The organism is Aromatoleum tolulyticum, from assembly GCF_900156155.1.
GTDB classification, from domain to species: domain Bacteria; phylum Pseudomonadota; class Gammaproteobacteria; order Burkholderiales; family Rhodocyclaceae; genus Aromatoleum; species Aromatoleum tolulyticum.
This window is the reverse complement of record NZ_FTMD01000014.1, coordinates 55111-112781: the sequence shown is the minus strand read 5'-3', so window position 1 is coordinate 112781 and position 57671 is coordinate 55111. Positions and strand designations below refer to the sequence as shown.

General features: G+C 67.4%; 49 protein-coding genes. 12 read left to right on the top strand and 37 right to left on the bottom strand.

Annotation, left to right across the window (positions count from 1 at the left end):
• Positions 1–192: 192 nt before the first annotated feature.
• Positions 193–1809, top strand: a complete 1617-nt coding sequence (locus tag BW991_RS18905; RefSeq protein ID WP_076603673.1) for a calcium-binding protein — start codon at positions 193–195, stop codon at positions 1807–1809.
• Between the two features lie 88 nt (positions 1810–1897).
• On the opposite strand, the gene BW991_RS18900 is transcribed toward BW991_RS18905, so the two are convergent.
• From BW991_RS18900 to BW991_RS18875, 6 genes are all read right to left on the bottom strand, one after another.
• Positions 1898–2887: a TerC family protein gene (locus tag BW991_RS18900; RefSeq protein WP_076603672.1), complete on the bottom strand. Its 990-nt coding sequence runs from the start codon at positions 2885–2887 to the stop codon at positions 1898–1900.
• Between the two features lie 265 nt (positions 2888–3152).
• Positions 3153–4544, bottom strand: coding sequence for a HAMP domain-containing sensor histidine kinase (locus BW991_RS18895; RefSeq protein WP_076603671.1), 1392 nt, complete (start codon positions 4542–4544; stop codon positions 3153–3155).
• On the bottom strand, positions 4534–5223 hold the full coding sequence (locus BW991_RS18890) for a winged helix-turn-helix domain-containing protein (RefSeq protein ID WP_076603670.1): 690 nt from the start codon (positions 5221–5223) through the stop codon (positions 4534–4536). Before BW991_RS18890 ends, BW991_RS18895 begins: the two co-directional genes overlap by 11 nt.
• Positions 5220–5720: a DUF6491 family protein gene (locus BW991_RS18885; RefSeq protein WP_084205155.1), complete on the bottom strand. Its 501-nt coding sequence runs from the start codon at positions 5718–5720 to the stop codon at positions 5220–5222. Before BW991_RS18885 ends, BW991_RS18890 begins: the two co-directional genes overlap by 4 nt.
• A 66-nt stretch (positions 5721–5786) precedes the next feature.
• Positions 5787–6002 (bottom strand): hypothetical protein, encoded by a 216-nt coding sequence (locus BW991_RS18880; RefSeq protein ID WP_076603669.1) that lies wholly within the window; start codon positions 6000–6002, stop codon positions 5787–5789.
• Between the two features lie 118 nt (positions 6003–6120).
• Positions 6121–6696 carry an SRPBCC family protein gene (locus tag BW991_RS18875; RefSeq protein WP_244551759.1) on the bottom strand — a complete coding sequence of 192 codons (576 nt, stop codon included), beginning with the start codon at positions 6694–6696 and terminating at the stop codon, positions 6121–6123.
• A 140-nt stretch (positions 6697–6836) separates the two neighbouring features.
• Here BW991_RS18875 and BW991_RS18870 point away from each other — a divergent pair, with 140 nt between their 5' ends.
• The 4 genes from BW991_RS18870 to BW991_RS18855 all read left to right on the top strand — a co-directional run bounded on the left by BW991_RS18870 (position 6837) and on the right by BW991_RS18855 (position 11152).
• A complete protein-coding gene (locus BW991_RS18870) occupies positions 6837–7499 on the top strand; it encodes a response regulator (protein ID WP_076603668.1) in 663 nt (220 codons plus the stop codon).
• Positions 7496–8806, top strand: coding sequence for an ATP-binding protein (locus tag BW991_RS18865; protein WP_076603667.1), 1311 nt, complete (start codon positions 7496–7498; stop codon positions 8804–8806). The genes BW991_RS18870 and BW991_RS18865 overlap by 4 nt, the downstream gene beginning before the upstream one ends.
• A gap of 103 nt (positions 8807–8909) precedes the next feature.
• On the top strand, positions 8910–10373 hold the full coding sequence (locus tag BW991_RS18860) for a DegQ family serine endoprotease (protein ID WP_076603666.1): 1464 nt from the start codon (positions 8910–8912) through the stop codon (positions 10371–10373).
• Between the two features lie 209 nt (positions 10374–10582).
• A complete protein-coding gene (locus tag BW991_RS18855) occupies positions 10583–11152 on the top strand; it encodes a VTT domain-containing protein (protein WP_076603665.1) in 570 nt (189 codons plus the stop codon).
• A gap of 6 nt (positions 11153–11158) precedes the next feature.
• On the opposite strand, the gene BW991_RS18850 is transcribed toward BW991_RS18855, so the two are convergent.
• The 4 genes from BW991_RS18850 to BW991_RS18835 form a co-directional block, all read right to left on the bottom strand.
• Positions 11159–11773 carry a cytochrome b/b6 domain-containing protein gene (locus BW991_RS18850; protein ID WP_076603664.1) on the bottom strand — a complete coding sequence of 205 codons (615 nt, stop codon included), beginning with the start codon at positions 11771–11773 and terminating at the stop codon, positions 11159–11161.
• A 22-nt stretch (positions 11774–11795) separates the two neighbouring features.
• Positions 11796–13412, bottom strand: a complete 1617-nt coding sequence (locus BW991_RS18845; protein ID WP_076603663.1) for a tetrathionate reductase family octaheme c-type cytochrome — start codon at positions 13410–13412, stop codon at positions 11796–11798.
• A 16-nt stretch (positions 13413–13428) separates the two neighbouring features.
• Positions 13429–14571: a rhodanese-like domain-containing protein gene (locus tag BW991_RS18840; protein WP_076603662.1), complete on the bottom strand. Its 1143-nt coding sequence runs from the start codon at positions 14569–14571 to the stop codon at positions 13429–13431.
• A 77-nt stretch (positions 14572–14648) separates the two neighbouring features.
• On the bottom strand, positions 14649–15041 hold the full coding sequence (locus BW991_RS18835; RefSeq protein ID WP_076603661.1) for a hypothetical protein: 393 nt from the start codon (positions 15039–15041) through the stop codon (positions 14649–14651).
• A gap of 308 nt (positions 15042–15349) precedes the next feature.
• Here BW991_RS18835 and BW991_RS18830 point away from each other — a divergent pair, with 308 nt between their 5' ends.
• Positions 15350–16408: an RNA methyltransferase gene (locus BW991_RS18830; RefSeq protein WP_076603660.1), complete on the top strand. Its 1059-nt coding sequence runs from the start codon at positions 15350–15352 to the stop codon at positions 16406–16408.
• Positions 16409–16415: 7 nt separating this feature from the next.
• Here BW991_RS18830 and BW991_RS18825 read toward each other — a convergent pair whose 3' ends face one another.
• Entirely contained in the window at positions 16416–17576 is a 1161-nt protein-coding gene (locus BW991_RS18825; protein WP_076603659.1) for an NnrS family protein, read from the bottom strand.
• 166 nt (positions 17577–17742) lie between these two features.
• Between BW991_RS18825 and BW991_RS18820 the strand changes: the two genes are divergently transcribed.
• Together BW991_RS18820 and tal are read left to right on the top strand one after the other, a co-directional pair.
• Entirely contained in the window at positions 17743–18939 is a 1197-nt protein-coding gene (locus BW991_RS18820) for an MFS transporter (protein ID WP_076603658.1), read from the top strand.
• A gap of 130 nt (positions 18940–19069) precedes the next feature.
• On the top strand, positions 19070–20146 hold the full coding sequence (tal, locus tag BW991_RS18815) for a transaldolase (RefSeq protein ID WP_076603657.1): 1077 nt from the start codon (positions 19070–19072) through the stop codon (positions 20144–20146).
• A gap of 95 nt (positions 20147–20241) precedes the next feature.
• On the opposite strand, the gene BW991_RS18810 is transcribed toward tal, so the two are convergent.
• From BW991_RS18810 to BW991_RS18755, 12 genes are all read right to left on the bottom strand, one after another.
• Positions 20242–22146, bottom strand: coding sequence for a chemotaxis protein CheA (locus BW991_RS18810; protein WP_170879135.1), 1905 nt, complete (start codon positions 22144–22146; stop codon positions 20242–20244).
• A gap of 96 nt (positions 22147–22242) precedes the next feature.
• Positions 22243–23124, bottom strand: coding sequence for a protein phosphatase CheZ (gene cheZ, locus BW991_RS18805; protein ID WP_076603656.1), 882 nt, complete (start codon positions 23122–23124; stop codon positions 22243–22245).
• 34 nt (positions 23125–23158) lie between these two features.
• A complete protein-coding gene (cheY, locus tag BW991_RS18800; RefSeq protein WP_018991156.1) occupies positions 23159–23560 on the bottom strand; it encodes a chemotaxis response regulator CheY in 402 nt (133 codons plus the stop codon).
• A gap of 34 nt (positions 23561–23594) precedes the next feature.
• On the bottom strand, positions 23595–24551 hold the full coding sequence (locus tag BW991_RS18795; RefSeq protein WP_076603655.1) for a chemotaxis protein: 957 nt from the start codon (positions 24549–24551) through the stop codon (positions 23595–23597).
• Between the two features lie 12 nt (positions 24552–24563).
• Positions 24564–25532 carry a chemotaxis protein gene (locus tag BW991_RS18790; RefSeq protein ID WP_076603654.1) on the bottom strand — a complete coding sequence of 323 codons (969 nt, stop codon included), beginning with the start codon at positions 25530–25532 and terminating at the stop codon, positions 24564–24566.
• A gap of 186 nt (positions 25533–25718) precedes the next feature.
• On the bottom strand, positions 25719–26351 hold the full coding sequence (locus BW991_RS18785; RefSeq protein WP_212566923.1) for a chemotaxis protein CheB: 633 nt from the start codon (positions 26349–26351) through the stop codon (positions 25719–25721).
• Positions 26335–27198 carry a CheR family methyltransferase gene (locus tag BW991_RS18780; protein ID WP_076603652.1) on the bottom strand — a complete coding sequence of 288 codons (864 nt, stop codon included), beginning with the start codon at positions 27196–27198 and terminating at the stop codon, positions 26335–26337. The genes BW991_RS18785 and BW991_RS18780 overlap by 17 nt, the downstream gene beginning before the upstream one ends.
• Positions 27199–27376: 178 nt before the next feature.
• Positions 27377–28417: a flagellar motor protein MotB gene (motB, locus tag BW991_RS18775; protein ID WP_076603651.1), complete on the bottom strand. Its 1041-nt coding sequence runs from the start codon at positions 28415–28417 to the stop codon at positions 27377–27379.
• Positions 28418–28483: 66 nt separating this feature from the next.
• Positions 28484–29338, bottom strand: coding sequence for a flagellar motor stator protein MotA (gene motA, locus BW991_RS18770; RefSeq protein WP_076603650.1), 855 nt, complete (start codon positions 29336–29338; stop codon positions 28484–28486).
• A 318-nt stretch (positions 29339–29656) separates the two neighbouring features.
• Complete coding sequence (flhC, locus tag BW991_RS18765; protein ID WP_076603649.1) at positions 29657–30259, bottom strand: flagellar transcriptional regulator FlhC; 603 nt, start codon at positions 30257–30259, stop codon at positions 29657–29659.
• A 111-nt stretch (positions 30260–30370) separates the two neighbouring features.
• Positions 30371–30685, bottom strand: a complete 315-nt coding sequence (flhD, locus tag BW991_RS18760; protein WP_076603648.1) for a flagellar transcriptional regulator FlhD — start codon at positions 30683–30685, stop codon at positions 30371–30373.
• Positions 30686–30861: 176 nt separating this feature from the next.
• Positions 30862–32877: a GGDEF domain-containing response regulator gene (locus BW991_RS18755; protein ID WP_342067903.1), complete on the bottom strand. Its 2016-nt coding sequence runs from the start codon at positions 32875–32877 to the stop codon at positions 30862–30864.
• Positions 32878–33069: 192 nt separating this feature from the next.
• On the opposite strand from BW991_RS18755, the gene BW991_RS18750 reads away from it, so the two are divergent.
• A complete protein-coding gene (locus BW991_RS18750; RefSeq protein ID WP_076603647.1) occupies positions 33070–33621 on the top strand; it encodes an NUDIX hydrolase in 552 nt (183 codons plus the stop codon).
• A 9-nt stretch (positions 33622–33630) separates the two neighbouring features.
• A complete protein-coding gene (gene guaD, locus BW991_RS18745) occupies positions 33631–34923 on the top strand; it encodes a guanine deaminase (protein ID WP_076603646.1) in 1293 nt (430 codons plus the stop codon).
• 123 nt (positions 34924–35046) lie between these two features.
• On the opposite strand, the gene BW991_RS18740 is transcribed toward guaD, so the two are convergent.
• The 6 genes from BW991_RS18740 to BW991_RS18715 form a co-directional block, all read right to left on the bottom strand.
• Positions 35047–37035 (bottom strand): acetoacetate--CoA ligase, encoded by a 1989-nt coding sequence (locus tag BW991_RS18740; RefSeq protein ID WP_076603645.1) that lies wholly within the window; start codon positions 37033–37035, stop codon positions 35047–35049.
• Positions 37036–37054: 19 nt separating this feature from the next.
• The gene (locus BW991_RS18735; RefSeq protein WP_076603644.1) at positions 37055–37729 is read right to left on the bottom strand and encodes a glutathione S-transferase family protein; all 675 of its coding nucleotides are present in this window, start codon (positions 37727–37729) and stop codon (positions 37055–37057) included.
• A gap of 16 nt (positions 37730–37745) precedes the next feature.
• On the bottom strand, positions 37746–39434 hold the full coding sequence (locus tag BW991_RS18730; protein ID WP_076603643.1) for an AMP-binding protein: 1689 nt from the start codon (positions 39432–39434) through the stop codon (positions 37746–37748).
• A gap of 136 nt (positions 39435–39570) precedes the next feature.
• The gene (locus BW991_RS18725) at positions 39571–41577 is read right to left on the bottom strand and encodes an acetyl/propionyl/methylcrotonyl-CoA carboxylase subunit alpha (RefSeq protein ID WP_076603642.1); all 2007 of its coding nucleotides are present in this window, start codon (positions 41575–41577) and stop codon (positions 39571–39573) included.
• 17 nt (positions 41578–41594) lie between these two features.
• Positions 41595–43202, bottom strand: coding sequence for a carboxyl transferase domain-containing protein (locus BW991_RS18720; RefSeq protein WP_076603641.1), 1608 nt, complete (start codon positions 43200–43202; stop codon positions 41595–41597).
• Between the two features lie 181 nt (positions 43203–43383).
• Complete coding sequence (locus BW991_RS18715) at positions 43384–44556, bottom strand: isovaleryl-CoA dehydrogenase (protein WP_076603640.1); 1173 nt, start codon at positions 44554–44556, stop codon at positions 43384–43386.
• Between the two features lie 165 nt (positions 44557–44721).
• Between BW991_RS18715 and BW991_RS18710 the strand changes: the two genes are divergently transcribed.
• Positions 44722–45786, top strand: coding sequence for an AraC family transcriptional regulator (locus tag BW991_RS18710; protein WP_076603639.1), 1065 nt, complete (start codon positions 44722–44724; stop codon positions 45784–45786).
• 136 nt (positions 45787–45922) lie between these two features.
• Here the strand turns inward: BW991_RS18710 and BW991_RS18705 are convergent, their stop codons facing one another.
• The 3 genes from BW991_RS18705 to BW991_RS18695 form a co-directional block, all read right to left on the bottom strand.
• Positions 45923–49309 carry an EAL domain-containing protein gene (locus BW991_RS18705; protein ID WP_084205154.1) on the bottom strand — a complete coding sequence of 1129 codons (3387 nt, stop codon included), beginning with the start codon at positions 49307–49309 and terminating at the stop codon, positions 45923–45925.
• Positions 49310–50018: 709 nt separating this feature from the next.
• A complete protein-coding gene (locus BW991_RS18700) occupies positions 50019–51368 on the bottom strand; it encodes a DUF3422 family protein (RefSeq protein WP_076603637.1) in 1350 nt (449 codons plus the stop codon).
• A gap of 61 nt (positions 51369–51429) precedes the next feature.
• Entirely contained in the window at positions 51430–51618 is a 189-nt protein-coding gene (locus tag BW991_RS18695) for a hypothetical protein (RefSeq protein WP_076603636.1), read from the bottom strand.
• Positions 51619–51819: 201 nt separating this feature from the next.
• Here BW991_RS18695 and gcvA point away from each other — a divergent pair, with 201 nt between their 5' ends.
• On the top strand, positions 51820–52770 hold the full coding sequence (gene gcvA, locus BW991_RS18690; protein WP_076603635.1) for a transcriptional regulator GcvA: 951 nt from the start codon (positions 51820–51822) through the stop codon (positions 52768–52770).
• A 107-nt stretch (positions 52771–52877) separates the two neighbouring features.
• On the opposite strand, the gene BW991_RS18685 is transcribed toward gcvA, so the two are convergent.
• From BW991_RS18685 to BW991_RS18665, 5 genes are all read right to left on the bottom strand, one after another.
• The gene (locus tag BW991_RS18685; RefSeq protein ID WP_076603634.1) at positions 52878–53594 is read right to left on the bottom strand and encodes an ABC transporter ATP-binding protein; all 717 of its coding nucleotides are present in this window, start codon (positions 53592–53594) and stop codon (positions 52878–52880) included.
• On the bottom strand, positions 53591–54340 hold the full coding sequence (locus BW991_RS18680) for an ABC transporter ATP-binding protein (protein ID WP_076603633.1): 750 nt from the start codon (positions 54338–54340) through the stop codon (positions 53591–53593). The genes BW991_RS18685 and BW991_RS18680 overlap by 4 nt, the downstream gene beginning before the upstream one ends.
• Entirely contained in the window at positions 54337–55311 is a 975-nt protein-coding gene (locus BW991_RS18675; RefSeq protein ID WP_076603632.1) for a branched-chain amino acid ABC transporter permease, read from the bottom strand. Before BW991_RS18675 ends, BW991_RS18680 begins: the two co-directional genes overlap by 4 nt.
• A gap of 9 nt (positions 55312–55320) precedes the next feature.
• Complete coding sequence (locus tag BW991_RS18670; RefSeq protein WP_076603631.1) at positions 55321–56241, bottom strand: branched-chain amino acid ABC transporter permease; 921 nt, start codon at positions 56239–56241, stop codon at positions 55321–55323.
• A gap of 81 nt (positions 56242–56322) precedes the next feature.
• A complete protein-coding gene (locus tag BW991_RS18665; protein WP_076603630.1) occupies positions 56323–57486 on the bottom strand; it encodes an ABC transporter substrate-binding protein in 1164 nt (387 codons plus the stop codon).
• Positions 57487–57671: the final 185 nt, after the last annotated feature.

The following is a 57671-nucleotide window of genomic DNA, read 5'->3' as shown; positions in this document are numbered from 1 at the left end:
CCCTCCGAATGAGGATTACACTACCACTTGCAATTACGCGGGAATTTTTACCACGTAAGTATGTTCCCAGGACCGGGCCAGACGGATCACCCAGGGCTCGGGGAACGAACAGACGGCACGAACGGTAAGCATTTCCCGCAACGACGGAGCATCGTCCCGAATTTCCCTTAGAAGCCTGTTAGGAGACTGCACATGGCAACGATCACCACCACCCTGACCCATGACCAGGTTGAAGACCTGGTCGGCGACATCAGCTCCACCACCGTCCTGTCGTCCTCGACGACCGCAATCACCCTCGGCCTGACCTATGAGGGCGACGACCTGCCGCATGCCAGCACTCTCGTGATCACCGGCACCTTCCCGACCAGCGATCTCACCAGCGGCACCATCACCAGCCTCGACTTCCGCGATGCGGGCAATGCTTCGCTGCTTCTGGTCGGCGAGCTGGCGATCACGACGACCGATCTGAACGCAATGATTGCCGACACCGAACTCTTCGAGGACTTCGTGGACCACATGGTCCCCGGCCTTGAGTTCGAAGATCACGGCGGCCACAAGGACGATGACACCTTCAACGGCACCGGTGGCGACGACACCATCCACTACGACGATTCGTCGAAGAAGGTGACGGTCAACCTCACGAGCGGCACGTCCCGCGGCCAGGGCAATGACACGCTCGTCAGCATCGAGAACGTCGTCGGCTCACGCGGCAGCGACAATATCACCGGCAGTGACGTCAACAACGAACTCGACGGCAACGACGGCAACGACAAGGTCTTTGGCCTGGCCGGCGACGACGACATCCTCGGTGGCAAGGGCAACGACCAGCTCGACGGCGGTACCGGTGACGACGTCATCGAGGGCGAAGACGGCAACGACAAGCTGTTCGGCCGCGAAGGCTTCGACGACCTGATCGGCGGCAAGGGTAACGACCACCTCGACGGCGGCGCCGATGACGACTTCCTCGACGGCGGCGACGGCAACGACAAGCTCACCGGCGGCGACGGCAACGACGAGATCCTGGGCGGCAACGGCAACGACAACATCATTGCCGGGGCAGGCCTCAACGAAGTCTTTGGCGACGGCGGCAACGACAAGATCACGGCCGGTGACGACGCCGACATCATCGACGGCGGCGCGGGCAACGACACGATCATGTCCGGTGGCGGCGACGACGAAATCCTCGGCGGCTCCGGCAAGGACAACATCAAGGCCGGCGCGGGCAACGATCTGATCGACGGCGGCGCCGATGCCGACAACATGGCTGGCGGCGCGGGTGACGACACCTACGTGGTCGACAATGCCAAGGACAAGATCGTCGAGAAGGCCGGTGAAGGCTCCGACACGGTCGAGTCCTCGTCCGATTTCACCCTCGCCAAGCTGGTCAACGTCGAGAACATCACGCTCACGGGCTCGGCCGACAGCGACGCGACGGGCAACGCCGGCGCCAACGTGCTGAACGGTAACGAGGGCGCCAACGTCCTCACCGGCGGCGCGGGTGCCGACATCTTCGTGTTCGACAATTTCGGCGGTGTGGATACCATCACCGACTTCGTCCACGGCACCGACACCATCGCGTTCGACAACAGCGTGTTCACCGCCCTGACGACCGATGGCGACCTCGCGGCCGGCAACTTCGTCAGCGGAGCCGGTGCCGTTGCCCTCGACGCCGACGACTTCCTCGTCTTCGACAGCACCAGCGGCGCGCTGTACTACGATGCGGACGGCAACGCCGCCGGCGCAGCGGTGCTCATCGCCAACGTCAACGTCGGCTCGGGCCTCGCAAGCGACGACATCACCGTCATCTAACTCGCGACCGGCTCACCCCGGGGCAAGCCCTCCCGCCGCATCCGGCGGGGCGCTTGCCCCGTTTCCGTTCACGCCGGCACCGTCGTCCTCAGGCTCCGCGTCCCTCGGTCGTAGTCTCCGCCGCTGCCGCACCGCGGCGCAGCGACAGCACGATCGCACCGCCGATGATCGCCGCCACGACGGCCAGCGACACCGCTGCCGGAATCTTGATCACGTCGATGAGCAGCATCTTCGTGCCGATGAAAACCAGCACCAACGCCAGACCGTACTTCAGCAGCGAGAAGCGGTCGGCCATGCCCGCCAGCAGGAAGTACATCGCCCGCAGGCCCAGGATCGCGAACACGTTCGACGTCAGCACGATGAAGGGGTCGGTCGTGATCGCGAAGATCGCGGGGATCGAGTCGACCGCGAAGATCACGTCGGAGACCTCCACCAGCAACAGCGCGAGGAACAGCGGCGTCGCGTAGCGCACCAGGCGCCCGCCTTCGTCGCGCATGACGAAGAAGCGCTCGCCCTCGAGATGGTCGGTGATGCGCATGTGCCCGCGCAGCCAGCGGATCAGGGGATTGTTCGCGAGGTCCGGCTGCGCCTCGGCGAACCACCACATCTTCACGCCGGTAACGAGCAGGAAGGCGCCGAACACATACAGGATCCAGTGGAACTGCGCGATCAGCCACACGCCGGCGAAGATCATCACCGTCCGCAGCACGATCGCGCCGATCACGCCGAAGGCCAGCACGCGCTTCTGCAGTTCCAGCGGCACGGCGAAGAAGCCGAACAGCATCAGCCACACGAACACGTTGTCGACGGCGAGCGATTTCTCGATCAGATAGCCGGTCAGGAACTCCAGCGTCTTCTGGTTCGCCACCTCGCGCCCGAGCGAACCGTCGAGATAGCCCCACAGGCCGGCCGCAAACGCGAGTGAAACGGCCACCCAGACTGCCGACCACGTCCCTGCCTCGCGAAAACCCACCCGATGCTGCCGGCCGCCGCCGACGACGAACAGGTCCACCGCGAGCATCGCCAGCACGATGCCGAAGAAGCCCGCCCACATCCACCATGTACCAATCGTTTCCATGAGGTTCCCTCCTAGTCGGATCCACCAGTCCGTCCTGCCGCGCCGCAGGCGCACAAAACAGAACGGCCCTTTGTCCTGCGAGGACGAAGGGCCGTGGATCTGACAAGGGGACCTCCGCCATCGCGGCAAAGGTCTTGCTCGCAGCCGTCAGGAAACGACTGCCCGGGCGCCGGGCAACCCCTGCACGGGGACTGCCGAATTGACGACGCCGCGGCGGAGAGCTACTCCCCCTTGGGACGTAGGAAAAATAGAACGCCCGGCGCCGTCAGTCAAGGGCTACCGGCTTCGCCTCGCCGACGGGCAGCACCAGCTCGACGGCGAGACCCGGACCGGCATTGCGCGCCGACACGTGCCCGCCGTGGGCTTCGACGATGCCCCTGACCAACGCCAGCCCGACGCCGGCCCCGTCGGCCGCGCTGCGACTCTCGTCGAGGCGGAAGAAGCGCTCGAACAGCCGCGGCAGCGCGGCGTCGGGGGCGCCCGCGCCATGGTCGCGCACGCTCAGCACGACACCGCCGTCACCCGCCGCAAGATCCAGCACGATCGTCCCCGCGCCGTGCCCGAGCGCATTCTCGATCAGGTTCTGCAGCACCTGGAACAGCAGGTCGGGGTCGCCGCGCACGGTCGCCGGCGCCAGCGTGCCGACGAGCGCCCTGCCCTCGGCCGCGGCGAGCGGTTCATAGAGCTCGATGGCGTCGGCCGCGAGGGCGGCGAGATCCACCGGCTGCCATTTCGGCCCGAGCGCGCCCGCTTCGATGCGCGCCAGGCTGAGCAGCGCCGCGAAGGTGCGCAGCAATGCGTCCGTCTGCGCCCCCAGGCCCTCGAGCCGTTCGCGCAGGATCCGGTCCGCGGCGGCGGCTTCGCGCGCCTCGTCGATCGCCCGTCGCAATGCGATCAGGGGCCGGCGCATGTCGTGAGCGATGGCGCTGGAGACGTGCCGCGACGCGTCGACGAGCCGCTCGATCTCGTCGAAGGCGCGGTTGAAGCGCCGCGCCAGCGCGTCCAGTTCGTCGTTGCGCGCACTGAGGCTCAGGCGCTGCGCGAGGTGGCCTTCCTGGATGCGGGCCGCCTCGCGCGCCAGCGTCTCAAGCCGGCGGTGCAGATGCTGCATGAAGAACCAGCCGATCGCAGCCGCCACCACGATGATCAGCACCGCGGAACCCCACAGCCGGGTGGTCATGTGCTCCTGGTAGGACTCCAGCGGCGAATGGCGCCCGACCAGCAGGCGGTCGCCGCCGAACAGCACGAACACCTGCCCTTCCAGCGTGCTGCCGTCGGCCGCGCCGACGTGGAACCACGCCTCGTCGGCCACCGGCACGCCGTCGGGCCAGCCGGCCAGGTTGCCGACCACGACCCGCCCGTCGCGGTCGGTCAGCAGATACACGGCGTCGCGGTCCGCCGCGGCATCGACGCGGCGCTGCAGGGCGTCGCGCAGTCCGGCCAGGCCGCGCTCGTGGAAGTGCTCGTCCAGGCCGTTGATCTCGAGCGCGATCGCCGCGCGCACCTCGTTGCGGATATGCCCTTCGGCCTCGCGGAAGAGCGGGTAGAACAGCGCCCCGACGATCAGCGCGATCGCAGTCGGCAGGGCGATGGCGAAGCGGTGAAACGGGCTGCCGAACCAGGCGCGCAGTCCGCCCGGCCGCGCCTCACGCGACATCGGCACTCAGGCGGTAGCCGGCGCCACGCACCGTATGGATCAGGGGCGGCAGCCCCGGCAGGTCGATTTTCGCGCGCAGGTTGGAGATATGCACGTCGATGACGTTGGTCTGGGGGTCGAAATGGTAGTTCCACACCGCTTCGAGCAGCATCGCGCGCGTCACGACCTGCTCCGAGTGGCGCAGCAGGAATTCCAGCAGCTGGAACTCCTTCGGCTTGAGGTCGATCTTCCGTCCGCCGCGTGCGACGCTGCGGCGCAGGAGATCCATCTCCAGGTCGGCGACGGCGAGCCGCGTGTTCGGCGCCCCTTCGCGGGACGCCGCCCCCCTGCGCGCCAGCGCTTCCAGGCGCGCGACGAGCTCGATCAGCGAGAACGGTTTCACGAGGTAGTCGTCGCCGCCCGCGCGCAGGCCGGCGACCCGGTCATCGACTTCGCCCAGCGCGCTGAGGATCACGACCGGCGTCGCGACGTTCGACGCGCGCAGCGTGCGCAGCACCGTGAGGCCGTCCACACGCGGCAGCATGCGGTCGAGCACGAGCACGTCGTAGCTTTCGGTGGTGGCGAGAAACAGCCCGTCGCGCCCGTCGGCAGCGACGTCCACGATGTGCCCCGCTTCCCGCAGCCCCTTGCGGATGTAAGCGGCCTGCTGCGGATCGTCTTCGACCAGGAGTATCTTCATTTGCTTCTGCGCGGTCCGGCGTCATGGATCAGGCGGACGACCACGCCACCGTCCGGGGTGATCGCACTCGCGCGCAGTTTATTCCGGTCGGCGCGCAACAGGCTATCGATCGCGCACTCGCCCGCAGGAAAAACCATCCGGTCGCGACCGGGAACGAGGTGCTTGTCGCGCAGCACGAGCACCGAGGGAACCTCGTCGGAGGCGACGCTGCATTTGCCCGCCAGCCGGATCACATAGGGCTCGTCGACACCCAGCCAGATCACCCCGGCATGGGGCTCGAGCGTGTGCCAGCCATACACGCGAAATACGCGCACCGCCCGCTGCGGGCCGGTGCCGCTTGCCGCGAGCTCGGTCGAACCGGGGGCCGGCTCGCCCGCGGCCGGCTCCCATCCGGCCGCAGGGGCACTCGCCCGGAGCACGAGCGCCGCCAGCAGGGCAAGCTTCGACCGGATGGCCGCAAGGCGCCACGGCCTGGTCGCGAAGCGGGACGGAGCCATGCGCATGCGGCCCGGCGCGACCGGACGGACACCCCCACGGGTCCGCACCGGTCACGCCCGCGACAATCAGTTGGCTGCCGGGGCGGTCGTCTTGGCTGCGGCCTTCTTCGCAGCGGTCTTCTTGTGGGTCGCCTTCTTGTGCTTGACCACCTTCTTCGCCGGAGCGGCGGCCGCGGTCTGGTCGGCGGGGGCGGCAGCGTCGGCGGGAGCGGCAGCGGAAGCGGACAGCGCGAAGGCGGCGGCGCTCGCGGCGATCAGGGTCTTGATGTACTTCGGGTTCATGGTGACTCTCCTGTACGGTTAGTGACGACGGTTGCGTCGTGAGGAGAGTCTGTGCCTGCGAGGATTAAGCGCCATCTCCCGCAGGATTAAGGAAAAATCATGATCCGGACGGCGGCATTCACTGCCGCCGGACCATCTCCCGGATGATCGCCGAAAACTGCTCGGCGGTTTCGTGACGCACGAAGGACGGGCCGAGAAGCGGCGGCAGCCAGAAATCCGGCTGCACTTCGGCGTGATAGCGCAGCAGCGTGCCGCCCGCTTCCGCCTCGAGCCGCATCAGGCTCTCCATGCGTTTCACGTTGCCCCCTACACCCTGCGCGCGGATTTCTTTCGGCGGGGAGAAGCGGATTTCGCGCACCGATTCGAAATTCGTCCAGAACACGCCGTAGCGCGCGGTCCCGGTCTGGTGCACGCGCACGAAGGAATCGCCACGCTCGGTCACCCGGCTCGTCCGCAGGTTCGGCACGAAACTCGCCATGTGATCGAAGTCGGTCAGGACTTCCCACGCCAGCGCCGGGCTGACCGGCGCGTGGGCGAGCATGTCGACGGTGAAGCCGCCCGCGTTGCGCTCGACACGCACGTCCTTGTCCGCGACCGCCGCCGCGTCATCGATCGCCGGCGCACTCGGCACCCAGGACAAGGCCAGCATGAGCATCAGCCAGCGACAGAAGAGTCGGTACATGGAGCGGAACATGGCGGACATCCGGTCGGAAGTTGGGCGGCCCATGACGACTGGCAGGAGGGAACACCGGCAAGCGTAGCGCAGTGCTCCGGTGTATAGCAGTGCGATCGCTTAGAATATCCAAAAAGCGCCCGCCGCCCCCATTCGCGACCATGAGACTGCTGCTGATCGAAGACGACCCGATGATCGGTGCCGGCGTGCAGCAGGCGCTGCGCCAGGACGGCTATGCCGTCGACTGGGTGCGCGACGGCATAGCCGGCGAACTCGCGGCGCGCGACAACCCCTACGATCTGCTGCTGCTCGACATCGGCCTGCCGCGCCGTGACGGCATCGAACTGCTGCAGCGCCTGCGCACGGCCGGCCACGCGATGCCGGTGCTCGTGCTGACGGCCCGCGACGCCGTCGCCGACCGCATCCGCGGGCTGGATGCCGGCGCGGACGACTACCTCGTCAAACCCTTCGACCTCGACGAACTCTCGGCGCGCGTGCGGGCGCTGCTGCGCCGCCAGCGCGGCCAGGCCAGTCCCCTCCTGACGCTGGGCGCGCTGCAGGTCGACCCTGCGAGCCACGCGGTGACGCTCGCGGGCGAGCCGGTGCGGCTCTCGGCGCGCGAATTCGCGCTGCTGTCGGCCCTGCTGGAACACCCCGGCCGACCGCTGTCGCGCAGCCAGATCGAGGAGCGCATCTACGGCTGGGACGAAGAGGTCGATAGCAATGCGGTGGAGGTGCATATCCACTCGCTGCGCCGCAAGCTCGGCGCCGACTGGATCCGCAACTTGCGCGGCGTCGGCTATTACGTGCCGGAACGGCCATGAACTCGCTGCGCCGCACGCTGCTGTTCTCGCTCCTCGGCGCCCTGGTACTGGTGTTCGCGATCGGCGGCATCGCGACCTACCGCATGGCGCACAACGAAATCGACGCGCTGATGGACTACAACCTGCGCCAGTTCGCGCTCTCGCTACGCGACCGGCGCCTGTCGGGTCCGAACGTCGGCCCCCTCGCGCCGCCCGAGGAGTCGCTGGATCTGGTGATCCAGATCTGGGACGACACCGGCGTGCGCCTCTACCTCTCGCACCCGCACACCGCCCTGCCCGCCCGCGCGCAGCTTGGCTACACCACGGTCACGACCTCCGAGGGCGACTGGCGCGTGTATTCCATTCCGCTGCTCGACCACGTGATCCAGATCGCCCAGCCGATGGCCGTGCGCAGCCGCCTCGCCGCCCATGCGGCGCTGCGCACGCTGATCCCGCTGGTGGCGCTGATGCCGCTGCTGGGCGCGCTGATCTGGTATCTGGTCGGCCGCGGCCTGCGCCCGCTGGAACGGCTCGCGCAGGAGGTGGGCACGCGTCGCGCCGATTCGCTCGACGCCCTGCCGCTGAAGGGCATCCCCGACGAGGCGCAGCCGCTGGTGCGGGCCCTGAACGAGCTGCTCGAACAGCTGCGGCAGGCGATCAGCGTGCAGCGCGCCTTCGTCGCCGACGCCGCACACGAGCTGCGCACGCCGCTGGCGGCGCTGCAGATCCAGCTGCAGCTGTGCGAACGGGCCCGCGATGAAACGGCACGCGCCGCGGCGCTCGGGGAGTTGCGCACGGGGCTGGCGCGCGCGGCGCATCTGGTGCAGCAGCTGCTGACGCTGGCCCGCCAGGAGCCCGGCGAGGGCGCGGCAGAGCAGCACGAACGCGTCGTGCTCGCCGACATCGCGCGCAAGTCGCTCGCCGACTACACCGCCCAGGCGCACGAGCGTGGCATCGATCTCGGCGCCGACCTGCTCGACGACGCCCTCGCAACGCGGGGCGATCCCGCTGCGCTGCGTACGCTGGCAGGCAACCTGATCGACAACGCGATCCGTTACACACCCCGCGGCGGCCGTGTGGACGTGTCGGTCGGCAAGGGCGAAGGCCGCTGCTGGCTGCGCGTCGACGACAGCGGACCGGGCATCCCGCCCGAGGAGCGCGACCGCGTGCTGAACCGTTTCTACCGCCCGGCCGGCCAGCAGGAATCGGGCAGCGGCCTCGGGCTGGCGATCGTCGACAGCATCGCCCGACGCCATGACGCACGCATCGTCCTGAACGCCTCTCCGCTTGGCGGCCTGCGCATCGCAGTGGGATTCCCGCCCGCATGATGCGCCGCAATTAGGGCATTTCCTTAAGTTTGACTTAAGTCAAAGGCCTGTAGAGTGCCAACATCGTCCTGCTCCGTGCATGCGGGATGGGAGGAATCGGATAATGACATTTCAGGCGCTCAAATTTCCCGTCATTGCCGCGGCGATCGCCGCGACGCTCTGGGGCGGCTATGACATCGGCCGCTCCGTCGACCAGTCCCCCGCTGCGACCACCCCCACGGTCGTGCGCAAGGCAGGCCAGCCATACGCGGCGGCGTCGCTGCCGGACTTCGGCAGCATCGTCGAATCCTACGGTCCGGCGGTCGTGAACATCAGCGTCGAGGGCACCGTGAAGACCGCCGCGCGCGGGCGCACGCCCCTCGGCCAGCTCGACCCGGACGACCCGTTTTCGGAGTTCTTCCGCCGCTTCGCCCCGCGCGGCCAGGGTAAGCCGGGCGAGCAGATCACGCATGGCCAGGGCTCGGGCTTCATCGTCAGCACGGACGGCATCGTGCTCACCAACGCACACGTCGTCGCCAACGCCGACAATGTCACGGTGAAACTCACCGACAAGCGCGAATTCACCGCCAAGGTCATCGGCATCGACAAGCCGACCGACATCGCGGTGCTGCGCATCGACGCGCAGGACCTGCCGACCGTGCCGCTCGGCGACCCCGGGGACATCCGCGTCGGCGATTGGGTGCTCGCCATCGGCTCGCCCTTCGGCTTCGAGAACAGCGTCACCGCGGGCATCGTCTCGGCGAAGTCGCGTTCGCTGCCCGACGAAGGCTACGTGCCCTTCATCCAGACCGACGTCGCGATCAACCCCGGCAATTCGGGCGGGCCGCTGCTCAACCTGAAGGGGGAGGTCGTCGGCATCAATTCGCAGATCTACAGCCAGTCCGGCGGCTATCAGGGACTGTCCTTCGCGATCCCGATCAGCGTCGCTGCACATGTGAAGGAGCAGCTGCTCGCACAGGGCAAGGTCACGCGCGGGCGCCTCGGCATCGCGATCCAGGATCTGAACCAGGGCCTGGCCGATTCGTTCGGGCTGACCGTCGCGCGCGGTGCGCTGGTGAGCCATGTCGAGCCGGGGAGCCCGGCCGCGACGGCCGGGATCGAGCCGGGTGACGTGGTGCTGAAATTCAACGGCGAGGCGATCGCATCGTCGGCCGAACTGCCGCCGCGCGTCGCCGTCATCCCCCCGGGCAAGCCGGCGAAACTGGAGATCTGGCGCAAGCGCAAGGCGCAGGAGATCACCGTCACCGTCGGCGAACAGCAGCCCGAGAAGGTGGCGGCCGCGGAAACCCCACCCGACGATGGCGGCCGCCTCGGCGTGTCGGTGCGCCCGCTGACGGCGGACGAACAGAAGGAGGCGGAAACGCGGGGCGGACTTCTGGTGCTAGACTCGTATGGTCCGGCGGCCCGTGCCGGCATCGAGGAAGGCGACGTGATCCTCGCGGTGAACGGCAAGCACGTGAATCGCGTGGATGAGCTGCGCAAGCAGCTCACCGACGCCGGCAAGCACGTCGCGCTGCTGATCCAGCGCGGCGACGCGCGCATCTTCGTGCCGATCGAACTGGGCTGAACCGCCACGATTGCCGACTGTCGCCCTGCGTCAGTGCCCCGGGGGACGACAGGTTGTTAGCCTCAGGGGCACCGCATGGACGGCCGGGCAGGCGTCGCCCCCCCTGACACCTGCCCGGCCGAGTCCTGCAGCACTCGAGCGGACGGTGCGGACTGGCGCCGGCACGGCGAACCACCTTGCTCCCCCTACCCTGCTCCCACCGATCTCGCATGTTCCTCGCCCGCATCGAAGCCCTGCTCTACCGCATCCTGCGTTTCGCCGAGGCCGGACATCGCCTGCTGCTCGCCTGCGTCGCGCTTTCCTTACTCGGCACGCTGACGGCAGCCTGGCCGGTGACCGCGGTGGTCGTGCCGGCAACGCTGATGGCTGCGGGGCGCTGGCGCGCGATCACCGGGGTGTCGGCGCTGGGCAGCGCGATCGGCGCGACCGTGCTGATGCTGGTGTTTCACCACCTCGGCTGGACGCAGCTCTACGAACGCTTCCCGGAGCTTGCGACCGATTCGTCCTGGGCGCAGGTCGTCGACTGGGGACAACGCTACGGCACCGCCGCGCTGTTCCTGATCGCCGCATCGCCGCTGCCGCAGACGCCCGCGCTGATGTTCTTCGGCGCGATGCGCCCGGATTACGCCGGCGTATTCGCCGCGATGCTCGCCGGCAAACTGCTGAAGTACGGCGCCTTCGCGTGGGTTTCCAGCCACTTCCCCGAACGCGTCGGCAAGTCGCTCGGCGCCCTGCTGCGGCGCGGCCGCAAACAGGGCACGGACGACGGCGACGTATAGCGCGCCTCAGGGCTTCACGCCCGCCTGCGGATCGTCGATTTCCTCCCAGCCGGTGATCATCGCCTCGAGATGGCTGCTCCAGGTGTGGCCGGTGGTGATCACATACACATGCACGACGAGGAAGGCGAGCATCAGGAAGGCGCCGACCGTGTGCACAAGCGCGACGACACCCAGATCCAGCCCGAAGCCGGCGGCGTTGATCTCGTTGTAATACAGATACGCGAGCCCGCTCAGCCAGATCAGCGGATTGATCAGCAGCTTCACGCCGAGATAGGCGAGACGCTGCAGCGGGTTGTGCTTGCGCAGCTGCGTCTGGCGGAACGGGTGCGGCGCGTGCGTGAAGATGCCGCTCAGGTAGTAGCGCAGCATCGCGACGAGGTTCTCGGTCGTCGGGATGTACTGCCGCCATTCGCCGGTCGTGAAGTGCCAGAAGATCGCGAACACCCATAGCGCGATCAGCGCCCACGCCGCGCTGGTGTGCAGTTCACTGGCGTCGCCGTAGCCCAGCAGCGTGTAGGTGCCGTGGATCTCGAAGCCGGTGACCATCATCAGGATGATCAGCAGCGCCTGCGACCAGTGCCAGAAGCGTTCGAAGCGCTTGAAGATGTAGATGCGTTCCATGGTGATCTCTCCCTGGCTGGGTTCAGCCGTTGCGCCGCACGATGCGCAGCCCGCCATGCACCAGCGCACCCAGCAGCGCGCCGCCTGCCATCAGCCAGCCGAACAGGTCGATGAGGGGGTTGGCGTCACGACCCGGGATGTACACGCCCCCGATCGCCTCGAGGCGCCCGCCCTGCATGTGGCATTCGCCGCAACGCACAGCGTTTTCCTTCGGCGCGACCATGTGCGTGATCGGCCATGACATCTCGGTGCGGACGAAGTCCACCTGGCCCGAGAACGCCGCGCCCGACACCTGCATGCCGGTCTTGATGGCCTTCTCCCAACCGAAGTTCTTCCAGTAGGCGGTGTCGTCGTTGCCCGCGGTGTGCGGCGTCACCAGCGTGCGGTTCACCGGATCGTAGGGCTGCACGCCGACGAACACCTTCATCGGCCAGATCAGGGACTTTCCGTCCGTCGCGCTGCCGCCGAGGCGGTTGATGCGCGTCACGCCCTCGTGGTTGTCGACCGTGTCGCCGAGCAGCGTGTAGCTGACCTCGCCGTTGAACCAGCGGTATTCGGGCACGACGTTCTCGCCGAGCACGAAGTCGCCCTTCTTCGAGTCGTAGATCACCCGCCCCGCCTCGTCCTTCTTCAGCATCGGCTTGCCGTCGGGCCCCATCTGCCCGGCGGTCGACCAGTCCCAGCTCATCTTGGTCGCGACCCCGCCGCGCGCGATCTGCGGGATGTGACAGGTCTGGCACGCGACGACGTCGGTATGGTCGTTGAGCTTCGCCGCATGCCCGCCTCCCTTGTGCGGCGCCTGGCCGTGGCACGCGGGACAGGTCGCCGGCAGCGAATCGTCCTCACGGCCGGGGATGTGCGCACCTTCGGTGTCGCGCGCGACCGGCGTGTAGCGGCTGCCCGGAACCTCGTGGCTGGAGGTGCGGTGGCAGGTGCCGCAGGTGAAGTCGAGGCCGGTGGCGTCCATGTGCACGTCCAGTTCCTTGTCCGGCGCGGCGAGCGACGAATCCATGTCGCCATGCTTGACGCCGTCGCCGCCGCCGCCGAAGAAGTGGCACGCGCCGCAGGTGTCGCGGCTGGTCCGGCCGACCTTTTGCGCCACCTTCGTCAGATCCACCGCCTTCGCGAACTTGCCCGATCCCGGCGGGATCTCGGTGTCCTCGTAGGGCGGATGGCCGGCGAGGCCCGGCAGCTTGCGGTAGCTGCCGGTGGTGTCGTGGCACACCAGGCAGTCGACGTTCTCCTCGGCGGTGAAGTCGAAGTTCGCGTCCTTCCAGCCGTAGCCGACGTGGCAGCTGGTGCAGAACGGGTAGTTCGACGGCACCGAGATGCAGAAGTTGTTGATGACGTTCTTCTTGCCGAGCTTCTGGTCGGTGGCGGGATTGAGGAATTCCCAACTCCAGTGCTTGGTCCGGTGCACCTGCTGCGCGGCTTCGGTGTGGCAGATCAGGCAGGCCTTGGTGACCTCGGGCCCCGAGACGAAGCGCTGCTGCAGCTCCTTGAACTTGCCGTGGTCGGCGGTGCTGGCCTTCGTCGCAGCGAGCGCCGCGCTCCCCGCGAGGGCACCGCCAGCGAGCGCGGCGGCGAGCACCAGGCCCCGCCACGGCGGGACGCGACGGATGGATCGTTTCGTTGTCATGATTGCTCCCCGCGGCTCAGTTCTTCTCGACGATCGTGTAACTGCCGTCGCGCGCCCACTTGATGTCGGCGTTGAGGAAGAAGGTCTTCAGCGCCGGCTTGTACAGCTGCACCATGTCGTGCGCCTCGCCGCTGCGCCCGCCGGCGCCGCAGAAGAACACGATGGGCTTGTCCGCCGGCAGCTCGTCGATGCGCTTCTCGAGCGTATTGACCGGGACGTTGACCGCGCCCTTGAACGTGCCCGCCGCGAACTCGTTCGGTTCGCGCACGTCGATCAGGTGGATCGTGGCGGGCGCGTCCCTGTAGATCTGCTCGAAGGACGCGACGGTGATCGTTCCGCTCTCCTTGCCGGCCTGGATGGCCGGCTTCGCAGCGCCGCCTGCCGCGGTCGGCCCGGCGCCGTACAGGCGCTCCCATTCCGGGTAGCCTTCGGGCACCACCTTCACCTGCGTGTAGCCCAGCTTCACCGCTTTCGCGGCCGAATCCGAACTCAGCTTGCAGCTCAGGCCTTCGCAGTAGAAGTACAGCGGGCTCGCCTTGTCAGCCGGCAGGCGGTCGACGAGCTTGTCGAACTGCGAGTCGGGCAGGCTGATCGCGCCGGGGATGTGGCCCTTGTCGTACTTGCGCTCCTTCGGCCGCGAGTCGACCAGCGTCAGCGGTGCGCCTTCGTCCATCAGCTTCTTCAGCTGGGGCACCGAGATCGCCGCCATGTGGCCGGCCTTGACCCAGTCCGGGAAGCCCGCCGCATACACGCGGATGTTCGTGTAGCCGAGCTTCTCGGCGCGGAAGGCCGAGTTGTGGCTCAGCATGCATTCCAGCCCGTCGCAATATAAGATCAGCAGCGTGGCCTTGTCCTGCGGCAGCTTGTCGACGAGCTTGTCGAACTGGCTGTCGGGGATGCTGAGCGCGGTCGGGATGTGGCCCGGATCATATTTGCGCGCGGTCGGACGCGAGTCGATGATCTGCACGCCTTCCGGCTTGGGCAGCACGGCATGGCGGGCGACGAACTCGGCATCGACGATCCGGCCGTACCAGCCGGCCTTCGCCTCGACGGCGGCCGGCGCATCGGCGGCGATCGCAGCGCCGCTCGGGATCGGGATCGGGGCGGCGCCCAGCGCCGCAAACAGGGCCGCGAGGGCCAAGGTGCGTTGGAGTTTCATGATGGCTCCCTGAACGATGGCGGGCGCCTGCCGCGGCGACCGCGGGCGGGCGTCCGAAGATGCTTCCAAGCGGGTGATCAGCTGCAGCTGGCCGGCGCGTCGCCGTCCTTCGCGCCCTTGATGACGAAGGCCTTGACGTCCTCGAGCAGCTCGGCGTCGGGCACGTCGGCGAACTTCTCGGCCGCCTTGTTCTGCGCGCGGATGCTGGCGCGGTAGTCCTTGCCGACGTACTTCTTCAGCGAGTCCTTGCCGGCGGCGTGCTTGTCGGCCTTGAGGTAGCTCTCCCACTGCGCCATCGTCATCGTGCTGGGGGCGATGGAGCCCCCCGTCTGGGCGGCGTGGCAGGCCGTGCACACGCTGCGGTAGTAGATGCGGCCGCGCTTCCAGTCGGCGTCGTAGGCGGCGGCGCCGAAACTCGCGCCGATGAGGCCTGCCGCGAGGGCCGTGAGCAACAGTTGACGGGTTTTCATGACATGACACTCCGGTTTGCGGAAACTGTCTTCGCCTGCCCGTCGGCCCGCTTCCAGGTCGCAGCCCGGAGAAACCCAAGGGCATACGAAATCTGGAACCATTCTATCAGCATTAAATTCGCATTTACTGATGTTCTTATGTACTTGTGATGCAGGTCACTGCCCCGCGCGTTTTTCCGGCGCGGGCACTGCAAGGGGTGTAAACTTTGGGTTTCGCGTGTGCCGCAACGTGCCTGGCCAAGCCGGCATCCCGGCGCCGCACGGCCCGATTCAACCTCGGCACCGGCCGTTTCCTGCTCTGCCCATCCATGCGTATCGAACAACTCCGCCAGCGACTGCGCGACCTCGGCGCCAAGCCCTGCCACGAACAGGCGATCCTGCGCGCGTGGGCCCAGGCGCGACCGCTCGACAGCGGCCGCAAGCGCGCCGACGGCTTCCTCTCGCCACGCATCCTCGGCGCCCTGCCGACGCTGGGCGACGAGCTGCAGGCGCTGGCGCGGGTGCTCTCGGAGCATCCCGGCGAGGACGGCTCGGCGCGCCTGCTGGTGCAGCTTGCCGACGGCCAGTCGGTCGAAAGCGTCCTGCTGCCGCGCGACGGCGTGTGCGTGTCCTCGCAGGTCGGCTGCGCGGTCGGCTGCACCTTCTGCATGACCGGCCGCGACGGCCTCGTCCGCCAGCTCGGCAGCGCCGAGATCGTCGCCCAGGTGGTGCTCGCGCGCGCGCGCCGCTTCGTCAAGAAGGTCGTATTCATGGGCATGGGCGAGCCGGCGCACAACATCGACAACGTGCTCGAAGCGATCGACTTCCTCGGCACCGAGGGCGGCATCGGGCACAAGAACCTGGTGTTCTCGACGGTGGGGGACCACCGCGTGTTCGAGCGCCTGCCGCAGGGGCGCGTGAAGCCCGCACTCGCGCTGTCGCTGCACACGACGCGCGCGGAGTTGCGCGAACGGCTGCTGCCGCGCGCCCCGTGCATCACCCCCGAGGAACTCGTCGAGCGCGGCGAAGAATACGCCCGCACGACCGGCTATCCGATCCAGTACCAGTGGACGCTGCTCGCCGGCATCAACGACAGCGACGAGGAGATCGACGGCATCGTGCGCCTGCTCGCCGGCAAGTACGCGATCATGAACATGATCCCGTGGAACAGCGTCGAAGGCTTCGGCTTCGCGCGGCCCGAACGCGCGCACGCCGAGGCGATCGCACGCCGGCTGCACGAACGCGGCGTGCTCACCAAGCTGCGGCAATCCGCGGGTCAGGATGTCGACGGCGGCTGCGGCCAGCTGCGCGCGCGCATCGTCGTGCCGCGCACGCCGGCCGTGCTGCGGCGCGTTCCCGCAACCGACGCCGACCTGCGGGCGGACTGATCCGCGCTCAGTGCTCCTTGCCGTCGACGCGCGGCGCGAGCAGGAAGGGGATGTAGCGCCAGCCGAGGATCGCGAAGCACGCTGCCCACGCCAGGGCGGCAAGATGGACCCAGCCCGTGTAGGCCGCTGGCGCGAGTTGCGGCAGCACGACGCGCGCGACGAAAGCGACGATCATGATCCACAGCAGCAGCTTGTCGCCCGCATCGAATACGACCTTGCGCCCGGTATGTCCCTTCGAGATGCGCACCAGCATCGCCGGGATGATCAGCCCCATCACGCCGAACGTGAACACGTGCACCGACACGCTGCCGACCCACGCCGGCGACCAGTGCAGCCGGACGAATTCGAGCAGCAGCTGAACGGCGATCGCCGCATAGCCGAGATACATTACCGCGAGCTCGATCCTGCGCAGCGCGAGATGCGGCTTCCAGAAGACCAGGCGCGCGACGAGCAGGAAGGCGAGCACGACCAGCAGCGCCCCCGACATCGCCTTCGGCATCCACGCCACGAAGACCAGCGACAGCGCGATCAGCTTGATCGGGCCGTCGAGCATCGGGTGGCGCAGGATCTCCGCCTGGAACACGCCCTTCATGAACTGCGTCAGCGTGCGCTCGAGCATCACGAGGAAAGCGACGCGGAAGAGCCCGACCGCCATCGTCACGCCGGACTGGAAACTGTCGCCGCCCAGCATCAACAGCTTCGCGGCGATGAAGAGCGGCAGCGCGACGAGAAAGAAGTAGTTGTCGCGGAAGCTGTCCCGGCTACGGTAGCGGACCAGCGTCCACAGCAGCATCGCGACGATGGTGCCGAGAAAGAGCGTGTTCGAGAGCCAGAACAACGCCGCCGGCCATGCACCGCCCCAGGCCATGCCGATGCGCTCGAACAGCCACGCCGCAGCGAGCCACATCAGCGCCGCCCCGTGATAGCCGCGGATCTGCACCCAGTTCTTCGACGCCGTCAGCAGGAAACCGCCCATCACGGCCCAGCCGAAGCCGAAGAACATCTCGTGCGCGTGCCATTGCACCGGCGTGAACCGCCCCGCAGGGGCAGGCAGGGCGCCGCTGAACATCAGCGCCCACAGCAGCGGCAGGCTCAGCCCCGCGAGGCACGCGAGGCTGAAGAAGGGACGAAAACCGACGAGCCAGAGGGGGTGGGCGATAAACTTCATGTGCAGGGCGAAAGGAGCTGAAAACGGATGACCGGATGAAACCGCGCCCGATTCTGCGCAAGGTCGGCGCGCATCTCCTTGATCTGCGACATTTCGCGCATCTGTCATTTCCCCGACCGGGAGGGCATGACAGAATGCCGGCAACGCTTCGACCCGGTACCGGACCATGCAAGACGCCTCATCCGCGCCATCCCCGGCCGCAGCCCGACCGAAACTGCCGGCCGCAATCTGGATGCTCGGCTTCGTCAGCCTGCTGATGGACGTGTCGTCCGAGCTGATCCACAGCCTGCTGCCGGTCTTCCTCGTCACCTCGCTCGGCGCCGGCGCGCTCGCGGTCGGCCTCATCGAAGGGGCCGCGGAGGCGACGGCGTTGATCGTCAAGGTCTTCTCCGGCGCACTCTCGGACTACTGGGGCAAGCGCAAGCCGCTCGCGGTGCTCGGATACGGGCTCGGCGCGATCTCCAAGCCGCTGTTCGCGCTCGCGACGAGTTCCGGCATGGTGCTGGGGGCGCGCCTGATCGACCGCGTCGGCAAGGGCATCCGCGGGGCGCCGCGCGACGCGCTGGTCGCCGACATCGCCCCGCCGCAGATGCGCGGTGCGGCCTTCGGACTGCGCCAGTCGCTCGACACGGTCGGGGCCTTCCTCGGTCCGCTGCTCGCGATGGGGCTGATGCTGCTGTGGGCGAACGATTTCCGCGCGGTGTTCTGGGTCGCGATCATTCCGGGCTTCCTCTCCGTCGCACTGCTGTTCTTCGGCGTGCGCGAACCCGAGCGCCCGCCCGGCATCCCGGTGCTCAACCCGATCCGGCGCGAGAACCTGCGCCTGCTGCCGCGCGCCTACTGGCGGGTCGTCGGCATCGGCGCGCTGTTCGCGCTGGCGCGCTTCTCGGAAGCCTTCCTGGTCCTGCGCGCGCTCGACGCCGGCTTGCCGGTCGCCTACACGCCGCTGGTGCTGATCGGCATGAACGTCGTCTATTCGCTGACCGCCTATCCCTTCGGGCGCCTTGCCGACGGCATGAGCCACGCGCGCCTGCTCGCGCTGGGCCTCGTCGTGCTGATCGGCGCGGACCTCGCGCTCGCCCGCGGCGCCGACTGGCCCTGGCTCGTCGCCGGCATCGCGCTGTGGGGCCTGCACATGGGCATGAGCCAGGGACTGCTCGCAACGATGATCGCCGACACCGCGCCGGCCGCGCTGCGCGGCACCGCGTACGGCGTCTTCAACCTCGTCAGCGGCATCGGCCTGCTCGCCGCGAGTGCGCTCGCCGGCCTGTTGTGGGAGAGCCTCGGCGCCTCCTGGACCTTCCACGCCGGCGCCGCGCTGGCAGCAACGACGCTCCTCGTCGTGCTGGCCCGACATCGCTGACCGGCCGACGCGCGCCGCCCGCTGCCATCCGCATTCATGCGATGGCCGGCGTGCGCGGAGTCTTCTTGCCGTCACCGATTCGTTGCACAATGGACCTCCACGACTACAAACACGACACCGGTTCCAGCTCATGAATCCCCTGCTCCAGGTCCGCGCCCAGGGTCAGCAAGTCTGGCTCGACAACCTCTCCCGCACCCTGCTCAACGAAGGCCAGCTCGCGAAGATGATCGCCGAGGACGGCGTCGACGGCGTCACGACGAACCCCGCGATCTTCCACAAGGCCATCGCCGGCGGGCGCTATTACGAGGACGACCTCGCGGCCCTGAAGAAGCAGCCCCTCGATGCCGAAGCGCGCTACGAAGGCCTCGTGATCCCCGACGTGCAGCGCGCCTGCGACCTGCTGCGCCCCACGTGGGAGCGCAGCGGCGGCAACGCCGGCTACGTAAGCCTCGAGGTGTCGCCCGCCCTCGCCCACGACGCCGCCGGCACGGTTGCCGCCGGCGTCCGCCTGAAGCAGGCCGTCGCGCGCGACAACGTGCTGATCAAGGTGCCGGCGACCGTGGCCGGGCTGGACGCGATCGAACTGCTGATCGGCCGCGGCGTGAGCGTCAACGTGACGCTGATGTTCTCGCTCGCCCACGTCGATGCCGTCGCCGACGCCTATATCCAGGGCCTGCAGCGGCTGCGCCAGGCCGGCGGGGACGTGCGCAAGGTGATGTCGGTGGCGAGCCTGTTCCTGTCCCGCGTCGATACCCTCATCGACAAACAGCTCGACGAACTCGGCGGCGATGCACTGGCCTTGCGCGGCAAGGCCGCCGTGGCGATGGCGAAGCTTGCCTACCAGCGCTACCGGGAGCGCTTCCACGGTGCGACGTTCGCGGAACTGCGCGGACTGGGCGCGCGCCCGCAATACCTGCTGTGGGCGAGCACCGGCACCAAGAATCCGGCCTACAGCGACCTGCTCTACGTCGAGCCGCTGATCGGCACCGAAACCGTGAATACCATGCCCGACGCCACGCTCTCGGCACTGCGCGACCACGGCAAGGTCGCTGCGACCCTCGCCGACGACGTCGGCGCCGCACGCTCGACCTTCGACGCGCTCGACGACCTGGGCATCGACATGACGGCGGCCGGAGAGCGCCTGCAGCGCGAAGGCCTGGCGCAGTTCGAGGACGCATTCGCGCAGCTCATGCAGCTCACGGCCTGACGCACGCGGACCGGACGCAACAACGGCCCCAATACAAAGCCCGGCGGAGGCCGTTCCTCCCGCCGGGCTTTTCGTTTCGTCGCGCCAGCCGACGCTCAGGCGGTCGCGACCTGCTTGGCCATCATCGTGATGCGACTCAGCCAGCGCTGGTCGCCGGCGCTGCCGAGCAGCTCCTTCATGTCGAGGATCAGCACGATCTGGCCGTTCGACAGGGTCGTCACCCCGGCGACGCCCTTCGGGCGGAAGTCGTCGAGCGACTTGATCACCGCATCCTCCCGGCCCGCGAAGGTGTCGATACCGAGGATGAAGGACATCTCCGCCGTCTGCATCAGCACGCCGTAACTGGGCGCACGCTCCAGCGGCCAACCCAGCAATCCAGCCAGCGGCAGGATCGGCAGGACTTCGCCGCGCACGACCATCGTCGCGCGCCCGCCGACCTCCTGCACCTCCTTCGCCTCGATCGGCAGGATCTCGCGCACCATCGACAGCGGCACCGCGAAGGGCTGGTCGCCCAGGCGCACGAGCAGCACCGGCAGGATGGCCAGCGTCAGCGGCAGGCTGATCACGAAGGTCGTGCCCTTGCCAAGCTGCGACAGGATCTCGATGTTGCCGTTGAGCTTCTGGATGTTGGTGCGCACCACGTCCATGCCGACACCGCGGCCCGACACGTCGGACACCTGCGCCGCCATCGAGAAGCCCGGCAGGAAGACCAGGTTGAAGCTCTGGCGCTCATCCATCGCGTTGGACTCTTCGTCGGTGATGAGCCCCTTTTCGACTGCCTTCGCACGCAGGCGCTCGGCATTCATGCCGCGCCCGTCGTCGGCGACGAGGATCACGATGTGGTCGCCCTCCTGACGCGCCTCGAGGCGGACGATGGACTTCTCCGGCTTCCCGCTCGCGATCCGCTCGGCCGCATCCTCAACGCCGTGGTCGACCGCGTTGCGGATCAGGTGGATGATCGGATCGGCGAGATCCTCGATCATCGTCTTGTCGATCTCGGTCTCCTCGCCCGCCAGCACCAGCTCGACGTCCTTGCCCATGTTGCGGGCGAGATCGCGCGCGATGCGCGGATACTTCTGGAACAGGCGCCCGATCGGCTGCATGCGCGTCTTCATGACGGCGTTCTGCAGATCGGACACGAGGAGGTCGAGCTGGCTGACCGCGAGATCCAGCGAATGCAGCGTCTCGGTGTCGTTGCGGCCGGAAAGGATGTCGCTGCGCAGCGCGTTGAGCCGGTTCTTCGTCAGGCCGATCTCGCCCGACAGGTTGAGCACCTGGTCCAGGCGCGTCGTATCGACGCGGATCGAGTTGTCGCGCTGCTTCTCGCCCTCGCGGCGCCCCGTGCTGACCGGCGAACCGGGCTTGTCGCTCACGCGGCGGCCCACCGCCGCCTTGATGATTTCCTCGGGCGGACGCCTCTCGGCAGCGGGGACGACAGCCGCCATCGGCGCAGCTTCACGCGCCGGCTGCACCACGCGCGCCACACCGGTCACGACGCCGTGCAACAGTTCCCAGTCCGGGGCGCCGCCGCCCGGAACCTGGCTGGCCGCTACGGCCGGCGCCGGCTCCGCAAGGTCGGGGGTCTGGACCGCATCGCCGCCGACCAGTTCCCCCGCGATCGCCTGCCTGAGGCGTGCGATCAGGTCCGGATCGGCCGCAGCCGGCTGCATGCCCTGCTCGAGGCTCGCGAACATCTCGCGCACGGTCGCCGTCGCGGCCAGGATCACGTCCATGATTTCCGGCGTCACGGCGAGTTCGCCATTGCGCAGGTTGTCGAACAGGTTTTCCGTCAGGTGGCACAAGGTGACCAGCTCGGTCGCGCTGAGGAAGCCGGCGCCCCCCTTGATCGTGTGGAACCCGCGAAAGATCTCGTTGAGCAGGCCGCGGTCGTCCGGCGAGCGCTCCAGATCCACGAGCTTGTTGTCGACCCCGGAGAGCAGGTCTCCCGCCTCGATCAGGAAATCCTGAAGAAGGTCTTCCATTCCGGCGAAGTCACTCATCACGTTCTCGCATACTTGTTGCGGGCCGGCGCCCCCTGTTCATTCGCCGGCCCATTCATCCGGGTGCCCGGCCCGGCAGGACCGGGCATCGGCCATTCAGAAGCCCAGGCTGTCCAGCAGGTCGTCGACCTGCTCCTGCGTCGTGACCACGTCGTCGCGGCCCTCGGTGCTGACGACGGGGCCATTCATCAGCCCGCTGTGCTTGTCGCCCCGCTTTTCCGCCGGCGTCACCTCGAGCAGCACCTGCAGCAGTTCCGTTTCCAGCTTCTGCGCAAGGTCGACGACCTTCTTGATCACCTGGCCGGTCAGATCCTGGAAATCCTGCGCCATCATGATTTCCATCAGCTGCGCGTTGGTCGCGCGGCTTCCCTCGACCACTTCGCCGAGGAAGCTGCGCGTTTCCCCGGACAGCGCCTTGAACTCCTGGACCGACAGCTGGTTCGCGAAGAGCTTGTCCCAGCGCGCCTGCAGCTCGGCGGCACCGGACTGGATACGGCCCTGGATCGGCTGGGCGATGTCGGTTGCGTTGAGCACGCGGCTTGCCGCCTGCTCGGTCATCTGCGCGATGTAGGTCAGGCGCTGGCGTGCGTCGGGGATCGCCTGGACGGCGTCCTGCAGGCCATCATCGGTACCCAGCTCGCGCAAGGTGTTGTGCACTTGTCGTGTCATCTGTCCGATTCGCGTGAACACCGCATCGCAGCTGTGCTCGGATTGCGCGGCCGTGGCAGCGGATGCGGCGGGTGCGGCGGGTGCGGCAGTCTTCTCGGCCACGGCGCCGGCATCGAAGTCCGCGGCAACGGAATCGAACAGAGCTTGCAGTTCGGCGTCGTCGCCGCCGGAATCTCCCGCCGGTGCGGGCGCAGCCCGCGCCGCCACCGGAGCCGGCGCCGGCTGCGACTGATTGCTTGCGATGCTGTCGAACAGGGCCTGGAGTTCGTCCGAATCCCCGACCTCGTCCTGTTTCAGCTTCTTCGCCATTATCGGCCTCCCTGGTCGTTTCTTTTCCCGCCTGTCAGGCGGTGGCCTTCTTGCCCATTTTTTCGAAGATCTTTTCCAGCTTTTCGGACATCGTCGCCGCCGTGAAGGGCTTGACGATGTAGCCGCTGGCGCCGGCCTGTGCCGCAGCGATGATGTTTTCCTTCTTCGCCTCGGCGGTCACCATCAGCACTGGCAGGTGGCGCAGATGGGGGGTCTGGCGGATCGTCTGCAGCAGCGTCAGCCCGTCCATGTTGGGCATGTTCCAGTCCGTCACGACAAAGTCGAACGGCGCGCTGTTGAGCTTCTGCAGGGCGACGGCGCCATCCTCGGCCTCGTCGACGTTGGTGAAGCCCAGCTCCTTGAGCAGGTTGCGCACGATGCGGCGCATGGTCGAGAAATCGTCGACGACGAGGAATTTCATCTTGGGGTCGGACATTCTTGTATCTCCGTAATCTTGCGCACGACCCGGGTCAGCCTTGATGACCCCGGGTCAGCAGCGGACGCAGGGTGTCTGCGAGCGCATCGGCGTCGAATTTTGCCACGTAGGCATCCACACCGACCCGCTTTCCCATCGCCCGGTTCGCTTCCGACGACAGCGAGGAATGCATCACGACCGGGATGCCGTCGAAGCGGGTGTCGGCCTTGATGTTGCGCGTCAACACATATCCGTCCATTTCGGGCATTTCGGCATCGACGAGGATCAGGTCGAGCTCGTCGCTCACCCGGTGGCCGATCTGCTGCGCGTGGCTGGCCATGCCCTGCAGGCGCGTCCAGGCCTCCAGACCATTGACCGCGTGCTTGTGCCTGACCCCCAACTTGTCCAGCACTTCCGAGATCTTGCGCCGGGCAACGCCCGAGTCGTCGACGTAGAAGACCTCGTAGTCCTCACCGTCGGGAATCGGCGAGATGTTGCCGACCACCGCATCGCCGAAGGTCGTCGCCAGCACGGTCTCGACATCGACGATGGACACCAGCTTGCCGTCGGGCAGCTCGGTGATCGCGGTGATGTAGTTATTCACGCTGCTCGAAATGTTGTCCGGCGCGCGCACCTTGTCCCAATCGACGCGAATGATGCGATCGACCCCGGACACCAGGAATCCGAGCGTGCGCTTGCTGTATTCGGTGACCATCATCGACGCGCCGAGCGCATCGCCGGGCCGCGCAAGGCCGAGGATCTTCGCCAGCGCCAGCACCGGGATGACGTTGCCGCGCAGCGAGATCAGGCCCTCCACGCCCGCCGGCATGTTGGGCGCACGCGTGATGAAGGGCGCGGCCGACACTTCGCGGACCTTGAACACGTTGATGCCGAAGGTCTCCGTGGTCCCGAGCGAGAACAGCAGGATCTCCATGCGGTTCGAACCGGCGAGGCTGGTACGGCCATCGACGACGTTGAGCAAGCCGTTTTCTTCGGTCTGGTAGCTGGACATGACAGGAATTCCTCAGGACGCGCGGGTTTGCTGCTCATCCCGATTGAGCAGGCGGCGCAGCGTCTCGGCGAGACGCTGAGGTTCGAACTTGGGTACGTATTCATCGACGCCGACCGACTTGCCGAGCTGCTGGTTCGACATGCCGGACAGCGAGGAGTGCATGATCACGGGAATGCCCGCGAAACGCGGATCGGACTTGATCGACTTGGTGAGGATGTAGCCGTCCATCTCCGGCATCTCGACGTCGGTGAGCACCAGGCTCACCACGTCGCTGACCTTGCGCCCGGTGGATTCGGCGAAGCGTGCCACCTTCTGCAGCTCTTCCCACGCCATGCGACCGTTGATCGACCCGACATAGGGCACGCCCAGCACCTCGAGCGTGCGTTCGATCTGGCGGCGCGCGACCGAGGAGTCGTCGGCGAAATACACCATGTGCGCGCTTCCCTCGATCGGCTCGATCCCCTTGAAGAGGTACTGGTCGTCCTGGGTCGTCGTTTCGGCCAGCACCTTCTCGACGTCCAGCATCATGACCAGCTTGTTGTCCTTGAGCTCGGTGACCGCGGTGACCAGCCCCCCCATGTTCGCCGTGAGCATGTCCGGGGGCACGCGCATCTGCGCCCAGTCGAGGCGCAGGATCGTATCGACCGCCTCGACGAGGAAACCCTGCGTGTGGCCGTTGTACTCGGTGACGATCATGATCTCGCGCTTGGCGTCGGCTCCGACACCGACATAACGGCCGAGATCGACCACCGGCACCAGAACGCCGCGCAGGCTGACCATGCCTTCCACCGAGGACGGCATCTCCGGTGCCGCGGTGATGGCCGGGGTGCGCATCACCTCGCGCACCTTGAACACGTTGATGCCGAAGGTTTCACGTCGTCCGGTGCGCTGGTCCACGCCGAGCGTGAACAGCAGTATCTCCAGCTTGTTCGTGCCGGCCAGACGCGTGCGGGCCTCGATATTCTTGAACAGTTCGGACATTTCACTCTCCGCGATACGCGGCAATATGATCGGGGCGGCATCCCTGCGCCGTGATTACAATCAAGATAACGTCAGTGACCTGAAATACTTGAGGCGCCGCATCACGGAATTTGCGCCGGTTTCCCGTTGGCCGGGCATTTTCTCATTACCGCCGCGGTCCGGGTGAACCGCCCTCCCGGTTCCCGGCTACGCATCGCGCGCACCGCCGGGCATCGCCTGGCGCAGCACATGCTGCGCGACGTCGTCGAGCGGGACGATCTCGCACGCCGCGCCGATGATCGCCGCCTCGCGCGGCATGCCATACACGACGCACGAGCCGGCATCCTGGGCAATGGTCCACGCGCCCGCGCGCCGCATCTCGAGCAGGCCCCGTGCGCCGTCCTTGCCCATGCCCGTGAGCAGGACACCCAACGCCGCGGCCCCCGCCACCTCCGCGGCTGCCGAGAACAGCACGTCGACGGAAGGCCGGTGCCGATTGACGGGATCCGCACGCGACAGCTCGCACTGGAGACCGCCCGCCGGCACGCGCCGGATCAGGAGGTGCGAATGCCCCGGCGCGATGTAGGCCGTGCCCGGCACCACCGCCTCGCCGTTCTCGGCCTCCTTCACCCGCAGCGCGCACAGCCCGTCGAGGCGGCGCGCGAACGCGCCGGTGAACATTTCCGGCATGTGCTGCACGATCAGGATCGGCGGCGAATTCTTCGGCATGCCGAGCAGGACGTGCTTGATCGCCTCGGTTCCGCCCGTCGAGGCGCCGATGAAGATGATGCGGCCGCCCGGCACGTGGCCGGAGGACGGAGTTCTAGTTGCCGTCTGCATCGGTGCGCTGATAGACGGTGCGCCCCGTCGAACGGAACAGGTCGCCTGCATGCATGAAACTTTCGGAATGGCCGGCGAACAGCGCGCCGTCCTTGCGCAGCAGGGGCACGAAACGCTTGAGGATGCCGTACTGGGTCGTCTTGTCGAAGTAGATCATGACGTTGCGGCAGAAGATCGCGTCCAGCGGCCCCTGCACCGGCCACACCGGATCGAGCAGGTTGATGCGCCTGAAGCTCAGCAGGCGCTTCAGTTCCGGCCGCACGCGATGCTCCGCGGCGGCCAGCCCGGCCCCCTGCTCGAAATAGCGCCGCAGCATCTCCGGCGACATGCGCGCCACGCGGTCGTCGCGATACACGCCACGCTCGGCATGCGCGAGGACGCTGGTATCGATATCGCTGGCGATGATCTGGACAGGCGGGCTGAGCGTATTGAACGCCTCGCACGCCGTGATCGCGAGCGAGTAAGGCTCCTCGCCGGTGGAGGCCGCATTGCACCAGATGCGTATCGTGCGCCGTTCTGCGACGCGCCGCATGCGCTCGGCCAGGATGTCGAAATGGTGCGCCTCGCGGAAGAACGAGGTGAGATTGGTCGTCAGCGAATTGACGAAGGTCTCCCACTCGCTGCGATCCCGCTCGAGGCGGACGATGTACTGTGCAAAACTGCGGTCCCCGCATGCGCGCAGCCGCCGCGCCAGCCTGCTATAGACCATGTCCTGCTTCGCCTGCGACAGGACGATGCCGGCGTGGTCGTAGATGAGCTTGCGGATGCGCTCGAAATCGGCCTGCGTCAGCTCGAACTCGCGTTCGCCGGACGCCGACAGTGCCGACGCGGCCGCTGCGGCGGCCATCGCGGCCAGACCCGGCGCGGAATTCGCCGCGGCATGGGGGCGTCCGGGAGCGTCCGCCGCCGTTCGCGCAGCAGATCCCGGCATTGCGGGCTTGCGGCCGAAGGGGGAGTCACCAGCGGGCATCTTCAGACCACCTCACAGGCCGTGTCCGGACGGCAGCTCATCACACGGCATCGCATCAGGGCGACTTCACGGGCGGCAGGGGAAGTGGCAAGGGGCTGCGCCCCCGCACCGGCGCTGCGGGCGCCTGGTTCCTGCTCTCGATGTTTTCGCGCAATTCCGTGCCGTCGAGCGGCGCAGCCGAACCGATATCCAGCGCGCCAGCCTGGTTGCGCACGGCCTCCTCGGTCTTCTTGTTCATCACGATGATGCTGATGCGGCGGTTCATCGGATGAAACAGGTCGTCCTTGCGCAGCGGCACCATGTCCGCGAGACCCACGACGCGGATCACCTTGCCGGCCTCCAGACCTCCGGCGACCAGTTCGCGGCGCGAGGCATTGGCGCGGTTGCTCGACAGCTCCCAGTTCGAGAAGCCGCGCTCGCCGCCGGCGTATCGCGCCGCATCGGTGTGCCCCGAGAGGCTCAGCCGGTTGGAAACGTCGTTGAGCGCACGCCCGATCGCCCGCAACAGCTCGCGCGTGTACGGCAGCAGCTCATCGCTCGCGGTGTTGAACATCGGGCGGTTCTGCGCATCGACGATCTGGATGCGCAAGCCTTCCGACGTGATGTCGAGCAGGATCTGGCTACGGAAGGGACGCAGTTTGGGATCAGCCTCGACGAGCGCCTCGATGCGCCCCTTCAGGTCTTCGAGGCGGGCGCGTTCGCGCGTCGCTTCCACGCCTTCGTCGTCGCCTTCGACGCGATACACCTCGCGTCCCTTGGCCGCATCGAGGTTGATCGAACGACGCCCTTCGACTTCGCCGCGCTTGCGCTGACCGAGGGAACGGGTGAGATCCTCGCCGCCGCCCTGGATGACGCTGGAGCTGTCGCCCGCCCCGCTGCCCCCCTGCATCGAGACCTTGAGCGGATTCATGAAGTGGTCGGCGATGCCTTCGAGGTCGCCCTGGGCCGTGGACCCGAGCAGCCACATCAGCAGGAAGAAGGCCATCATCGCCGTGACGAAGTCGGCGTAGGCGATCTTCCACGCGCCGCCGTGTGCCGCGGCGGCGACCTTGTTGATGCGCTTGACGACGATGGGCTGCTGGCTATCGTCGCTCATGAACGCCTCATGCCGCGGCGGCGGTCAGCGTCGAGCATTCGCATGGCGACGGCGGTCATCGCGGCCTCACCCCTTGCGGGCCTTGATGTCCTGCTCGAGCTCGGCGAAGGTCGGACGCTCGCTCGAGTACAGCGCCTTGCGTCCGAACTCCACGGCGACCTGCGGAGCGTAGCCGTTCATGCTGGCAAGCAGCACCAGCTTGATGCATTCGAACATCTTGCCGCCTTCCTCCACCTGCTGCTCGAGCTGGCTCGCGATCGGCTGCACGAAGCCGTACGAGATCAGGATGCCGAGGAAGGTACCGACCAGCGCACCGCCGATCATCTTGCCCAGCACGGCCGGCGGCTGGCCGACCGAGCCCATCACGTTCACCACGCCCATCACCGCGACGACGATACCGAAGGCCGGCAGCGCGTCGCCGAGCTTGGCCATGATATGCGGTGCGATATGGGTTTCCTGGTGGTGTGTCTCGATTTCCTTGTCCATCAGACCTTCGATCTCGAAGGCATTGAGGTTGCCGCCGACCATCATGCGCAGGTAGTCGGTAAGGAACTCGACCGCATGATGGTGCGCCATGATGGTGGGGTACTTGGTGAAGATCGGGCTCGACTCGGGATTGTCGACGTCGTTCTCGATCGACATCAGGCCTTCCTTGCGCACCTTCGCAAGCACCTCGTACAGCAGGCCGAGCAGGTCGAGGTACATGGCCTTGGTGTAGGGCGACCCCTTGAACAGGCCCGGAATGGCCTTCAGCGTCGCCCTGAAGGCCTTGGGGCCGTTGCTGCCGACGAAGCCGCCGATCATCAGGCCGACGATGGCGAGATACTCCATCGGCATCCATAGCGCCATGAGACTGCCATGGACGGAGTATGTGCCGACGGATGCAGCGAGGATGATCAGATAACCAATGATGAGGAACACCGGGAAGCCCCCGTCGATTCGACACGCGCGGCAACGCCACCGCACGCCGGAAGATTTATAGCGATTTTAACGTCACTCGGCGTGCAAACTTGAACCCGGAAATGAAAAGGCCGCCGGCATGTGCGGCGGCCCCTTGTGGTCTGCTTCGCAGATAACACGACCAGAAGGCTCGTCTTTGCGTCCGTGGCGTTGTTGCTCATCCTCGCGATAGCTACGGCTATCGCTGCGGTTCGCGCCTAGCCACGAACACAGATCCGGCGCCTTCTCATGCTCACGCCATCTACGAAGCAGACCACTGGCGCGGACGAACGCCGCGGATCAGTCAGCGGCAGCAAGCGCCTTGGTCTTGGCCACGCGCCGGGTGGCGGCGGGGCGCTTGGCGCCCGTCGCCCGCGCGGCCTCGGCGGCGCGCTTGGTCTTGCCGGCGCGCGAAGGCATGTTGCACAGGCCGCACACGAACTCGTGCGTCGGGTCGTAGGCGTGCGCGACGAAATGGCCGCCACAGGTCGTGCACGAGGCCATCTGCAGCAGGTCGGCATCGAAGAAGCGCACCAGCGTCCAGGCGCGGGTAAGGCTCAGCGCCGGCTCGATCACTTCGGCCTCGATGTGGTCGAGGTACAGGTGATAGGCCTTCAGGATCGCGTCCAGCCCCTTGAGGCCGGTGTGTTGCTTGAAGAAATCGAAAAAATTCATGAACAGCGAGGCATGCACGTTCGGCTGCCAGGTCATGAACCAGTCGGTGGAAAACGGCAGCATGCCCTTCGGAGGCGACATGCCACGGATTTCCTTGTAGATCTTGAGGAGACGCTCGCGGCTGAGCCTGGTTTCGGCTTCCAGCATCTGCATGCGGGCACCGAGGCGAACCATTTCGGCTGCGCGCTGGATGTCCTCAGCCTCTTCGATGATGCTCTTGTTCTTCATCGTATTCTCCTTGCCGCCCCACCCGGGGGCGCTCCGCCGCGATCCTGCAGTGGCCGTCGGCATCCCCTGCCGCCCTCGCACCCTGCACTTCCCGCAGCGCCGTGTCGGCGCTCATCCCGCCAACCGCTTCACCGGCTTGCCCGCGGCGAGGATCGCCGCATGCAGGCTGGAACTCGTCTCGTCGCGCCCCTTGCCCGCGAGCAGTCCGGCAAGCAGCGCATCATCGAAGCGGAACAGCAGCATCTGGCTGCTGGCCATCTTGACCAGCTTGGCGCTCGACAGCCCCTCGACCAGATCCGCGACGTCCTTGTCGATCCCCAAGCGGAACATCGCGGTCTCCCGGTCGCTGCGCAGCATCTGCTGGGCCAGCATCAGGTACGCGAGGTTCAGTTCCTTGATTTCCGCCTGAAAATCAGGACGTTTCATTTCCGCTCCCTTTCAGGGACAAGCGCCATAAAGTTAAAGTGAATTGTGAGCAATTGCAAGAAAATACCCCGAATGGCATGTTGCGGATAAGCCACAGGTAATAACCACAGCGCAGCCAAGACGCTGTATCGAAAGGAAAATACCGAAAGCCCGTGGCTTTCCGACAGAGCCGGACCTCAGTCGGCGGCAGCAACGCCACCGGCCGATTCGCCGGTTTTCTGCACCGTCGCGACACGGTTGCGTCCCTTCTGCTTGGCGAGATACGCACCCAGGTCGGCCTGTTTCATCAGCGCATCGACGTCGGGCATCCAGTGTTCGCGCATCGCGACGCCGATGCTGGCGCTGATCGCGACGCGCGCGTCGCCGGCCTGCAGCGAAAGACTGTCGAGCGCGCAGCGCAGCCGCTCGGCGCAGCGCAGGGCGTGGACCAGATCCGTTTCCGGGCAGATCGCGAGGAACTCGTCGCCGCCCGTCCGGCAAACGACGTCCTGGCCGCGCAGCGCGCCCCTCAGGGCGTCGGCCGCGCTACGCAGGACTTCGTCGCCCACGTCGTGGCCGTAGGTGTCGTTGATCTGCTTGAAGTTGTCGAGGTCGATGATCATGCACGACATGGGGCGCCCCCAGCGCTGCGCGGCGGACCATTCCTGCTGGATGCGGTCGATGGCGTAGCGGCGGTTGGGGAAGCCGGTCAGTGCGTCGGTGAGGGCCGCCTCGTGCAGGCGCCGGTTCGTGACCGCCAGCTGCGACGCGAAATGGCGGATTTCCTCGTGCTCGCGCTCGACTTCCTGCTGCAGGCGCACGACACGCTGGCCGGCCCTGAGGCGCGCGGCGAGCACGCGCGGGCGCAAGGGCTTGGCGATGAAGTCGTCGGCGCCGGCCTCGAAGGCCGCGACGAGGTGTTCGTCGTCGTCGCTGTGCGTGAGCAGGATCATGTAGATCGCCTGGCCGATGCGCGTCTGGCGCAGCGAGCGGACGAGGTCCGGGCCGTCGAGTTCGGGCAGGTTCCAGTCGAGGATCATGATCTGCGGCTGCAGTTCGAGGGCGAGCTCCATGCCCACGCGGCCGTCGCCCGCCTCATGCACTTCGTAATGCGCCTGCTCCAGGACGGCGCGCAGGCCGGCGCGCGTGCGCGGTTCGTCGTCGACGATCAGGGCACGCTGCGCGCGGGCGGCCGGCTCGCCCGCAGCCCCGTCGGCGGGCAGGGGCGTTGCAGGCAGCTGGACCGGGTTCCGCTTGCGGGCCTGCGACGCGGCAGGAGCCTTCGCTGCGATCGCGGCTACGGGGCCGGCCGCGGCCAGGTCGGCGAAGCTCGGGGCGCCGGGCTGTTCGAGCTGGAGCATGCTGCCCCACTCCGTCCACAGGGCGGCAATGCGCTCGCAATCCGCGGCGATGCACTCGCGTTCGATGCCCAGGCGCGCGCCCTCCGTGAACAGCGCGGCGGCAAGCGCGTTCCGTGCGGTGTCGTCGCCGGAAACACAGATTTCGGCAACACAGCGCGCCGCGACGAGAACCTGGAGCATCCGGCGCGCCCGCGATCCCTCGGCCAGATGCGTCGCTTCCGGATCGTGGGCCTGCGCCACGGCATCGATGAAGATCCTCGGCAGCCCCCAGTCTTCGAGCATCGCGCCGGTCAGCTCGCGGTGGTCCATTGCGAACTGCGCCTGCTCCAGTTCGAGCAGCGGCGCGGCGCGGGGCTGGCTTGCCGCGTCGAGCACCGACGCATAATCGGCGGGATAGAGGGTCGCGAGAGCGAGCTCGCCGACGCTGCCGAGCAGGCCGACGGAAAAGAGTTCGTCCGCCGGCGCGGCGCGGGTGCGCTCGGCAAAGACCTGGGCCGCGAGCGCGCGGGCGAGCGAAGCACTCCAGAAGCGGTTGTAGTCGAACGCCTGGCACGCTCCGCGCCGGTAGTGCGACAGCAGCGAGAAACCCAGCACCATGGTCCGCACGGCGGGCAAGCCGAGGACCATGAGCGCCTCGTGCACCGAGGCGACCGGGCGGCGGCTGAAGGCCACGAGACCATTGGCCGCCTTGATCAGCCGGCCGACGAAGGCCGGGTCGGCGCCGATCACCCGCGCGAGTTCGGCCGTCGACACGTCCTGCTGGCGCGTCAGGCGGATCACCGCGAGAGCGATTCCCTTCGGCGACGGGAGATCGCCGGAAGCACGGATCTGTTCGAAACGGGTCGAATCCAACGGGGGAGACATCGGCGGCAGCAGGAGGAAGACTGGATGGTCGCCGCGGTGCAGGCTTGCTGCGGACGGCATTCGGGTCGGGCGAACTGTACCGTGCCGGACAGCCCGCTGTCACGAAGGACGACAGGCGAAGCGTCGCGGGGCAGGTGTTACGGGCTAGAATTTGTCCGAACGAACAGGTCTGCGAACACGATGAAATACTGCTCTGACTGCGGCGCAAGCGTCACGCTGCGCATTCCGCCCGGCGACACCTTGCCGCGCCATGTGTGCCCGAGTTGCGGGACGATCCATTACCAGAATCCGAAGGTCGTCGTCGGCGCGATCCCGGAATGGGGTGAGCGCATCCTGCTGTGCCGCCGCGCCATCGAACCGCGCCACGGCTTCTGGACACTGCCGGCGGGCTTCATGGAGAACGCCGAAAGCACGGCCGAGGCGGCGGCACGAGAGACGCTGGAGGAGGCTTGCGCGCGCATCGAGGTGGGCGATCTGTTCACGCTGATCAGCGTGCCGCACATCAACCAGGTGCATATCGTGTATCGCGCGCGCCTGCTGGACCTGGAGTTCGGGCCGGGCGAAGAGTCGCTGGAGGTGGCGCTATTCGAGGAGAAGGACATCCCCTGGGACGACATCGCCTTCCGCACGATCGCGCTGACCTTGCGGCACTATTTCGAGGATCGGCGCCGCGGCAGCTTCGGCACGCACAATGCGAGCATCGCGCTGCCGCCGATGGCGACGATTCCCTGAGGAACAGCGATGCGCGCGATCCGCGGCGAAATCCTGTACTTCACCGGCGATCCGGCCGGCGGGAGTGCGGACGCGCTGCGGCATTTCGCGGACGGATTGCTGATCGTGCGCGACGGGCGGGTCGCGGAAGCCGGCCCGGCTGAGGCCCTGCTCGCCAAGCTGCCCGCAGATGCGCGCATCGAGGACCGGCGCGGACGGCTGATCGTGCCGGGATTCGTCGACACGCATATCCACTTCGCGCAGACGGACATCATCGCGAGCCCGGGCGGGCAGCTGCTCGAATGGCTCGCACGCTACACCTGGCCGGCCGAACGGCGCTTTGCCGACCCGGACCACGCGGCCGCTGTCGCCGGTTTCTTCTGTGACGAACTGCTGCGGAACGGGACGACGACCGCGGCGGTGTTCCCCACCGTCCATCGCGTCTCGGTCGAGGCGCTGTTCGGGGCGGCGCTGCAGCGGCGCATGCGCGTGATCGCCGGCAAGGTGCTGATGGACCGCAACTGCCCAGATTTCCTGCGCGAGTCGGCCGAGGACGGCGACGCCGGATCACGGGCACTGATCGCGCGATGGCATGGCCGGGATCGCCTGCAGTATGCGGTGACGCCGCGCTTCGCGGCGACGTCGACGCCGCAGCAGATGCGGCTCGCGGGCAGGCTGCTCGCCGAGCACCCGGGCATCCATCTGCAATCCCATCTTGCCGAGAACCGCGCCGAGGTCGCATGGATCCGCGAGCTGTATCCGGAGGCGCGCAGTTATCTGGACGTGTATGAGCGCTTCGGGCAGCTCGGTCCGCGCAGCGTGTTTGCGCACTGCGTGTGGCTGGACGACACCGACCGCGGGCGCATGGCGGCGACCGGCGCGGCGATGAGTTTCTGCCCGACCTCGAACCTGTTCCTGGGCTCGGGGCTGTTCGACCTTGCTCAGGCCGACGCCGCGGGGGTGCGCGTCGGGATCGGGACCGACGTCGGTGCGGGCACGAGCTTCTCGATGCTGCAGACGCTCGGCGAGGCGTACAAGGTGCTGCAGTTGAACGGACAGTCGCTGTCGGCCGAGCGGGCCTTCTACCTGGCGACGCTGGGCGGGGCGCGCAGCCTGTATCTGGACGACCGGATCGGCACCTTCCTGCCGGGGCGCGAGGCGGATTTCGTCGTGCTCGATACGGCCGCAACGCCACTGCTCGCACGGCGCAGCGCGGCGTGCGGGACGCTTGCGGAACGGTTGTTCGTGCTGATGATGCTGGGCGACGACCGGGCCGTCGCCGAGACGTGGGTGATGGGCGAGCCGGCCTGGCGCCGGCCGTGAGCATTTCGTAGGGCGGATGAGCCGCACGGCGGCGTTATCCGCCGGACGGCCCGCTCGGAAGGTTCGCATGCGGTGGCTCGTTTGCCACGCCCGGCCTTCGGCTCATCCGCCCTGCGATTGACGCTAGACCGCTAATTCCGGACGGCTGTCGAACAGCGCGAGCGCCTCGGGGTTCGCAAGCGCCTCGATGTTCTTCACCGGCCGGTGATGGACGACGTTGCGCACCGCGAGCTCCACCAGCTTGCCGCTCTTGGTGCGCGGGACGTCGGTGACCTGCACGATCTTCGCCGGCACGTGGCGCGGCGTCGCGTTGTCGCGGATCGCCTGCTTGATGCGGGTGGCGAGCGCGTCGTCGAGCACGAGGCCTTCGCGCAGGCGCACGAAGAGCACGACGCGCACGTCGGTCGGGTCCTGCGGCGGCCAGTCCTGGCCGATCACGATGGACTCCAGGATCTCGGGCAGCTTCTCGACCTGGCGGTAGATCTCGGCGGTGCCGATGCGCACGCCGCCGGGGTTGAGCGTCGCGTCCGAGCGGCCGTGGATGACGAGGCCGCCGTGCGCGGTGATCTCGCAGAAGTCGCCGTGGCACCACACGTTCGGGAAGCGCTCGAAGTAGGCCGCGTGGTACTTCGCGCCGTCCGGGTCGTTCCAGAAGCCGATCGGCATCGACGGGAAGGGTTTTGTGCACACGAGTTCGCCCTTCTCGCCGGCGACCGGACGACCTTCGTCGTCCCACACCTCGACGGCCATGCCGAGGCCGCGGCACTGGATCTCGCCGCGCCACACCGGCAGGGTCGGACTGCCGAGGACGAAGCAGGAGATGATGTCGGTGCCGCCGGAGATCGACGCGAGCTGCACATCCGCCTTGATCGACTCGTAGACGAAGTCGAAGCCCTGCGGCGCGAGCGGGCTGCCGGTCGAGAGCACGGCGCGCAGCGCGGAGAGGTCGTAGGAACGGGCCGGGCGCAGCGTGTTCTTTTCGAGCGTCTCGATGTACTTCGCGGAAGTGCCGAAGTGGGTGATGCGCTCCTGTTCGGCGTAGTCCCACAGCACCTTGCCGTCGTCCACGAAGGGGTTGCCGTCGTAGAGCATCAGCGTCGCGCCCGCGGCGAGGCCGGAGACGAGCCAGTTCCACATCATCCAGCCGCAGGTGGTGAAGTAGAACAGGCGGTCGCCTTCACGCACGTCGGCGTGCAGCATGTGTTCCTTGAGGTGCTGCAGCAGCGTGCCGCCGGCGCCATGCACGATGCACTTGGGCACGCCGGTGGTGCCGGACGAGTACATCACGTACAGCGGGTGGCTGAACGGCAGGCGGACGTACTGCGGTTCCGACTCGCTCACGTGCGGCGCGAGGAAATCGGCGTAGGCGGTCGCCCCGGGCACGCCCGACAGGTCGGGCGCCTCGCCGCCGGCGAGATACGGCACGACGACGACCCGCGCGAGCGAGGGCAGCTGACGCACGATGTCACCGAGCTTGCCGAGCACGTCGATCGGCTTGCCGTTGTACCAGTAGCCGTCGCAGGCGATCAGCACCTTGGGCTCGGTCTGGCCGAAGCGGTCGAGCACGCCCTGCACGCCGAAGTCCGGCGAGGCGGAGGTGAAGGTCGCACCGAGGCTCGCGGTGGCCAGCATCGCGACGAGGGTCTCGGGCAGGTTGGGCATGTAGGCGGCGACGCGGTCGTGCTGGCGGACGCCGGCGGCACGTAGCGCGGCGGCGAAGCGGGCGACTTCGGCGCGGAGTTCCGCGCGCGACATCGCGCGCTTGACCTTGTCCTCGCCCCAGAAAACGAGCGCCTGCTGGTTGCCGCAATCGCGCAGCAGGTTCTCGGCGAAGTTCAGGCGCGCATCCGGGAACCAAGCGGCACCGGGCATGCGGTCGCCGTCGATGAGCTCGCGCGCGCCACGCTCGCCGATCACGCCGCCGAAGTCCCACACTTCGCGCCAGAAATCGGTCGAATGGCGCACCGACCAGTCGTGCAGCGCGTCGTAGTCGACGAGCTGCAGGCCCGAGGCGCGGCGGATGCGTCCGGTGAAGGCGGCCATGCCGGTCGCGGCGATCTGTTCGGGACGCGGGGTCCACAGGGGGCGATCGTCGAATTCCTTGTTCGTCATGTCTTGTGTGTCTCCTCGTTCAGAACGGGCCGGTCGCAAAGGCGACCGAGTGCGGCGGCACGCCCTGTTCCGCTGCTGCACGCTGTTGCGCGGCGAGCGCCCGCTGATAGCCTTCGCGTGCCTGCAGGCGCTGCCAATAGGCGAGCACCGCGGGCTTGAAGCGCTCCTTGAGCCCGATGTCGGCGGCGAGCATCAGCGCGTAGCCGACCGACACGTCGGCGGCCGTGAAGCGCCCGGCGCACAGGAACTCCTGCTGCGCGAGCAGCGGTTCGAGCGTGCGCAGGCGCGACAGGAACCAGCGCGCGTAGTCCTCGGCGACCTGCGGCTGGCGCCGCTCGGCGGGCTCGAAGCGGGCGTAGCGCAGGACCAGGGTCTGCGGGAAGGTCAGCGTCGCCTCGCCGAAGTGCAGGAAGTTGAGGTAGGCGCCGAACTCGGGCTCGCCGGTTTCGACGTTGAGGGCGCCCGGCGAGTGCCGCGCGGCGAGGTAGTGGCAGATCGCCGCCGACTCGGTCATGCGCGTCGCGCCGTCGAAGAAGGCCGGGATCGTGCCGAGCGCATTGACCTCGAGGTAGGGCTGCGCCTCGAGCCGCGGCGGAAACGGAAGCACTTTCAGCTCGTACGGCAGGCCGAGCTCCTCGAGCATCCACAGCGGCCGGAACGAGCGGGCGCTGACGCAGTGGTACAGCGTGATCATGACTCCCTCCCCCCGCTCAGGCGGTCCTGGCTTCGGCCAGGCCCAGTTCGCGCTTCATCTGCTCGCGGATCTGGAATTTCTGGATCTTGCCGGTGACCGTCATCGGGAATGTCTCGACGAAGCGGATGTAGCGCGGCACCTTGTAGTGCGCGATCTGGCCCTGGCAGAAGTCGCGCACCTCGGTTTCGGTGAGGGTCTGGCCTTCGCGCACGATCACCCACGCGCACAGCTCCTCGCCGTATTTCTGGTCCGGCACGCCGACGACCTGCACGTCGAGGATCTTCGGGTGGCGGTAGAGGAATTCCTCGATCTCGCGCGGATAGAGGTTCTCGCCGCCGCGGATCACCATGTCCTTGATGCGGCCGACGATGTTGCAGAACCCCTCCTCGTCGATCGTCGCGAGGTCGCCGGTGTGCATCCAGCCGCCGGCATCGATCGCTTCGCGCGTCTTGGCCTCGTCTTCCCAGTAGCCGAGCATCACCGAGTAGCCGCGCGTGCACAGCTCACCCGGCGTGCCGCGCGGGACGATGCGGCCTTCGTTGTCGACGATCTTCACTTCGAGATGCGGCTGGACGCGGCCGACGGTGGACACGCGGCGGTCGAGCGGGTCGTCGGTGCCGCTCTGGAAGCTCACCGGGGAGGTCTCGGTCATGCCGTAGGCGATCGTCACTTCGCGCATGTTCATCTTGTCGATGACGCGCTTCATGACCTCGATCGGGCACGGGCTGCCGGCCATGATGCCGGTCCGCAGGCGCGACAGGTCGAAGTCGTTGAAGCGCGGGTGATCGAGCATCGCGATGAACATCGTCGGCACGCCGTAGCTCGCGGTGCAGCGCTCCTCGGCGAGGGTTTCGAGCGTCGCCAGCGGGTCGAAGGCTTCGGCCGGGTAGACCATCGTCGCGCCGTGCGTGAGGCAGCCGAGGTTGCCCATCACCATGCCGAAGCAGTGGTAGAGCGGCACCGGGATGCACAGGCGGTCGCCTTCGACGAGGCGGATCGCTTCGCCGGCGAAGAAGCCGTTGTTGAGGATGTTGTGGTGCGACAGCGTCGCGCCCTTGGGCTGGCCGGTGGTGCCGGAGGTGAACTGGATGTTGATCGGGTCGTCGAACTGCAGCTCCTCGCCCAAGGCTTCGAGTGCGTCGAGTTCGTCGCCGGTGGGCGCGTGCAGCAGGTCGTCGAAGCTCAGCATGCCGTGGGTTCGCTCGGCCCCCATGCGGACGACGATTTCAAGCGTCGGCAGCTTCGCGGCCTGCAGCTTGCCGGCTTCGGACTGCGCGAGCTCGGGGGCGAGGTCGCCGATCATTTCAAGGTAGTTGCTGCTCTTGAACGCCGGCGACATGATCAGCGCGCGGCAGCCGACCTTGTTGAGCGCGTATTCGAGTTCGGCGCGGCGGTAGGCGGGGTTGATGTTCACCAGCACGAGGCCGGCCTTCGCGGTCGCGAACTGGGTCAGCGCCCATTCCACGTTGTTCTGGGACCAGATGCCGATGCGCTCGCCGCGCTTGAGACCCAGGCGCATCAGGCTGCAGGCGAGGGCGTCGACGCGCTGCTTGAGCGCCGCGTAGGTGAGGCGCACGTTCTGGTGGCGCACGACGAGGGCCTCGCGTGCGGCGTGGCGGGCGCAGGCTTCGTCGAAGAAGCGGCCGATGGTCTGGCCGATGAGGCGCTTTTCGGAGGCGCCGTGGACGTAGCTCAACTGGGTCATGGTGTCTCTCTCCACTTTATCGATTCGATGTCTTCTTTTGCGTTTTGCGGGCCAAGCGCCAGTAACGCGGGACATGGGAAAGCACACACCGGCCGGGGCGCGAGGCGCCGGCCGGTGTGGTGGCAGCAGATGCGGATCAGCCCTTCGCCGGCTCGAACTCGACGAGTTCCGCGCCGTCGCCGACCTGGTCGCCGACCGCGAAGCGGAAGGCCTTGAGGGTGCCGGCGGCGGGCGCCGTGATGGTGTGCTCCATCTTCATCGCCTCGAGGATCAGCAGCGGCGCGCCCTTCTCGACCTTGCTGCCGGCTTCGGCGAGCAGCGCGATGACCTTGCCGGGCATCGGCGCGAGCAACCCGCCTTCGGCGCCGCCGCCCTCGCCCGCATGATGCAGCGGGTCGACATTGGCGAGCTGCCAGGTGCGACCGTCGAGGAAGACGTGGCGTTTCTCACCCGCGACGATCACGGTGGCACCCATGCGCCGGCCGTCGAATTCGACGCGCAGGCCACCACGGTCGTCGAGCTTGCCGCGCGCCTCGGTGCTGCGACCATCGACCGTGAGGGTGTAACGGTCACGTCCGCGGTAGGCGACGGTGACGGCCTTCTGCGTCTCGCCGAAGCGGAACAGCAGTTCGCGGCTGGCCGTGGCATTGAGCCGCCAGCCATCGCGCGCATGCCACGGCGAACCGGGGTCGTTGCCGCGCTCGGCTTCGTCCTCGGCCCACGCCGCCTCGCGCAGTAGTTCACCGAGTGCGACGACGAGATAGACCTCGGCCGGCGGAACTTCGCCTTCCGGGAAGAGGTAGGCCTTCTCGCGTTCGATCAGGCCCGTGTCGAGATCGGCATTGGCGAAGGCCGGGCAGTTCGTCAGGCGCGACAGGAACTCGATGTTGTTGGCGACGCCGACGACACGGTAGTCCGCGAGCGCCTGCAGCATGCGCGCGAGCGCCTGGTCGCGGGTTTCGTCCCACACGATGAGCTTCGCGATCATCGGGTCGTAGAACGGGCTGATCTCGTCGCCCTCCTCGACGCCGGTGTCGACGCGCACATGCAGGCCTTCGGCCGGCGGCGCGAGGTGCACGAGCTTGCCGGTCGAGGGCAGGAAGCCCTTCGCCGGGTCTTCCGCGTAGATGCGCGCTTCGAGCGCGTGGCCGCGAATCTGCAGTTGCTCCTGCGCGAGCGGCAGCGGTTCGCCCGAGGCGACACGCAGTTGCCACTCGACGAGGTCGAGGCCGGTGATCATCTCGGTGACCGGATGCTCGACCTGCAGCCGCGTGTTCATCTCCATGAAGTAGAACGAGCCGTCCTGGTTGGCGATGAACTCGACCGTGCCGGCGCCGACATAGCCGACCGCCTTCGCCGCCTCGACCGCGGCCTTGCCCATCGCGGCACGGCGCTCGGGCGTCATGCCCGGCGCGGGCGCTTCCTCGAGCACCTTCTGGTGGCGGCGCTGCACCGAACAGTCACGCTCGAAGAGGTACACGCAGTTGCCGTGGGTGTCGCCGAAGACCTGGATCTCGATGTGGCGTGGGCGAATGATGTACTTCTCGACCAGCACGTGCTCGTCGCCGAAGGAGGACGCGGCTTCACGCTTGCACGAAGCCAGCGCGGCGATGAAGTCTTCCGACTTCTCGACCAGACGCATGCCCTTGCCGCCGCCGCCGGCTGCGGCCTTGATCAGCACCGGGTAGCCGATCTGGTCGGCCTGCTCGTGCAGGTAATCCGGGTCCTGGTTGTCACCGTGGTAGCCGGGAGTCAGCGGCACGCGGGCCGCTTCCATCAGCTTCTTCGCTTCGGACTTCGAGCCCATCGCGCGGATCGCGGAGACCGGCGGTCCGATGAAGACAATGCCTTCGCGCTCGCAGGCGTCACAGAAGTCCTCGTTCTCGGAGAGGAAACCGTAGCCGGGGTGGATCGCCTGCGCACCAGTCTGCTTCGCAGCGGCGATGATGCGGTCGATGACGAGGTAGCTTTCCTTGACGGCCGCGGGGCCGATCAGCACGGCCTCGTCGGCGAGGCGCACGTGGCGGGCGTTGGCGTCGGCTTCGGAATACACGGCGACGGTCTTGATGCCCATGCGGCGCGCGGTCTTGATCACTCTACAAGCGATCTCGCCGCGGTTCGCAATCAGGATCTTTTCGAACATGTTTGTCTCCCCTTCCCTTACATCCGGAACAAGCCGAACTTCGTCTGCGGGATCGGCGCGTTGAGCGTCGCCGACAGCGACAGCCCCAGCACGCGGCGGCTCTGCGCCGGGTCGATCACGCCGTCGTCCCACAGGCGCGCGGTGGCGTAGTAGGGGTGGCCCTGCACTTCGTATTGTTCGCGGATCGGCGCCTTGAACGCCTCCTCGTCTTCCTTGCTCCAGGTGCCGCCCTTGGCTTCGATGCCGTCGCGGCGCACGGTGGAGAGCACGCTCGCGGCCTGCTCGCCGCCCATCACGGAGACACGAGCGTTGGGCCACATCCACAGGAAGCGCGGGCTGTAGGCACGGCCGCACATGCCGTAGTTGCCAGCACCGAAGGAGCCGCCCATGATCATCGTGAGCTTGGGCACCTGGGCGGTCGCGACCGCCGTCACCATCTTCGCGCCGTCCTTGGCGATGCCGCCGTTCTCGTACTTGCGCCCGACCATGAAGCCGGTGATGTTCTGCAGGAAGAGCAGCGGGATGCCGCGCTGCGCGCACAGCTCGACGAAGTGCGCGCCCTTCTGCGCCGATTCGCCGAACAGGATGCCGTTGTTGGCGACGATACCGACCGGGTAGCCGTAGAGCTGGGCGAAACCGGTGACGAGCGTCGTGCCGTAGCGCGGCTTGAATTCGTCGAAGCGCGATCCGTCGACGACGCGGGCGATGACTTCGCGCACGTCGTAGGGCTTGCGCGGATCGGCGGGGATGATGCCGTAGAGCTCTTCGGGGTCGTAGAGCGGCTCTTCGCCGGCGCCGACCTTGAGCGACACGGGCTTCTGGCGATTGAGGTTAGCCACGATGCGGCGCGCGATGTAGAGCGCGTGCGCGTCGTTCTCGGCGAGGTGGTCGGCAACACCGGAAATGCGCGTATGCACGTCGCCGCCGCCGAGGTCTTCGGCGCTGACGACTTCACCCGTCGCGGCCTTCACCAGCGGCGGCCCACCGAGGAAGATCGTGCCCTGGTTCTTGACGATCACCGCCTCGTCGCTCATCGCCGGCACGTACGCGCCGCCAGCGGTGCAGGAGCCCATCACCACCGCGATCTGCGGGATGCCCTGCGCGCTCATGTTGGCCTGGTTGAAGAAGATGCGGCCGAAGTGATCGCGGTCGGGGAAGACTTCATCTTGCGTCGGCAGGTTCGCGCCACCGGAGTCGACCAGGTACACGCAGGGCAGGTTGTTCATCTGCGCGATTTCCTGCGCGCGCAGGTGCTTCTTCACCGTCATGGGGAAGTAGCTGCCGCCCTTCACGGTCGCATCGTTGGCGACGATCATGCACTCGACGCCCTTCACGCGGCCGATGCCGGCGATCACTCCGGCCGAGGGTGCGTCGCCGTCGTACATGCCGTAGGCCGCCATCTGGCCGACTTCGAGGAAGGGTGTGCCGGGATCGAGCAGGTGATTGACGCGATCACGCGGAAGCAGTTTGCCGCGCGCGGTGTGCTTCGCCCGCGCCGACTCGCCGCCGCCGAGGGCCACTTCCGCTGCCTTGTCGCGCAGGTCGCCGACGAGCTTGCGCATCGCCTCGGCGTTGCCCGCGAAGTCCGGGCTGCGCGTGTTGATCGAAGATTTGATGACGCTCATGTCTCCATCCTTTTCTTGTGAGGGAGAAAGGTTTCGGCCCCCTCCCCTTCAAGGGGAGGGCTGGGGTGGGGATGGGTTGACGGTGCAAATGCCAATTGGCGGCGCTTCCTTCCACCCATCCCCCACCTGTCCTCCCCCTTGAAGGGGGAGGAACCTGCTAACTGCGCTGTCCCTTACCGACTCACATCGTCTCCGCGAACAGTTCGCGACCGATCAGCATGCGGCGGATCTCGCTCGTGCCGGCGCCGATCTCATACAGTTTCGCGTCGCGCCACAGGCGGCCGGTCGCGTATTCGTTGGTGTAGCCGACGCCACCCAGGGTCTGGATCGATTCGCCCGCCATCCACGTCGCCTTCTCGGCCGAGTACAGGATCGCGCCGGCGGCATCCTTGCGCAGCGTGCGCGCGTGATCCGCGCGGTCGCACGCCTGCCCGACCGCATACACATAGGCGCGCGTCGCATTCCACACCGAGTACATATCGGCGACTTTGCCCTGCATCAGCTGGAACTCGCCGATCGCCTGGCCGAACTGCTTGCGCTCGTGCAGGTAGGGCACGACCACGTCCATGCACGCCGCCATGATGCCCAGCGGGCCGCCGCACAGCACCGTGCGCTCGTAGTCGAGGCCGCTCATCAGCACCTTCACGCCGTTGCCGACGCCGCCGAGCACGTTCTCTTCCGGCACTTCGACATCGTCGAAGAACAGCGGGAAGGTGTTCGAGCCGCGCATGCCGAGCTTGTCGAGGTGGGTGCCGTGGCTGAAGCCCTTCATGCCCTTCTCGATGATGAAGGCGGTCATGCCCTTCGGGCCGGCGTTGATGTCGGTCTTCGCATACACGACCAGCGTGTCGGCGTCGCCGCCGTTGGTGATCCACATCTTGGCGCCGTTGAGCACGTAGCGGTCGCCCTTCTTGTCGGCGCGCAGCTTCATCGACACGACGTCGGAACCCGCGTTCGGCTCGCTCATCGCCAGCGCGCCGACGTGGTCACCCGAGATCAGCTTGGGCAGGTACTTGTCCTTCTGCGCGGCGTTGCCGTTGCGGCGGATCTGGTTCACGCACAGGTTCGAGTGCGCGCCGTAGGACAGACCTACCGAGGCGGACGCGCGCGAGATCTCTTCCATCGCGATGATGTGCGCGAGGTAGCCCATGCCGGTGCCGCCGTATTCCTCCTCGACGGTCATCCCGAGCAGACCCATGTCGCCGAACTTCTTCCACAGGTCGGCGGGAAATTCGTTCTCGCGGTCGATCGCGGCAGCGCGCGGGGCGATCTCGGCCTCGGCGAACTGGCGCACCGCGTCGCGCAGCGCATCGATGGTTTCACCGTGGTGGAAGTTCAGGCAGGGGATGTTCATCGGGGGTCTCCTCGTTCCTTGGTGGCTGTTCGTTTTCGGGACGTCGCCAGATGCAGCTTAGACGCCCGCGGGCAAGACTGTTTGACCGCGTAAGAGTAGGCCCGCACGCGACGCAGCGGGCGCCAAGGTGGTTGCAAATCCTGCCAAGCGACTTATGATTCGGCGATGGCAACCGTGATCCCTTCCGTCGGCGATCCCACGCGCGGCCCCGCTGCGACGCCGGTCGCCTTCATCCGTGCGATCGTCGGCGCCTACCGCCGCTACGGGATCAATCCTGCCAACGCCTTGCGCGAGGCGCAGATTCTGCCGACGGCACTCGACGACCCCGCCGCGCGCGTGACCGCAGCACAGATGGAGATCATGTCCGCGGTCGCGATGCAGGAGCTCGACGACGAGGCGCTGGGCTGGTTCTCGCGCCGCCTGCCGTGGGGCAGCTACGGCATGCTGTGCCGCGCGTCGATCACCGCACCCGACCTCGGCGTCGCGCTCAAGCGGTGGTGCCGGCACCACCGCCTGCTCACGGACGACATCCTGCTGCACCTCGACGACGACGGCGCGGTCGCGACGCTACGTATCGAGGTGCGTCGCTATCTCGGCGAGATGCACGAGTTCTGCCTCGTGACGCTGCTGCGCTACGTACTGGGCTACGCCTGCTGGGCGATCGATTCGCGCATCCCGCTGCTCGCAGCCTCCTTCCCCTTCCCCGCGCCGCCGCACCGCGGCGTGTATCCGCTGCTGTTCCAGGGTCCGGTGCACTTCGACGCCGAACGCGCCGAGATCCGCTTCGACGCGCAATACCTGCGCCTGCCGCTGCGGCGCGACGAGGCCGCGCTGCAGCAGATGCTGCGCCGCGCGCTGCCGCTCACGGTGCTGCAATACCGCCGCGACCGCCTGCTGGTGCAGCGCGTGCGCCACCTGCTGCGCGAACGCCTCGACGAAGGCGCGACCGCCGAGACGCTGGCCGAACGCCTGCACCTGTCGCCGCGCACGCTGCACCGCCAGCTCGATGAGGAAGGTGCATCGTTGCAGCAATTGAAGGACGAGGCGCGGCGCGAGCGTGCGATCGAACTGCTGAATCGCACCAGCCGCCCGGTCAAACAGATCGCGCAGGCCGTCGGATTCCGCAACGAGAAGAGCTTTTCGCGCGCGTTCCGGCAATGGACCGGCGAGTCGCCCGGAGCCTTCCGGGAAAGACAGATCAAGGTTCGCGGCGCGCACGCGGAAAGCTGATCGGCACCGCGCAGCCGTGACGCCCGCTACACGCTGAAATGCCCGACAGAGCGCTGCAGCAGACCCGCCCGCTCGGCCAGGCGCCGCGTCGTCAGACTCCGAAACATCGTTTTTGCCACCCTGTAGAAGGCACTGCCTAGGTGCACACGGCGCCGGCACGCAGCAGGGCTGCAAACGGTTCGGCGGAAAGAGGCCGGCTGAAGAAGTAACCCTGCATTTCGTCGCATCCGTGTTGGCGCAGGCACTCCAACTGGCCCGCGTCCTCGACGCCCTCGGCGATGACCGTCAGACCCAGGCTGTGGGCGAGCGACACCACGGCAGCCGTGATCGCGGCATCGGTGCGGTCGGTGGTGATATCCCTGACAAACGAGCGGTCGATCTTCAACGCGTCGATCGGGAAACCCTTGAGGCGGTTCAGGCTGGAGTAGCCGGTACCGAAGTCGTCGAGCGACAGGCGGACCCCGACCGCCTTCAGTTCCCGCATGGTCGCGATCGCCGAATTCGGATCGTCCATGAGCATGCTCTCGGTCAGCTCCAGTTCGAGAAAGGCAGGATCCAGTCCGCACGCTTCCACGGTGCGCGCGACCAGCCCCGCCAAACCCTCCTTCCTGAACTGGCACGCAGACAGGTTGACCGACATGCGTACCGGCGGCAGACCACGCTCGAGCCACGCGCGGGCCTGCAAACAGGCGGTTCGCAATACCCACTCGCCGATTGGCACGATGATGCCGGTCTCTTCCGCCAACGGAATGAACTTTGCCGGCGGCACGAGGCCCATCTGCGGATGGTGCCAACGGATCAGGGCCTCGGCGCCCACCACCTGCATCGAGCCGATATCCACCTGCGGCTGGAACTGAAGCACGAACTCGTCATTCTTCAGCGCACGGCGCAGCTTTCCCGTCAGCGCAATGCGTTCGCCGGCATGGGCGTTCATCTCCACGGCGTAGAACTGGAAATTGTTGCGCCCCTGCGCCTTCGCCCGATAAAGCGCGGTATCCGCGTTCATCAGCAGCGTCTGCACGGAGTTGCCATCCCGCGGACACAGGCTCGCACCGATGCTGCACGACACGTACAGCTCGTTGTCATCCAGTTGGTACACCCCGGTCATCGCTTCCTGGATGCGGTGGATGGCCGCCGCAACCTGCTCCTCGCTTTCGACCTCCTGCAGCGCAACGACGAACTCGTCGCCGCCCAGGCGAGCGACCGTATCCTCTTCCCGCACGCACGAGGACAGGCGCTCGGCCACCGCCTTCAGCAGGCGGTCGCCCGCATTGTGGCCGAGGCTGTCGTTGACGTACTTGAAGTGGTCGAGGTCGATGAACAGGATCGCGGCATTGCGCCGGTAGCGCTGCGCGCGCGCGATCGCCTGCTGCAGGCGGTCCGTCAGCAGCGTCCGGTTCGGCAACCCCGTCAGGCTGTCGTGACCGGCCTGGTATTCGAGCTGTTCCTGATAACGCTTGCGGTCCGCCGTGGTTCGCAGGGACACGATCCCGTACGCCAGATTCTCGGCAAGCTTGCCCAGCAGTTCGACCTCCTCGTCGTCGAAGGCACCGGTCTCTCCGGCATAGATCGCCAGCACTCCGATGACCTGCCCGTCCTTGCACAGCGGCAAGCCGACGCAGGCCTGATAGTCGCGGCCCAGCGCCTCGTGGCCGCGCACGAAACTGTCATCGTCGCGGATGCTGTTCACGACCACCGGCCGGCCCGTGCGCACGGCCCGGCCGATCGGCCCGTTCTCGCGCACGGCGCTGTCCCACGTGATCTCCAGCGTGTCGAGGTAGCCCTGTTCGTACCCGGCATGAACCACCGGACGGACGCTCTTGCGTTCGTCGTGTTCGGCGTAGCCCGCCCACGCCAGCCGGTAGCCGCCGGTTCGCGTGATGGTGTCGCAGATCTGACGCAGCAGTTCGCCTTCCTCACCGATGCGGACCAGCGCCTCGTGGCAATGCGTCAGCAGCCTGAGCGTGCGATTGAGTTTGTGCACCGTGCGCTCGGTCTGCTTCCGCTCGGTCAGGTTCTCCTTCACGGCGACCAGATGGGTGATCTGGTCGTGCGCATCACGGATCGGGGACGCCACCATGTGTTCCCAGTACAGCTCGCCGTTCTTTTGCCGATTCAGGAGCTCGCCACGCCACACCTCGCCGTTGCACAACGAGCCCCACAGGTCCTTGTAGACGCGGGTGGGCGTAGTGCCGGAACTGAAGATCCGCGGCGATTTCCCCAGCACCTCGTGCGCCTCGTAGCCGGTCACGCGGGTCACGCTCGGATTCACGTATTCGATGCGGCCGTTGCAGTCGGTGATCACCACCAGCGACGGACTCTGCTCGACCGCACGCGACAGCACCCGCAGATGCTCGACCGCACGGCGCCGCTCGGTGACGTCACGAATCACGCTGACGATGATCCGGCCCCGGTCGGCCATGTCGGACAACAGTACGGCCTGCATGTCCACCCAGCGGCGCGTACCGCCGAATCCGACGATCTCGAACTCGAGCGCGACCGGATTGCTATCGGAAATCTGCCCGGACAATCGACGCAACGCGCGAAAATGCTTTCTCGGCACCACCTCCTGCACCCTGCGCCCGACTACGTCGTTCGACTCCTCGGCCTCGATCATCTCAAGCCCCGAGCGGTTGATGCTCAGCACCCGTCCGTGCTCGTCGATCATCGCCACGCAGTCCGGCACCGTATCGACGACGGCCTGCAGCAGGCTTTCGCGATTCTCCAGTTGCCGCCGATCATGGTCGATGCGCTGCATGCAGCGTGCAGTCTGCTCCGCGAGCAGGTTCAGGTCCGCGGCGAGCTGGCCGATCTCGCCGTGACCGGCGATGATCGCCACTCGCGGGGAGAAATCGCCACAGGCGAACCGGCGACTCGCCACGGACAACTTGCGCAGCGGCACGACGATGTGACGCCGCACGGCGAGCAACGCGAGTCCCAGCAACAGGGCATCGAGCACCACCAGCCCATGCAGGTAGAACCTTGCTTCCCGCTCTTCCTCGTTGGCATGGTGCGTCAGCCCTGCGACCACCGCTTCGAGGTTGCTCAGCAGGATCGCGGCGTCGTTGACCAGATGTTCGAGATCGATCTGCGAAAGGTTCCGCTCGCTGTCCGGACGCAGCAACAGTGCGATGTCGGCACTGTAGTCCGCCCACATTTCGCGGACGATGCGCATCGCACCGATGATCGCCGGGGGCGATACCCGGACGGCGTAACCGAAGGCGTTGCCCCCCTGCTCGAGCGCCGTGAGACCCGCCTCGAACTCGCGCACGGCCAGTTCGGCCTGCGCGCCACTCGCGAACCCCCGATGCGCCAGCCCCCCCTGGAAGGCGATGCGCTGGCTCAGCATGCGCATGCGCCCGGCCACATTGATCGTGTCGGCGACGTGATGGAGTCGTTGCAGCAGACTGTCGATGACCATCGCATTGCCCACGACCAGGGACAGGAACAGCACGGACGCCAACGCGAACTTGAGTCCCAGCCCGGGGCGATGGAATTCTGCAGGGCTCATCATGTCACGCATGTTTGCGGTCTCTTCCGTCTCGCTATGGAGGCCACCTTGCCGCGATACCGCTGTGTCGCGCCCACGTACGACGTCTGCCGCAGCGCGGGGCCGATCGGCGCGCCTGCAGAAAGACCTGCTTACCGCTTACCGATGCGACACGTCTCGCACGGGGCTGCCGACACGGCGAGGCCCCGGCCGGAACGAAAATCCGCCGTCTTGTGATAGGTGCCGCCTTGCACTCCCGCATCATGCAAAAAGCATATCTCCCGAGTCTGCAAGACGGGATGTCTCCGGTTTTCTTTTCATTTTTTCGACCGCCCCTCGCTCGGCGACAACACGTCTGATTCCGTCCGGATAGACGTCGTGTCAGCTGCGCTCGTCCCGAAACGCCATGAACAGGCGACCCGGAGGACCGAATCAACCGAGCGGCATTCACGCAGGCGATCGAGCGCACACTATGAAAGCTCTGCCGGGAAGGATCCATACTCCCTTCGGCCGAGCCGACATAGCCAGAAATGGCTACCGCAGCCCCCCCAGGCTCGCGCCCTTACGTCTTTTGGACTATTGACGACAACGGGGGAGCGTCGGTAACGCCGGAAAAGTCGCGCTCCACGCATTGGCCGCGGCTGCGGCTCCGCGGCCGCCGCTTCGCCGTGCGCGCGGGCACTACACTCTCATCGAGAAAAGGCGAGCCGCGCCCCGAGTGCGCGGCGATGGCCCGCGCCGGTCAGTCGTGCGCGGCGGCAGCGACCCCGCTGCCCGACAGGGCCGAGCGCTCACCGCCCCGGTGCAGGCGCGCGTGCATGCGGCGCAGGCCGAACCAGGTCGCGCCGGCAACCAGCGGCAGCGCCAGCCCGATCGCCTGGTCCACAGGCACGTCCACACCCCAGCCCTTCAGCGCCTTCAGCGCATAGGCGGCGAGGCCGATGCCGTAGTACGAGATCGCGACCACCGACAGCCCCTCGACCGCCTGCTGCAGCCTCAGCTGCAGGCGCGCGCTGCGGCTCAGGCTCTCGAGCACGCCCTGGTTCTGCCGCTCCTGCGCCAGATTGACGCGCGTGCGCAACATGTCGTTGGCGCGACTCACCTTGTGGGCGAGCGCATCCTGCCGCGCGGCCACCGACACGCAGCTATCCATCGCTGGCGCGAGTCGCCGTTCCATGAACTCGCCGATCGTCGGCACGCCCTCGATGCGCTGCTCGCGCAGTTCGCCGATGCGCGCCTGCACGATGCGGTAGTAAGCCTGTGCGGCGCTGAAGCGGTAGCCGGTCGCGTGCGACATCGCGCGCATGCGCGCGTCCAGCCGCGAGATCTCGTGCAGCAGCTGCTCCGCGTCGCCGTCGATCTCGAGTTCGCACATGCGCGCGCCGAAACCGCTCAGATCCTCCTCGATGCCGTCGAGGCGCCCTATGCCCTCGCGCGCGAGCGGCAGCGCGAGCAGCGCCATCATCAGGTAGGTCTCGATCTCGCAGATGCGCTGCACGAGCCGCCCCATCTGCGCCTCGCGTAGCCCGGTATCGCGCACCAGGTAACGCGAGAAGCCGTCCGGGCCGACCTGGAAGTCGGTCCAGATCTCGCCCCCGGAGAGCACGCGGCTGCCGACCAGCGGCGGCATCGGGAACAGCCCGTGCAGGCGTTCGTCGGCGAGGTCGAGCGGTTCGCCCACCTCCGCGTGGATGTGCGAGGCGACGACGACCGATGCACCGAGCGATTCGAGCCAGTCCATCGGCACGTGACGCATCGCCGTGTGCGCGAAGTCCGCGCCGCCGCACCCGGGCTCAACGAAGGTGAAGGTGGCGAATTCGGTATGCCGCTCCCACTTGATGCGGAAATGGCCGAAGTCGTGGAAGAAGTGCTGCGCTCCGTCCTTGGGGCCGGATACGCCGAAGCGTGCGCACAGAGCCTGCAGCGTACGCTCGTGCCAATCGCCACCCCGGCCGCCCCCGCCACCTTCATCGCAATGGATCGCGAGGTGCGAGACGCGTGCCGGCGCGCCGATGACCATGAAGGGCCGGGAGTGGATCTCGCTCGCAAGCGCGAGCCGCTGCGGGTGATTCAGACTGCGGGGAAGATTCATCGCGGGATGCCGCGGCGGGCGCGCTGCGCGCGATCCCGCGCGGAGCGCGCCCGCCGACCGGTCAGTTGTAGCCGAGCACGACCACCGCAGCGAGGTCGCGGCGCTCCGCCTCGACCTGGGTGTCGTAATCCTCGCAGCGCGGATCGACGCGGCGCTTCAACCGGCTCGCGAGTTCGCTGCCGATCTTCGCACCGGCCTTGCCGGCGATGAATCCGAATTCCTTGGTAACTGCCTGTTGTTGGGGAATCATATTTTCTGTCTCCGATTCGAGCGTCGTGAAAAGAAGGAAAACAATCGGCTTTTCCCGGAGCGATGCTCCGCCTTCCCTGTGCGCACCTTGGCGTCGTTTATCGTTATTGGGGTGCCGACTGGCTGACGCGAATTCTTGTGCAAGCGCCGGACATGCTCAAACGAAATAAACTACGAAGATCGTGACTCGGAGGAAGTATCCATGCGCCGGCGCATTCCCAGCATCGAGGCGCTCGTTGCATTCGAGGCCGCCGCGCGCCACCTGAGTTTCACGCGCGCAGCCGACGCGCTGTCGCTCACGCAGAGCGCGGTATGCAAGCAGATCGCCTCGCTCGAGGACTATCTCGGCGTGCCGCTGTTCAACCGCATCAGGAAGCGCATTTCGCTGACCGAGGCCGGGTCGATCTACGCCAAGCGTGTTGCCGAGGATCTCGACCGGCTGGAGCGCCATACGGTTTCGCTGATGTCGCACCGCGGCGAGCGCAACGTGCTGGAACTGGCGGTGATTCCGACTTTCGGTTCGCGCTGGCTGATTCCGCGGCTCGCCCAGTTCCATGCGGCCAATCCGGGGATCACCGTGAATCTGACGACGCGCTCGGATCCCTTCGTATTCACCGAGACGCCGTTCGACGCCGCCATCCATTTCGGCTCGTCGACGTGGCCGGGCGCCATCTCGCACCCGTTGTTCGGCGAGGAGATGGTGCCGGTGTGCAGCCCCGCGCTGCTGCGCGAACACCCCTGCAGCGAACCGCGCGAGCTCGCACGGCTGCCGCTGCTGCATCAGGTGAATCGCCACGCCGCATGGCAACGCTGGTTCGAGGCCGCGGGCGTGAAGGACGCGGATGCGATGAGCGGCCCGCGCTTCGACCTGTTCTCGATGCTCGTGGAGGCCGCCTGCGCGGGACTGGGCGTGGCCCTCGTTCCGCGTTTCCTGGCACTGAGCGAGCTGGAATCGGGGCAACTGATCATCCCCTTCGACCTGCCGCTGCGCTCCGAGATGGCCTACCACCTCGTCTATCCCGATCCGCCGAGCACAAACCCGGCCCTGCGGCGTTTTACCGACTGGCTGCTGGCCGAGGCAGCGGCCTACCGGGGCGCGCCGAGCAGGCCGGTGCAGGACTCAGTGAACGCGCCAGAAAGCCGATTGCGATAGAGGTGCCTCGAAGTCGGCCAAGGACATAAACCGTCGGGCAGGAAGCGCGCAGCGAATGCCGGCGCGCGGCGGACGATGGGGGGGATTACATTCCGCCCTACGGACCCTCAGACCCCCAGATAGCGGTGCCACAAGGTACGCTCGGCATCCAGCTCCGCCGAACTCCCCGCCCACGCGACCCGCCCGCGTTCGAGGATGATGTGGCGGTCGGCGAGCTTCACGAGGCGTTCGACGTACTTGTCGACGACCAGCGTCGTCTGGCCGGCCTCCTTGAGCCGCGCGAGGCAGCGCCAGATCTCCTCGCGGACCACCGGCGCAAGCCCTTCGGTCGCCTCGTCGAGGATCAGCAGGCGCGGGTTCGTCGACAGCGCCCGCGCGATCGCGAGCATCTGCTGCTCGCCGCCGGAGAGCTGGTTGCCGAGGTTACCGGCGCGCTCCTTCAGGCGCGGGAAGAGCGCGTACAGGCGCTCCAGCGTCCACGGCTCGCGCGTGCCGCTGCGGTTGTCTGCGAACGCAACCAGGTGCTCGCGCACGCTCAGATTCGGGAAGCACTGGCGCCCTTCCGGCACGATCGCAACGCCCAGGCGCGCGATCGCATCCGCGGACAGACCGTGGATCGCCTGCCCGTCGAAGCGGATCTCGCCGCGCCGCGCGCGCAGGCCGCCGATCACCGTCTTGATCGTGGTGCTCTTGCCCATGCCGTTGCGCCCGAGCAGGGTCACAACCTCGCCCGCGCGGATGTCGAAATCGAGCCCGAACAGCACCTGGCTCGCCCCATAGCCGGCCTCGAGGCCGAGGCAGCTCAGCAGCACCTCGCGGCTCATCGCAGCTCCTCCGTGCCCAGATACACCGCCTGCACCTCGGGATGCTCGCGGATGTAGGCGGTGTCGCCGGACGCGAGCACCTTGCCGTAGTCCAGCACCGAGATACGGTCGGCGAGTTGGAACACCGCGTCCATGTCGTGCTCGATCAGCAGGATCGCCGCTTCCGCACGCAGGCGCGCGATCAGCTCGACCATCTGCTGCGAATCCTCCGGCCCCATGCCCGCCATCGGCTCGTCCAGCAGCAACAGCTTCGGCCGTGCGGCGAGCGCGAGCGCGACGTCGAGCTTGCGCTGCACGCCGTGCGGCAGCGTGCCGGCGACCCGATCCAGCATGTCCTCCAGGCCGACCTTGTGCGCGAGTTCCAGCGCCCGCTCGCGCAAGCCCGCCTCGGTGGAACGCCGTCTGAAACAGCGAAAGCTCGACCCGGAATGCGCCTGCACCGCCAACAGCAGGTTGTCGCGCACCGAATCGCCGCGGAACACGCTGGTGATCTGGAAGCAGCGCGACAGGCCGTGCCGCACGCGATCGTGGGCGCTCATCGCGGTGAGCTCGACGCCGTCGAGCACGATGGAACCCCCGTCGGCCGGCAGCAGCCCGGAAATCAGGTTCACGAGCGTCGATTTGCCGGCGCCGTTCGGGCCGATCAGCGCATGCACTTCGCCCGGCTCGACCGAGAGGCTGACGCGGTCGGTCGCGACCAGCCCGCCGAAGCGCTTCACGAGGTCCTGCGCGACGAAGAGGCTCATGCGGAGCTCCTGTCGTCGAACAACCCCGCGAGCCCGCGCGGCGCGGCGAACACGACCGCGATCAGCATGAGTCCCAGCGGCCAGTGCCAATATTCGGTGTACAGCTTGAGCACTTCCGACAGCACGAGCCACACCGCGACGCCCAGCACCGCGCCCCAGCGCCGACCCAATCCGCCGAGGACCACCATCACGAGGAGGGTCGCGGACTCGGTCCAGTGCATCGTCGACGGGCTGACGAAGTTGTTGTGGCTCGCGAGCAAGGCGCCGGCGAGCCCCGCGAGTGCGCCCGCGCCGGTGAAGGCGGCAAGCTTCAGGCGATACACCGGATAACCGAGCGCCTCCATGCGCGTCTCGTTGTCGCGGATGCCGGTGAGCGCGTGGCCGAAGCGCGACACCGCGGCGCGGCTCGCGAATGAGAACACCAGCGCGGCGATCGCGAGCACGACCCAGAAGAACAGCGCTGCATCGCCCGTCGTCCTGCCCGCCCCCAGTTCCAGCGGCGAATACAGCCCGTAACCGTCGTCGCCGCCGTAGGCCGACAGCGACACGGCGAGGTAGTACAGCATCTGCGCGAAGGCCAGCGTGATCATCAGGAAATACACGCCGCGCGTGCGCAGCGACACCGCACCGATCAGCGCGGCGAATGCGCCCGAGACCAGCACCGCGGCACCCCATGCAGTCCATGCGGAACTCACTCCGGCATCGACGAGCGCGACGACCGTGTAGGCCCCCACGCCGATGAAGCCCGCGTGGCCCAGCGCCGCCATTCCGCCGTAGCCGAGGATGAAGTTGAGGCTGGTCGCCGCGATCATCACGATCAGCATGCGGCGCACGAAGCCGACGTAGTAGTCGAGTCCGAGCTGCGCGCCGACGACCGGCAGGAGCGCCAGCGCGACGAGCAACGCCCACGGCAGCCAGCGCGCAACGCCGCCCGACGACGGGATCGCGGCGGAATGAAGCTCGTCACTCATCGCCGCCCCTCACGCCCGCGCCGGGAACAGGCCCGCCGGCTTCAGGATCAGCACCGCCGCCATCAGCACGTACATCGCGATCCCCGCGAACGCGGGGCCGAGGTCCGCCGCCAGCGCGGGCGGCAGCACCGAGCGCAGCAGCGGCGGCAGGAAGGCGCGGCCGGCGGTGTCGACCAGCCCCACCAGCAGCGCCGCGACGAAGGCGCCGCGCACCGAACCGATGCCGCCGATGACGATCACGACCAGCGCCGGGATCAGGATCGCCTCGCCCATGCCGATCTGCACCGCGCTGATCGGCCCCATCAGTGCCCCGGCGAGCGCCGCGAGGGCCGCGCCGAGCGCGAACACGAAGGAGAACACGCGCCCGACGCGCACGCCCATGAATTCCGCCATCTTGCGGTTCGACGCGCCCGCACGCACCAGCATGCCGACGCGAGTGTGATTCACCAGCACGTACAGGCCGACCGCGACCAGCAGCCCCACCGCCAGCAGCACCAACCGGTAGGCCGGATACGGCAGCTCCGGCAGCAGCTGCACCGGCCCCGCGAGCGCCGCCGGTGTCGTTGCCATCACCGGCGACGGCCCCCAGATCGCCTTCACCGCGTCGTCGGCGATCAGGATCACGCCGAAGGTCGCGATCACCTGCGCGAGGTGGTCGCGCGCGTAGAGCCGCTTCACGATCAGCAGCTCGAGGACGAAAGCCACCAGCACCGTCGCCGCGACCGCGACCAGCACCGCGCCGACGAAGCTGCCGCTCGCCTCATGCACGCGCGCGGCGACGTAGGCGCCGGCCATGTAGAGGGAACCGTGCGCGAGGTTCATCGTGTCCATGATGCCGAACACGAGCGTGAGGCCGGCCGCGAGCAGGAACAGCATCAGGCCGAAGCCGAGGCCGTTGAGGAGCTGCTCGAAAACGAAGATCGGATCCATCGGGGGAAATCGGGATAAAGCCGGACAACGCGAAAGCGCGGCGGACGGGCAGCCCCGCCGCCGCGCCTGAAGATGATGCGCTTACTGCTTGCAGTCGCCGACGTAGGCGTCCTGGTGCTTCTCCATCACGGTGCCGACGAGCTTGTTCGTGAGCTTGCCGCTCGCGTCCTTGTCGACAACGCGCAGGTAGTAGTTCTGCACCGGGAAGTTGTTCGCGCCGTACTTGAACTCGCCGCGCACCGACTTGAAGTTCGCCTTCTTCAGCGCCGCGATCACCGCCTCGCGATCGGCGACCTTGCCACCGACCTCGCGCACCGCCGCGTCCATCGCCATCACGACGTCGTAGGCCTGCGCGGCATACACGGTCGGGTAGCGGCCGTTGTACTTCTTGCGGAAGGCCTCGACGAACTCGACGTTGGCCGGCACCTTGAGGTCGTGCGCCCAATGCGCCGTGTTCAACATGCCCAGCGTCGGCTCGCCGACCGCCTCGATGACGTCCTGGTCGGCCGTGAAGCCCGGCGCGATCAGCGGGATGTCCTTCAGGCCGCCGCCGACGTACTGCTTGATGAAGTTGATCCCCATCGCCGCGGGCAGGAAGGCGAAAACGGCGTCGGGCTTCGCCGCACGGATCTGCGCGATCTCGGCGGCGTAGTCGATCTGGCCGACCTTGGTGTAGATCTCATCCTTCACCGTGCCCTTGTAAAGGCGCTTGAAGCCGCCGATGTGGTCCTTGCCCGCCGGGTAGTTCGGCGCGATCAGGACCATGTTCTTGAAGCCCTTCTCGTTGGCGACCTTGCCGGCGGCCTCGTCGTAGGTGTCGTTCTGGTAGGAGACGCCGAAGAAGTACGGGCTGCACTGCTTGCCCGCGAACAGGCTGGGGCCGGGGTTGCTGGACAGGAAGGGCACCTTCGCCGCGAACAGCGCCGGCCCGACCGCCAGCGCCGAGTTAGAGGCCACCGGGCCGGTGAAGAAGTCGATCTTGTCGCGCTGCAGGAAACGGTTCACGAGCTGGTTCGCCTGCTCCGGGTTGCCCGCGAAGTCCTGCTGGATGAACTCCGCCGGCTGACCGCCGAGCTTGCTGCCGAGGCGCTCCACCGCGAGGTTCAGGCCGTCGCGCGTCTCGGCGCCGATCGTCGCGAACGGACCGGAGATGTCGAGCGCGACCCCGACCTTCACCGGTTCGGCATGGGCGGCAACTGCACCGCACAGTGCGAGGGAGACTGCGACGTTCTTCAGCTTCAGCATGGACGCTCCTGATCGGGATTTCTGTGGCAATGGCCGAGAACCAGCGAGATTATCACGGGCGCTTAGCGCGGACCCACCTGCATAGGCGATCGGCGCAGGCGCCGCAGCCGCCGGGCTCGCTATACTCGCACCGACCGGGGACATCGCGACAACACCGCCCCCCGGCCGTCGCGGACACACGCCAC

Excerpts from the sequence above, each read along its gene's own strand:
- BW991_RS18895 (WP_076603671.1), bottom strand. The coding sequence starts at position 4,544 with ATGTCGCGTGAGGCGCGGCCGGGCGGACTGCGCGCCTGGTTCGGCAGC.
- BW991_RS18680 (WP_076603633.1), bottom strand. The coding sequence starts at position 54,340 with ATGAGCCTCTTCGTCGCGCAGGACCTCGTGAAGCGCTTCGGCGGGCTG.
- BW991_RS18735 (WP_076603644.1), bottom strand. The coding sequence starts at position 37,729 with ATGATCACGCTGTACCACTGCGTCAGCGCCCGCTCGTTCCGGCCGCTG.
- BW991_RS18785 (WP_212566923.1), bottom strand. The coding sequence starts at position 26,351 with ATGCAGACGGCAACTAGAACTCCGTCCTCCGGCCACGTGCCGGGCGGC.
- BW991_RS18835 (WP_076603661.1), bottom strand. The coding sequence starts at position 15,041 with ATGAAAACCCGTCAACTGTTGCTCACGGCCCTCGCGGCAGGCCTCATC.
- cheY (WP_018991156.1), bottom strand. The coding sequence starts at position 23,560 with ATGTCCGACCCCAAGATGAAATTCCTCGTCGTCGACGATTTCTCGACC.
- BW991_RS18740 (WP_076603645.1), bottom strand. The coding sequence starts at position 37,035 with ATGACGAACAAGGAATTCGACGATCGCCCCCTGTGGACCCCGCGTCCC.
- BW991_RS18890 (WP_076603670.1), bottom strand. The coding sequence starts at position 5,223 with ATGAAGATACTCCTGGTCGAAGACGATCCGCAGCAGGCCGCTTACATC.
- BW991_RS18700 (WP_076603637.1), bottom strand. The coding sequence starts at position 51,368 with ATGAATCTTCCCCGCAGTCTGAATCACCCGCAGCGGCTCGCGCTTGCG.
- BW991_RS18720 (WP_076603641.1), bottom strand. The coding sequence starts at position 43,202 with ATGAGCGTCATCAAATCTTCGATCAACACGCGCAGCCCGGACTTCGCG.
- BW991_RS18855 (WP_076603665.1), top strand. The coding sequence starts at position 10,583 with ATGTTCCTCGCCCGCATCGAAGCCCTGCTCTACCGCATCCTGCGTTTC.
- BW991_RS18730 (WP_076603643.1), bottom strand. The coding sequence starts at position 39,434 with ATGACCCAGTTGAGCTACGTCCACGGCGCCTCCGAAAAGCGCCTCATC.
- cheZ (WP_076603656.1), bottom strand. The coding sequence starts at position 23,124 with ATGGCGAAGAAGCTGAAACAGGACGAGGTCGGGGATTCGGACGAACTC.
- guaD (WP_076603646.1), top strand. The coding sequence starts at position 33,631 with ATGCGCGCGATCCGCGGCGAAATCCTGTACTTCACCGGCGATCCGGCC.
- BW991_RS18885 (WP_084205155.1), bottom strand. The coding sequence starts at position 5,720 with ATGGCTCCGTCCCGCTTCGCGACCAGGCCGTGGCGCCTTGCGGCCATC.
- BW991_RS18875 (WP_244551759.1), bottom strand. The coding sequence starts at position 6,696 with ATGTTCCGCTCCATGTACCGACTCTTCTGTCGCTGGCTGATGCTCATG.
- BW991_RS18725 (WP_076603642.1), bottom strand. The coding sequence starts at position 41,577 with ATGTTCGAAAAGATCCTGATTGCGAACCGCGGCGAGATCGCTTGTAGA.
- BW991_RS18780 (WP_076603652.1), bottom strand. The coding sequence starts at position 27,198 with ATGGCCGCCGCAGCGGCCGCGTCGGCACTGTCGGCGTCCGGCGAACGC.
- flhC (WP_076603649.1), bottom strand. The coding sequence starts at position 30,259 with ATGAAGAACAAGAGCATCATCGAAGAGGCTGAGGACATCCAGCGCGCA.
- BW991_RS18685 (WP_076603634.1), bottom strand. The coding sequence starts at position 53,594 with ATGAGCCGCGAGGTGCTGCTGAGCTGCCTCGGCCTCGAGGCCGGCTAT.
- BW991_RS18830 (WP_076603660.1), top strand. The coding sequence starts at position 15,350 with ATGCGTATCGAACAACTCCGCCAGCGACTGCGCGACCTCGGCGCCAAG.
- BW991_RS18790 (WP_076603654.1), bottom strand. The coding sequence starts at position 25,532 with ATGTCCGAACTGTTCAAGAATATCGAGGCCCGCACGCGTCTGGCCGGC.
- BW991_RS18905 (WP_076603673.1), top strand. The coding sequence starts at position 193 with ATGGCAACGATCACCACCACCCTGACCCATGACCAGGTTGAAGACCTG.
- BW991_RS18710 (WP_076603639.1), top strand. The coding sequence starts at position 44,722 with ATGGCAACCGTGATCCCTTCCGTCGGCGATCCCACGCGCGGCCCCGCT.
- BW991_RS18820 (WP_076603658.1), top strand. The coding sequence starts at position 17,743 with ATGCAAGACGCCTCATCCGCGCCATCCCCGGCCGCAGCCCGACCGAAA.
- BW991_RS18850 (WP_076603664.1), bottom strand. The coding sequence starts at position 11,773 with ATGGAACGCATCTACATCTTCAAGCGCTTCGAACGCTTCTGGCACTGG.
- BW991_RS18715 (WP_076603640.1), bottom strand. The coding sequence starts at position 44,556 with ATGAACATCCCCTGCCTGAACTTCCACCACGGTGAAACCATCGATGCG.
- BW991_RS18705 (WP_084205154.1), bottom strand. The coding sequence starts at position 49,309 with ATGCGTGACATGATGAGCCCTGCAGAATTCCATCGCCCCGGGCTGGGA.
- BW991_RS18860 (WP_076603666.1), top strand. The coding sequence starts at position 8,910 with ATGACATTTCAGGCGCTCAAATTTCCCGTCATTGCCGCGGCGATCGCC.
- motB (WP_076603651.1), bottom strand. The coding sequence starts at position 28,417 with ATGAGCGACGATAGCCAGCAGCCCATCGTCGTCAAGCGCATCAACAAG.
- BW991_RS18695 (WP_076603636.1), bottom strand. The coding sequence starts at position 51,618 with ATGATTCCCCAACAACAGGCAGTTACCAAGGAATTCGGATTCATCGCC.
- BW991_RS18795 (WP_076603655.1), bottom strand. The coding sequence starts at position 24,551 with ATGTCCAGCTACCAGACCGAAGAAAACGGCTTGCTCAACGTCGTCGAT.
- BW991_RS18670 (WP_076603631.1), bottom strand. The coding sequence starts at position 56,241 with ATGGATCCGATCTTCGTTTTCGAGCAGCTCCTCAACGGCCTCGGCTTC.
- BW991_RS18750 (WP_076603647.1), top strand. The coding sequence starts at position 33,070 with ATGAAATACTGCTCTGACTGCGGCGCAAGCGTCACGCTGCGCATTCCG.
- BW991_RS18810 (WP_170879135.1), bottom strand. The coding sequence starts at position 22,146 with ATGAGTGACTTCGCCGGAATGGAAGACCTTCTTCAGGATTTCCTGATC.
- BW991_RS18900 (WP_076603672.1), bottom strand. The coding sequence starts at position 2,887 with ATGGAAACGATTGGTACATGGTGGATGTGGGCGGGCTTCTTCGGCATC.
- tal (WP_076603657.1), top strand. The coding sequence starts at position 19,070 with ATGAATCCCCTGCTCCAGGTCCGCGCCCAGGGTCAGCAAGTCTGGCTC.
- gcvA (WP_076603635.1), top strand. The coding sequence starts at position 51,820 with ATGCGCCGGCGCATTCCCAGCATCGAGGCGCTCGTTGCATTCGAGGCC.
- BW991_RS18675 (WP_076603632.1), bottom strand. The coding sequence starts at position 55,311 with ATGAGTGACGAGCTTCATTCCGCCGCGATCCCGTCGTCGGGCGGCGTT.
- BW991_RS18840 (WP_076603662.1), bottom strand. The coding sequence starts at position 14,571 with ATGAAACTCCAACGCACCTTGGCCCTCGCGGCCCTGTTTGCGGCGCTG.
- BW991_RS18870 (WP_076603668.1), top strand. The coding sequence starts at position 6,837 with ATGAGACTGCTGCTGATCGAAGACGACCCGATGATCGGTGCCGGCGTG.
- BW991_RS18825 (WP_076603659.1), bottom strand. The coding sequence starts at position 17,576 with ATGAAGTTTATCGCCCACCCCCTCTGGCTCGTCGGTTTTCGTCCCTTC.
- BW991_RS18865 (WP_076603667.1), top strand. The coding sequence starts at position 7,496 with ATGAACTCGCTGCGCCGCACGCTGCTGTTCTCGCTCCTCGGCGCCCTG.
- flhD (WP_076603648.1), bottom strand. The coding sequence starts at position 30,685 with ATGAAACGTCCTGATTTTCAGGCGGAAATCAAGGAACTGAACCTCGCG.
- BW991_RS18845 (WP_076603663.1), bottom strand. The coding sequence starts at position 13,412 with ATGACAACGAAACGATCCATCCGTCGCGTCCCGCCGTGGCGGGGCCTG.
- BW991_RS18665 (WP_076603630.1), bottom strand. The coding sequence starts at position 57,486 with ATGCTGAAGCTGAAGAACGTCGCAGTCTCCCTCGCACTGTGCGGTGCA.
- BW991_RS18880 (WP_076603669.1), bottom strand. The coding sequence starts at position 6,002 with ATGAACCCGAAGTACATCAAGACCCTGATCGCCGCGAGCGCCGCCGCC.